The following is a 54,101-nucleotide window of genomic DNA, read 5'->3' as shown; positions in this document are numbered from 1 at the left end:
GGAAACCATGCCGCTGGACGCGGACAAGCCGAAACGCTCGTCCCTGCCCAAGGGCTGGAGCCCCGCGTCTCTGACGCTGGAACAGGCCCTGCGCCTGCTGGCCCTCCCGCGCGAGGTGGGCGTCCACCCCGAGGACGGCAAGATGATCACGGCCGGTCTGGGCCGCTATGGACCGTTCGTGCTTCACGCGGGGACTTACGCCAATGTCTCTGACATCGAAGAGGTTTTCGAAGTCGGTCTGAACCGCGCCGTGGCCCTGCTGGCCGAGAAGCGCGCCGGTCGCCCGGGCCGCGGCTCGGCGGTCGCGCCGCTGAAGGAACTGGGCGAACACCCCGAGGACAAGGCCCCCGTGCAGGTCATGGCCGGCCGCTTCGGCCCCTATGTGAAGTGGGGCAAGGTCAACGCCACCATCCCGAAGGGCACGGCGCCCGAGGACATGACGCTGGAGGCGGCGATCCCGCTGCTGGCCGAACGCGCGGCCAAGGCTCCGGCGGCGAAGACGAAGAAGGCGCCCGCCAAGAAGGCTGCGCCGAAGAAGGCGGCGGCGAAAAAGCCCGCCGCCAAGAAGGCTCCGGCCAAGAAGAAGGCTGCTGCGGCGGCGGAGGAGTAATCCTCCGCCTCGCCTAGCGCTTCAGCAGATGATCCCGCGCCGCGTTCAGGCGCGTGGCCAGGCCCTGCGTCCCGCCCTGATCGGGGTGGGCGCGGGCCATCAGCCGCTTCCAGGCGGCGTTGATCTCGGCCTTGGTGGCGTCGGCGGAGACGCCGAGAAGCGAGCGGGCTTCGCTATCCGTCATGCCCTCGGCGCGCGGCGCCACGGTGCGCTGGCGTGAAGCGATGGTCAGCCACAGCCCCGCGCCGATCAGCCCGGCGCCGAACAGCCATGACCCCCGGCTGACCGCCAGCACGCCGCCGCCGATCATCACGGCGCTGAACAGGGTGGCGGTGATGCGCCAGTGTCCCCGCCCCGCCCGCTCGCCCTGGCGGCCGAGGCGAACCAGGGCCCAGACGGCGATCGCCGCCAGGACCAGCCAGAGCGGGCTCAAGCCGCGGCGTCGAGCGGGTTGTCGAGCGAACCGCCCTCGAGACCCAGCGACTGCATCAGGTTGCGCAGTTCCTGCCGCGCGGCGACGTGGGCCAGCGACACGGCGACGGGGCGCACGTCGTTGGACAGGTCGGCGACCGTCAGGCCGAACGGGAAGAGCTCGCGATAGATGACCCGGTCGCGCAGGCCCGGGCCCATGCGGAAGCCGACACGCTTGGCCAGCTTCTGCATCCGCTCTTCCAGACGGCGGCGGTTGCGGGCCTCGGCGACGGCGAGGCGGTTGGTGACCACGATCCAGTCGATCTGGGCGTGGCGGCCCTGGGCGATCGCGCGCTGCTTGCGGGCTTCCCAGACGCTCTCGGAATAGATCGAGGGCTTGAGCAGATCGAGCGTCACCGGATCGACCGTGCCCAGCAGGTCGAAGTCGACGAAGCTGTCGTTCATGGGGGTGACGATCTGATCGGCCAGGCCGTGAGCGGTGCGCGACAGCAGGGTGTCGCCGCCGGGCGTGTCGATCAGAATGACCTCGGCCTGGGTGCAGGCCTCGGCGAAGGCGGCCTCGAACCGGGCCAGCTGTTCGGCCTCGTCGGCTTTCGCCAGGGCCTTGCCGTCGCCCATGTCGGGTTCGATCGGCATGGGCAGCGTCTGGCCGTTGCCGACCATCCAGGCGGCGCGGTTGGCGAAGAAGCGGGCCATGGAGCGCTGGCGCAGGTCCAGGTCGACGATGGCCACGCGCTTGCCGGCGTGAAGCAGGCCGGTGACGATATGGATGGCCAGCGTGGACTTGCCCGCCCCGCCCTTTTCGTTGCCGACGACGATGACCGTAGGGTCAGCCATGGGGATTCAATCCTCAGCGCCGCCGACTCACATGCGGCCTGTTCGAGCGTCAGAATCCCCGGCGCGGGCGGGCGCGTCAACGAACGCGTATCAGCTGTCTGTGGACTGGCCGGTCGGGTCGAGCGGCGCGCGGACGGTGCTGTCCAGATCGCCGCGAACCGCAAGGCGGCGCGACAGGGTCGCTTCGCCCCGGATCGCCATCGGACGAACCCACATCACATAGACGGCCGCCGCGGTGCTGAAGACGAAGATGAGGAGGTGGATGCCGAACACCGCGCCGAAGCCGGCGGGGTCGGCCACCTGATCATAGACATGCCGGTGCTTGCCCTCGATCTGGCCGGTCCCCAGCGCCATGATCAGCACCCAGCCGGCATAGATCGCCATCAGGCCGGCGCAGGCGGCCCAGAAGAGGAAGGTCAGGCCGGTGCGGCGCTCGGGTCTCATACGGCCCGGCGGCACCAGGGATCGTCCACCCCGGCGGCGGCGCACAGGGCGGCGGCCCCGGCGGCGGGGGCGCGAACCTTCAGGCGCACGAGGTCGCGGCCGTTGACCGAGACCGCTTCGAAGGTCGGCGAAAGCCCTTCCAGCGCCCAGCCGGCGGCGCCGGTCTTGAGCCGGGACCAGGCGGCGCGAGCGGACTGTTCGCTGGAGAAGGCGCCCAGCTGCACCAGGCCGCCCGGCGCGCGGGGCGCGGCGGCGGGACGGTCCGCGGGCAGCGCGGGACGCAGGGGCGTACGCTCGACGGTGTGCTGGATGCGGGCGCGGGTCTCAGCGACGGCGGCCTCGACCACCACGGGCGCGGCGGCCCTGGCGACGTTGCCGGCGGCGTCTTCCATGACCCCGTAACGGGCGTCCCAGAGGGCGGTCGGCTCCATGACCTCGACCTTCAGCGCCGGGCGCAGGCCCAGCTCGGCGACCCGGAGGGGCGCGGCGGCGGGCGCGGTCGGAACGGCGGCCCGCTCACGCGGCGCGGGTTCGGAACCGTCCAGCGGCACCGAGGCGATGCGCTCGGCGAGGGACTCGAAGCGGTGCGGGTCGCTTTCGACCATGCCGCAGGCGCTGACGCCCGCGGTCAGGAGGAGGGCCAGCACTGGACGGATCAGGAGGCTCGGCGTCATAAGCCACCCCTACCCCGGCAGGTTTTGCCGCACGGTGCACAAGCACGACTAACGCAAAAGGTTAATCCATTCACCATGGCCGCAGACCTTGCCACTCCCGCCCTGCCCGTGGTCCGCACCATCGCGGACCTGCGCGAGATCGTAAGCGGTTGGCGGCGTCAGGGGTTCACCGTCGGATTCGTTCCGACCATGGGCGCGTTGCATGACGGCCACTTGTCGCTGGTGCGCGAAGCCAGGCGACAGGCGGACAAGGTGGTGGCCAGCGTCTTCGTCAATCCGACCCAGTTCGCGCCGACCGAAGACCTGGACGCCTATCCCCGGCAGGAGGGGCGCGACGCCGAACTGCTGGCCGGCGCGGGCTGCGACCTGCTGTACGCCCCCGCCGTGGCCGAGATGTATCCGGACGGCGTGACCACCACGATCAACGTCGGCGCGCCCGCCGAGGGGCTGGAGGGCGCCTTCCGTCCGCAGATGTTCGGCGGGGTGGCTCTGGTGGTGTCCAAGCTGCTGCACCAGGTCCAGCCGGACGTGGCCGTGTTCGGCGAGAAGGACTGGCAACAGTTGATGGTGGTGCGCCGGATGGTGCGCGACCTGGACATGCCGGTCCGGATCGTCGGCCTGGCCACGGCCCGCGACGGCCATGGCTTGGCCCTGTCGTCGCGCAACGCCTACCTGTCCGAGACGGAACTGGAGACGGCGCGCAGGCTGAACGGCGTGCTGGCCGAGGCCGGGGCGAAGGCGTCGCGGGGTGAGCCGGTCGCGCGGACCGAACAGTGGGCCGAAGAGGCGCTGAAGGCCGCCGGCTTCGACAGCGTCGACTATGTCGCCATCCGCCGGGCGGAAGATCTGTCGGTGTTCGACGGCGCATTGGACGGCCCCGCCCGCATCCTCGCGGCCGCGAAAATCGGACGGACCCGGCTCATCGACAATATGGCGGTCTGACCATGCTCGACCGCGCGGCCTTCGAACCATGGATGAGCGATTGGGCGCTGGAGGCGGACGGGGCGCCGATCCTGACGCCGATGGGCCGGCTGCTGCCGGTGCGGCAAGGCGGCGAAGCGGCCATGCTGAAGATCGCGACGGAGCCTGAAGAACGATTGGGCTGGACCCTGCTGCACTGGTGGGAGGGCCAGGGCGCGGCGCGGGTGCTGGCGATCCAGGGCGACGGCCTGCTGATGGAACGGGCGACGGGGACGAAAACGCCCCTGGCGGACATGGCGCGGCATGGCGACGACGCGGCCGCGACGGCCATCCTGTGCGACGCCATCGCCGAACTGCATCGCCCGCGCGGGAAGGCTGCGCCGCAAGGTCTGGCGACCCTTGAGGAATGGTTCCGGGACCTGTGGCCCGCAGCGGCCGAGGGCCTGTTCCCGCCCATCATGGCCGAGACCGCGCGGCGTCTGCTGGACGACCAGCGCGAAGTGCGGCCGCTGCATGGGGACCTGCACCATGAGAACGTGCTGGACTTCGGTCCGCGCGGCTGGCTGGCGATCGACCCCAAGCGGCTGATCGGGGACCGGGCGTTCGACTACACCACCCTGTTCTGCGATCCGGACCTGTCGGATCGCGATCCGCCGACAGCCGTCCGACAAGACATCTTCGACCGGCGGGTGGAGGTCGTGCTGGCCCGCTCCGGACTGGAGCGCACGCGGCTGCTGGACTGGATCGTGGCCTGGTGCGGGCTTTCGACGGTCTGGTTCCTCGAGGACGAGGATCACGAAAACGCCGAGGTGAACCTGCAGGTGGCCGAGATGGCGCTGGCCGCCCGCGGATCCTGACCCGATCTAGCCGACCGCCCCGACGCAGCCCTCGGCGCCGCCGACGTTGAGCGGGGCGTCGGTCAGCGACAGGGTCCAGCCGTGGTGGGTGGCCAGGCCCTGGCGGCGGATGCCGCCGCCGTCGCCCGCATCGCCGCCCACGTCGACGATGACGCGGCGACCGTTCGGCAGGGCGGCGGGATCGATCTTGCCGACAGCCAGGGCGGTCGGGATGGCGCCGCCGCCGAAGCCGTCGAAGACGCTCAGGCCCGTCCACTCGCGGCGCAGGCCCGTCCACCAGGCGTCTTCGGTGTTGATGGCCAGAACGGCGACGCCGTGGCCCTCGGCCGCCCACTTCAGCGCCGCCTGCGGGTCACGGACCGCGCGCATGTCGGCGGCGGCGCCGAAGCGCAGGCGGGCGCCGTCGAAGGCGCGGGTCGGTTCGATGGGCGACCAGACTTGCACCTGCATCCGGCCCTGGCGAGCCAGCCCCCAGCCGACGATCTGGCGCCAGAGGGACTCGACCGCCTCGCGGTTGTCGGGCGCGGCATGGGAGGTCAGACGGTCCAGCACCGCCTTCTCGCGGTCGGGGCGCAGCTTCACGTGCGGGCCGGCGGGGGCGTCCTTGGCCTGGCCGACGCGGGCGGCGATGGCGAGGCGGCGCTCGAACAGGGCCAGGAGCTCGTCGTCGAGCAGGTCGATCTCATGGCGCAGCGCGGCCAGAGCCATGTGTTCGGGCGAGAGATCAGCGGGGTTGGTCATGGAATGCGGCCAGACCTGCTGCAGGGTGTTGGATTGGGGCACGGGGGCAAGACTTTCGATTTCGATACGGCATGGAGCTTTTGCGAGCCGCCGCCCCTAGCGGGGCGGTCGCCGGCGAGGCCGTCAGGACGCGATGCCCGACGCCTCAGCCGGCGTATCGAAAGCCGTAGAAATACAGGTCCGCGGCCGCGGCGAAGCGGGCGGAGAAAGTCGCAGCGATGGCTTGCGAGCGGACCATGGGCCTCAAAAGCCGCAAGGATCGTGCGCGGTCAAGCGATTCCGGCGCTCAACAGGACAAACCGCGTACGGTTGTCGCTGGAATCCTGGATGTCGTTGCGCAGAATCGACAGGTCATAGACCTCGGCCGCCCGCGCGGGGGCGACGGCGGCGCGGCTGGGGTCGCCGGCCTCGGCGACATCGCGCGCGGCCCCGGCGGTGTCGAAGGCCTCGACCGCCGTGATGCCCAGCCCCCCCAGAGACTCCGGACACTGGCGCAGGGCGATGGGGTGGCTCTCGGCCGTCTTCACCGTGCGCAGCGAGGCGCCATGCGGGGCCATCAGGGCCAAGCGGATCGGCCGCCAGACCTCGGAGACGATGGTCAGGCCCGACTGCTCGACCAGGGTCGCGGCGGGCTCCACCCGGCCGATGGTGGAGTTCTCGACCGGGATCAGGGCGGCGCCGATCCGGCCCGCCTTCAATGAGTCAATGACCTCGGCGAAGGTTTCGAAGGCGACAGGCTCGTCCCACGGACGCAGGTCGACGCAGGCCTCGTGGCTGAAGGCGCCGGGCGCCCCCTGATAGCCGCAGCGACCGCCGGTCGTATCGCCGTCCGGTCGGCCGACGCCCTGCATCTAGGCCGCTTTCGAGCGGGCCTGCCGGCCGGCCTTGAGCCGTTCGGCGACAAGGAAGGCCAGCTCCAGCGCCTGATCGGCGTTGAGGCGCGGGTCGCAGTGCGTGTGGTAGCGGCTGGACAGGTCGTCCTCGGTCAGGGCCTGCGCCCCGCCCAGACATTCAGTGACATTCTGCCCGGTCATCTCCAGGTGCACGCCGCCGGGGTGGACGCCCTCGGCCTCGGCCACGTCGATGAAGCCCCGAACCTCGCCCAGGATGCGCTCGAACGGACGCGTCTTGTAGCCGTTGCCGGCCTTCAGCGTGTTGCCGTGCATCGGGTCGATCGACCAGATGACCCGTTTGCCGTGCTCCTTGGCCGCCCGCATCAGGCGCGGCAGGCGGTCGCCGACCTTGTCCACGCCGAAGCGGCCGATCAGCGTCAGCCGCCCGGGGGTGTTGTCCGGATTGAGCGCGTCGATCAGCGGGAGCAGATCGTCCGGCTCCATGGTCGGGCCGCACTTCACGCCGATGGGGTTCTTCACGCCGCGCATGAACTCGACGTGGGCGCCGTCCAGCTGGCGGGTGCGCTCGCCGATCCACAGCATGTGGGCCGAGGTGTCGAACCATTCGCCGGACGCGCCGTCCAGACGGGTCAGGGCGCTTTCAACATTCAGCAGCAGGGCTTCGTGCGAGGTGAAGACCTCGACACGGCTGAGGTCCGGATGGGTCTCGGGCGTGACGCCGACGGCCTCCATGAAGGCCAGGGCCTCGGTGATCTTGTCAGCCAGCTCGCGGTACTGGGCGCCGGCGGCGCTGTCGGCCGCGAAGCCCATCGTCCAGCGATGGATGTTGTAGAGGTCGGCGTAACCGCCGCCGGCGAAGGCGCGCAGCAGGTTGAGCGTCGAGGCGGACTGGTTGTAGGCCTTGAGCAGGCGCTGGGGATCCGGGACCCGTTCCTCAGGCGTGAACGCCATGCCGTTGATGATGTCGCCGCGGTAGCTGGGCAGCTCGACGCCGTCGATCATCTCCACGCCCGACGAGCGCGGCTTGGCGAACTGGCCGGCGATGCGGCCGACCTTCACCACGGGCTTGCGGCCCGCAAAGGTCAGGACCACGGCCATCTGCAGGATCAGGCGGAAGGTGTCGCGGATGTTGTCGGTCGAGAATTCCTTGAAGCTCTCGGCGCAGTCGCCGCCCTGCAGAAGGAAGGCGTTGCCCGCCTCGACCTCGGCCAGCTTGGACGTCAGCCGACGCGCCTCGCCCGCGAAGACGAGGGGCGGCATGGCCCGCAATTCATCCTCGACACGGTGCAGCGCAGCCATGTCGGGATAGTCCGTCGGCATCTGCACGACGGGTTTCTGTCTCCAGCTCTCTGGCGTCCAACGCGTATTCATGGCGCCAAGATAGGCCGGTGAGGCGTCGGGGACAATGAACGCGGTGTCGCGTTCTTCCTCAGCCCGCCGACATGTTGCCCGCATGCTGCTTCTCACGCAGCGTGACCAGTTCCTCGGCCATGGTCGGATGGACGGCGCAGGTGGCGTCCCACTGGGCCTTGGTCAGGCCCGCCTTCACGGCGATGGCGGCCAGCTGGATCATCTCCGGCGCCTCGGGGCCGACGATGTGGACGCCGACGACCTTCTGGCTCTGGGCGTCGACGACCAGCTTCATCAGGACGCGCTCGTCCGAACCGGTGAAGGCGTATTTCATGGGGCGGAAGCGGGTGACGTAGACATCGACCTCGCCCGGGCAGGAGTGGCGCGCCTCGCTTTCGCTCAGGCCGACCACGCCGACCGGCGGCTGGCTGAACACGGCGGTGGCGACGGCCTCATAATCGAAGGCCATCGGATTGTCCCTGAAGACAGTCTGGTGGAAGGCGACCGCCTCCCGGATGGCGACCGGGGTCAGGTTCATGCGGTCCGTGACGTCGCCGATGGCCCAGATGTTGTCCGCCGTGGTCCTGGAGAAGCCGTCGACCTTGATGGCCCCCTGCTCCGTCAGTTCGACGCCCGCCTTCTCAAGACCCAGACCCTTCACATAAGGCATGCGCCCGGTAGCGAACATGACCACGTCGCTCTCGATGGTCATGCCGTTGGCGAGACGGTTCACCAGGCCGGTCTCGGTCTTCTCGATGGACTCGTGCTGGCAGCCGAGGATGACCTTGATGCCGCGTTTCTCGATCTCGCCGGCCAGGTGGGCGCGCACGTCGTCGTCGAAGCCGCGCAGGATGTTGGGACCGCGATAGATCAGGGTGGTCTCGACGCCCAGGCCCGCGAAGATGCCCGCGAACTCCACCGCGATATAGCCGCCGCCCGCGATCAGGATGCGCTTGGGCAGTTCGGGCAGGTGGAAGGCCTCCTCCGAGGTGATGGTGTGCTCGATCCCCGGCATGTCTTCAGGCGACCACGGGCGTCCGCCGGTGGCGATCAGGATCTTGTCGGCGGTGATCTCACGGTCGAGGGAGCCGTCCTTCTTGAGGATCTGGACGGTGTGGTTGTCCTTCAGGATCGCGCGGCCATGCACCAGGTCGACGCCGGCCTTGCCCAGGTTGGCGGCGTAGATGCCGGACAGGCGGGCGATCTCGACATCCTTGGCCTGGATGAATTTGGGCCAGTCGAAGCTGGCCTCGACGGTCCAGCCGTAGCCCTCCGCAGTCTCGAACTGGTGGGCGAAGTCCGAGGCCATGACCATGAATTTCTTGGGCACGCAGCCGCGTATGACGCAGGTGCCGCCGACCCGGAACTCCTCCGCGATGGCGACGCGCTTGCCGCCCAGCGCCGTCAGTCGCGCCGCGCGGACCCCGCCGGAACCGGCGCCGATGACGAAGAGGTCGTAGTCGTAGTCGGTCATGGTCCACCTTGCTTGGGCTTAGCCATTTAGGGTCTCGCGCCGCAAATCCCAACCGGTGACCGACAAGGCCTCGATCGCGCGCCTGCGGACGCCGCCGCGACCGGATGTGTCGTTGACCGGGCGCGATACACGGGACTAGCGTGAGAGAACGACGTTCCAACCGGGAATAGCATCATGATCGCCGCCCTCCTCGCCTCCCTGGCGCTCGTCGCTCAGGATCCGACCTCGGCCCAAACGGCGCCGCAATCGCAGGACGAGCCCGTCGCGCTGGAGGACGTGGAGGTGACCGGACGCTCGCTGGAGCGACTGATCGCCGACTTCGTCGGCGAGGTGGCCGCCCCCAACCGCAACCGGGGCCTGGCGCGGTGGACCGGCACGGTCTGCGTCGGCGTGGTCAATCTTCGCGCCGAAGCGGCCCAATACCTGGCCGACCGGGTATCGACGGTGGCGGAGGACCTGGGGCTGCGCGCCGGCGCGCCGGGCTGCACGCCCAACATCCTGGTGGTCGCCACGGACGACGGCGGCGGCCTGGCCACCAAGCTGGTCGAGGAACACGGCCGCGCCTTCCGCATGGGCGGAGCGGGCATGGATCGGGGCGGCGCCGCCCTGCGCGACTTCCAGCAGACCGAACGACCGGTGCGCTGGTGGCAGCTCAGCTTGCCGATCGACTCCGAGACCGGCGATCGCGCCGTCCGCCTGCCCGGCGAATGCGTGAACCCCTGCTCGTCGTCGGTGCATTACGCGCCGGTGATCTCGGTCAGCTCAGCCACGCGCCTGCGGACCCAGATCGTCGATAATCTGTTCCGGACCATCGTGGCCGTCGATGTGGACTCGGTCTCACAGGTGTCGATCACGCAGCTGGCCGACTATATCGCCATGATCTCGCTGGCCCAGATCGATCCGAACGCGGACACTCGGGCCTACGCCTCGATCCTGAATGTGTTCGACGATCCGACCGACAACCAGAGCCTGACGGACTGGGACAAGGCCTATCTGGGCGGACTGTACGACGCCCAGCGCATCGCCGCCAACCGGCGGGCCGCGCGCAGCGAGGTGATCGCCTCGATCCGCCAGGCGCATCGGGACCTGCGCCGAACCTCGACCGACGAGACAGCGGCCGACTGACGCCTCAGGGGTGGAGGACGTCCACCCCATCGTCCCGGCCGATGATCGCCTCGTCGGCTAGGTCCAGGAACAGGCCGTGCTCGACCACGCCGGTGATCAGCTTCAGGTCGTCGGCCAGGCGGGCCGGGTCGTGGATGGCGCCGCAGGCGGCGTCGTAGATCAGATTGCCCCCGTCGGTGCGGACCAGACCGCGCTCGGCCATGCGGACGCGGGCGGGCATGGCGATGTCGTGGTCGGTCAGCACGTCGGCGATGCGGTTGCCGGTCGTCTTGTGTCCGAAGGCGACGACCTCGATCGGCAGGGCGAACTGGCCCAACACCGGCACGACCTTGGCCGCGTCAGCGATGCAGATGCAGCGGGTCGAGGCCTCCCACACCAGCTTCTCGCGCAACAGGGCCGCGCCGCCGCCCTTGATCAGGGCCAGTCCCGGCCCGACCTCGTCGGCGCCGTCGACGGTCAGGTCGATGCGCGGGCTATCCTCGAGCGTCGACAGCGTCAGGCCTAGCTCGCGGGCCAGTTCGGCGGTGGCCTCCGACGTGGGGACGCAACGCAGGCCGGTCAGGTTGCGGGCCGCCAGCGCCTTGACGAACCAGGCGGCGGTAGAGCCGGTGCCGAGCCCGACGACCATGCCGGCCTCAACGCGTTCCGCAGCGGCCTCGCCCGCGCGCCGCTTCTGATCATCCGCCGCCACTGGCTTGCTCCTAGTTTCAGGGTGGGTCTTAACTGGGCCCGGGGTTTATCGGGGAAATCAGGATGTTCAAACGTTTACTGTCCGTGGCCGCCGTGCTGGCGTGTGGCGCGTGCGTGTCCACCTATGTTCAGCCGGCGGACTCGCCCACGGTCGCCAACCTGACCTATCTGCGCGATCCGGACCTTCCCGGTTTCGGCGAGGTGCAGAACCTGGTCATCTCTGACGGACCGACCTGCAGCCATATCGAACTGCTTGGCGGTTTCAGCCCCATCACGTCCAATTTCGGCAAGATCGGCGAACGGCAGATTCGACTTCCCGGCGACGCGCAAGTCCATCTGGTGACGCTGACGATCAGCACCCGCGGCCCCTACGCCACCCTGAACTGCAAAAACATGGCTTCATTCACGCCGCGCGCGGGCGGGCGCTATACGATCATGCAACGGGTGAAGCCCACCACGTGCGCCATCGAGGTGAAGGACGTCTCGACCGGCCAGGCGCCCGCCGACCTGTCGTTCCATCCGGTTCTTCCGGCGTGCACGACGAACCTTGAATAAGATCGGTCAGCGTTTCGCCGCCTTCTTCGCCCGCATCATCTCCATGAACCGCGCCGCCCAGCCGGCCTTGGCGGTTTGCGGCGCGCGAGCGAGACCGAGGTCGCCGGGCGCGACATCGGCGGTGATGACCGAGCCCGAGCCGACCATGGCGCCGGCGCCGATGGTGACCGGAGCCACCAGCGAGGTGTTGGAGCCGACGAAGGCGCCCTCGCCTATCGTGGTGCGGTGTTTGAAGAAGCCGTCGTAGTTACAGAAGATCGTCCCGGCGCCGATGTTGGCCTTGGCCCCCACCTCTCCGTCGCCGAGATAGGCCAGGTGATTGGCCTTGGCCCCGGCGGCCATGGAGACATTCTTCACTTCGACGAAATTGCCGACCTTCACACCCTCGGCCAGTTTCGCGCCGGGGCGCAGACGGGCGTAGGGACCGACCTCGGCGCCGCCGGCGACCGTCGCGCCCTCGATGTGGCTGAAGCTGCGGATGCGGGCGCCCGGGGCGATCTTCGCACCGGGGCCGAAGACGACATAGGGCTCGATCATCGTACCGCCGCCGACCTCGGTGTCCCACGCGAAGTGGACGGTGTCGGGCGCGGCCATGGTGACCCCGGCGGCGAGGAAGGTTTCGCGCTGCACCTTCTGGAACAGGGCCTCGGCGACGGCCAGTTCGCCCTGGGCGTTGACGCCCATGACGGCGTCCTCGTCGGCCATGACGACGCGGGTCGGGGCGCCGCGCCCGCGCGCCAGCTCGACCACGTCAGTCAGATAGTATTCGCCCTTGGCGTTGTCGTTCTTCACCTGGACCAGGAGTTCGAACAGCAGGCCGACCGGCGCGGCCATGACGCCCGAGTTGCAGGTCGTGATGGCCAGGACCTCGGCCGACGCCTCCTTGGCCTCCGTGATGGCGGTCAGGGTCTCGCCGTCCATGACCAGACGACCGTAGGCGCCGGGATCGCGGGCCTCGAAACCGATGACGCGAACCCCCTCGGTCTGGGCGAAGACCGGCTCGATGTCGGCGGCGCGCAGCAGGGGCACGTCGCCGTAGGTGATGACCACCTGGCCGACGAAGTCGCCCAGCACCGCCTCGGCGGCGCGGACGGCGTGGCCGGTGCCCAGCGGCGGGTCCTGCACGGCGATGGCGTCCTCGCCCAGCCGCGCGACCACATGGGCGCGCACTTCAGGAGAATGAGAGCCGACGACGACCACGATGCGCTCGCAGCCCAGGGCCTCGGCGGCGTCGATGGCGTGATCCAGCATGGCGCGGCCGCCGACCGGGTGCAGCACCTTGGGCAGCGGCGATTTCATCCGCGTCCCCTGCCCGGCGGCAAGGATGATGGCGGCCCTAGCTTCAGAAGATCTGGGTTCAGCGTGGGTGGTCATGAATCGGTCCGGCGGATAGTCACCGGTCCGGTCTAGCCCATCGGGGCCGATGACGGGAGAGTCGGGTGACGCAGCAGGATCTGGACGGCTGGACCATCGCCTTCGACCTGGACGGGACGCTGGTGGAGACCCACGTCGATCTGGTCGGGACGCTGAACCGGATGCTGGTCGCGCGCGGCCTGCCGCCGGCGCCGATGGACAGCGCCGCATCCCTGATCGGCGGCGGGGCGCGGGCCATGCTGCAACACGGCTTCGAACAGGCGGGCGCGACCTGGGAAGAAGCCCATGCGCCGGCCCTGTTCGAGGCTTTCCTGGCCGACTACGTCCAGCATCTGGCCGACCATTCGCGGCCCTATCCGGGCGTGGTTGGAACGCTGGAGCGGCTGGCGGCCCGCGGGGCGATCCTGTGCGTGGCGACCAACAAGCGGACGGACCTGTCCGTGCTGTTGCTCGAAAAACTGGACCTGACCCGGCATTTCGCGGTCATCGTCGGCCCGGACAGGGTCAGCGCGCGCAAGCCTGCCGCCGCCCATCTGGTCGAGGCGGTGCGGATGGCGGGAGGCGATCCGGCGAAGGCGATCATGGTCGGGGACGCCCCGCCGGACGTCGGGGCGGCCAAGAATGCGGGCATGCCCTGCATCGTCGTCACCTACGGCTACACCCCCGTTCCGCCCGCGGAACTGGGCGGCGACGTCTTGATCGACGCCTTTGCGCAGCTGGAAACAGCGATTGACGCGCTGATCGGCTAAAAACCGCGCCTCAGGCGGTTGCGGTTTGCTGCACCTGCTAACATCTGGATGGGTCGAGCATCGAGAGACCCGCCCATGATCCGTCGCTTCTTCGCGATCCCGCTGTGGATTCGAACGTTCGCCGGCTTCGCCCTCGGCATCCTCGCCGGCCTGATCCTGCGGGAGAAGGCGGAGATCTGGCTGCAACCGATCGGCGACGTCTATCTGAACCTGATCCGCATGGTGGTGGCGCCGCTGGTGCTGTTCACCATCGCCAGCTCGATCGCCAAGCTGGGCGAAGGCGCCGGAGCGGTGCGGCTGGGGGTGCGGACCCTGGTCTGGTTCGCCATCACCTCCCTGCTGGCCGTGCTGGTCGGCTTCGCCTTCGGCCACCTGATCAATCCGGGCATGGGGCTGAGCAACCTGCCGCTGGGCGAGGTCCGCGAGCGGGTGATCCCGACGCCGCTGGAGGTACTGATCGGCATCGTCCCGACCAACCCCTTCGCCGCCCTGAGCGACGGCAAGGTGCTGCAGATCATCTTCTTCTCGGCTCTGGTCGGCGGCGCCCTGGTCGCACTGGGCGATCGCGCCCAGACCGCGCGCCGGCTGGTCGACGAGGGCGCGGCCATCGTCTTCCGCATCACCCGCTGGGTGATCCAACTGACCCCCTTCGGCGTGTTCGGCCTGATCGGCTCGGTCGTCGGCGGCTACGGTTGGGAGGCGCTGCTGCCGCTCGGCAAGTTCATCTTCGCCATCTACGCGGCCTGCCTGTTCCACATCCTGATCGTCTATTCGGGCCTGCTGAAGCTGCACGGGCTGAAGGTCCGCAGCTTCTTCCGCGGGGCGTTCGCGGCCCAGCAGACCGCCTTCGCCACCTCCTCGTCGCTCGGCACCTTGCCGATCACCCTGCGCCAGACGGTCGAGCGGCTGGGCGTGCCCCAGGCCTACGCCGCCTTCGCCGTGCCTCTGGGCGCCAGCGTGAAGATGGACGGCTGCGGCGCCATCTATCCGGCCATCGCCTCGATCTTCATCGCCCAGTATTTCAACATTGATCTGTCGCTGACCCAGTACATCCTGATCGGCCTGACCGCCGTGCTGGGCTCGCTGGGCACCGCCGGCGTGCCCGGCACCTCGATCGTCATGCTGACCCTGACCCTGTCGACGGCGGGCCTGCCGCTGGAGGGCATCGGCTACATCGTGGCCATCGACCGGATCATCGACATGATGCGCACCGCCACCAATGTGACCGGCCAGATGCTGGTCCCGGTGCTGGTCGCCAAGGAGGAAAAGATCCTCAACGAGGACATCTACAACGGCCACGTGGCCTGGCTTCCGGGCGACCCGGAGGCCGAAACGCCGGACGCCGTGAAAGCTTCGGGCATCTAGGCTTGCGCCATTGGGGAGGTCGGGCTATGTCCGCGCCCTCCCCGGTCGGCACGTTGATCCGGGGCCCGAGATGGATGTGTAGCTCAGCGGGAGAGCACCTCGTTCACACCGAGGGGGTCACAGGTTCAATCCCTGTCACATCCACCATTTCCTCCCAGCTCCGTCAGACTCCGTAGCCTTCGTCGATGCAGACGACCGGCTCGCGGATTGCGGTCAATCCGCCGTCAGCGGACACCTCCCACGCCGTTTCGGCGCGCAGCAGGCCAAAGTCGCCGTTGTCGACCGCATACTCGGCGCCGACCAGGCCGATGACGCCCGGCTCCGGCGTCGCATCCTTCAGGCCGCGGCTCGCACGCTTGCATTCATAGGCGACGTAGCTTTCGGCGGTGCGTCCTGACGCCCGGACCGTGTCCACGCCTCGCCACCGGGCCTGATCTCCATCGCGGCCGATTTCGATCTTGGAGACGAAGATCCAGTCGCGCGGATTCGAACGCGAGCGGTGAACCCCGATCGCAACGGGCGCACGCACGAATGAGCCGCCGTAGTTTTCATAGCCGGCGATTCCCCGCTCTTCGCCGCCCGACCAGGTCGCTCCCACCAGGGCGCGTTCCTGACCGGGAGCCTGGGTCTGCGCGGCGACCCCGCATGCCGCCGCAAGGCTTGTCAGGATCACAACACCCCCCAGGATCGAACCCGATACTTTCATCACTTCATCCTCTCACTATTCGGCGGGCGGCAGGCGAACGATGACGTCGTCCACCTGCACCCCGCCCCGGTCGATGACCAGGTTCTGATAGTTGCGCTGGCCGTCCTGGGTCTCTGATTCGACGTCCTCGACCTCGGTGCGGAACTGGCGGCGCAGATAGGTGGACAGTTCGCCGGCGGTGACCAGACGATCGCCGTCGCGGTCCGCTTCACCCGACAGGCCCTCGCGCAGGAAGTGGGACAGGTAACCGCCAGCGCGGAACTTGTCGGCCACGGCGCTAGTCAGATCCTCTTCGGAGCTGAACAGGCCCATGACGCCGGGGCGGTCGACGACGTTGCGCGCGAAGCCCCCGGAGTAGCAGGCGTCGATCACCAACAGCGAAAGGCGGGTGCGCAGGGTCCCGAACAGGCGGCCCATCTCGGCGTCGCTGATCTCGCCGTCGCGCAGGACGATGGACTCGCTCTTGCCGTCCGGCTCGACGCCGCTGACCGCGACCTCGTTCTGATCGCCGTGGCCGGAGAAGAAGAACAGGAACATGTCATCCGGGCCAGCCTGGACCGCGACGCGTTCAAAGGCCGAGCGCACGCCCGCGACCGTGGCCTCGGCGTTGGTCAGGACGACGCTGGCGTCGTTCAGCGAGCCTTCGCGCTGCAGCGCCTCGGCCAGTTTGCGGGCGTCCTCGTCGGTGAAAGGCAGATCGTTCTGGGCGCCGCCGTAGTCCGAGACCCCGACCATGACCGCGAAGACCCGCGCGCCGCCCGGCGCCGCCGCCTGACGTGGCGACTCCCGTCCGGCCTCGACCGTGAAGCGATATGAGCCCGTCTCGCCCGGGGAGTAGGAGGTGACCTGGACCTCATACCGACCGTCTTCCGGTAGGGTGATCTGCTGGCGGCTGTCGGTGCCGCCCTCGCCGTCATCATTGTCGAACTGTTCGCCCGAAGGCGTGCGCACGATGGTGTAGGCGTCGAAGGCCGAAGAGGTCAGCTCGACCGCCACCCGGTCGCCGCGCCGGCCGTTGAAGGTGTAGCGGTCGAAATACTCGCCGCTGTCGAGGGTTTCGTCGCCGCTGGACAAGGCTCCGCCGATGGCCTGGCCGATCTGGATTTCCCCGCCGGGCGAGGCCTGTTCGGACGGTCGCACCGCCACCGCGGGCGGCTTCTCGGCGCCGGCTCCCTCGAGCACCGACAGCTGGTAGGCCCCGCGCTCTCCGGAGGCGTAGCTGGTGGCGGTGATGGTGTAGGCGCCGTCAGCAGGCAGGGTGACCAGCAGGCGGCTGTCGCGGGACTCCTCGGCGGAGGCGTCATCGTCGTTGAACTCGGAGAAGCCCCCGGGACCAGAGATGGCGACATAGGGGTCGAAAGCCGGGGAGGTCAGGCGGATATCCAACTGCTGGCCCCGACGGCCGGCCAAGGCCCAGGTGTCGATGTATTCGCCGCTGTCCAAAGTGGCGTCGCCGGCTCGTAGTTCGCCCGAGACCGGCTGGCCCAGGCGGATCGCGCCGCCGGGCGCGGCCCGGGCCGGTGCGTCCGCGCCGCCGCTCACGGCGGTCAGCCGCAGGGTGTAGGTCCCCGTCTCGCCCCCCTGGTAGCTGGTCGCGCCGATGGTTACGTCGCCGTCGGCCGGAACGGTGAACCGGATCCGGCTGTCGCGCGAACCGCGCGCGGCGGGATCATCGTCATTGTCCTCGTTGAGGCCGCCCGGGCCGCGCACCAGCAGGTACGGGTCGAAACCGCTGCCCGACAGGGTCGCCTCATAGGTCCGACCGCGCCGCAGGGGCACGGTATAGCGGTCGATGTATTCGCCGCTGTCCAGCGTCGCGTCGCCGCGTTCCAGCCGATCGCGAACGGTTCCGCCGACCGTGAGGCTGGGCCCGCCCCGGGCGGGCGGCGGGGCCTGAACGGGCGAAGTGTCCGGCGTGACCCGCGTGCCCGAGGCTCCGACGGCGGGCGTGTCCTGCCCCGGACGGACCTGGGCGAAGACGGGCGCGGCCAGAACGGTCAGGACGGTCGTGGCGGCGAGAACGGTTCGAAGCATGAAATCCCCCAGTCGGCGCAGCTTGCCCTGCCGCGTCCCTCTTGTCAGTGGGAACCGCCTGCTGCGTCAGGATTCGGCAGAACGGCGCTCCCGGGGCCGTGGTTCCGCCTTGATTGCGGCGCACATGCCCCGCCCTTCGCTTGCCGGAATGGCTGGCGCGCGCCGCGTCGGCGCCCTACGGACCCTGCCCATGCCCTTCCCCGCCAGCCATCCCGCGCTTGACCGCGCGCTTTCCGAACGCGGCTATGCCGAGCCCACCCCCGTCCAGGCCGCCGTGCTGGAGGCCGAGCAGGGCCGCGACCTGCTGGTCTCGGCCCAGACCGGCTCGGGCAAGACCGTGGCCTTCGGCCTGGCCCTGGCCCCCACCCTGCTGGGCGAGGCCGAGAAATTCGCCGAGTTCGGCGCCCCCGTCGCCCTGGTGATCGCGCCGACGCGCGAACTGGCGCTGCAGGTGTCGAACGAACTGCAGTGGCTGTACGCCCAGACGGGCGCGCGAATCGTCTCGTGCGTCGGCGGCATGGATCCCAAGACCGAGCGCCGTCAGCTGGATCGCGGCTGCCATATCGTCGTCGGCACGCCCGGCCGCCTGCGCGACCACGTCGAGCGCGGCGCGCTGGACCTGTCGACGCTGCAGGCCGTCGTGCTGGATGAAGCCGACGAAATGCTGGACATGGGCTTCCAGGAAGACCTGACCTTCATCCTCGACGCCGCCCCGGCCGAGCGCCGGACCCTGCTGTTCTCGGCGACGCTGGCGCGCGACATCGTGCAACTGGCCAAGACCTATCAGAAGGACGCGCTGCGGATCGACACGGTCGCCGGCGCCGGCTCGCACGCCGACATCGAATACAAGGCCATCCGCGTCGCCCCGAACGAGGTCGAACTCGCGGTCGTCAACGTGCTCCGCTACTTCGAAGCGCCCGGCGCTCTGGTGTTCGCCAACACGCGCGAACGGGTGAAGCACCTGACCTCGTCCCTGCGCGAGCGCGGCTTCTCGGTCGTCGGCCTGTCCGGCGAACTGACCCAGAGCCAGCGGTCGGAAGCCCTGCAGGCCCTGCGCGACGGACACGCTCGCGTCTGCGTCGCCACCGACGTGGCCGCCCGCGGCCTCGATCTGCCCGATCTGGGGCTGGTCATCCACGCCGAGATCCCGGTCAACAAGGCCGGCCTGCTGCACCGTTCGGGCCGTACCGGCCGCGCCGGCAAGAAGGGCGTCTCGGTCCTGCTGGTCAGCTATACGCGCCGCCGCAAAGTCGAGCTGATGCTGGGTTCGGCCGGGATCAAGGCCGAGTGGTCGGGTCCGCCCTCTGCCGAGATGATCCAGGAGAACGATCGCAAGCGCATGCTGGCCGATCCGGTTCTGACCGCGCCGATCGACGACGAAGACACCCTGGCTCTCGGCCGTCAGCTGCTCGAGAAGAGCTCTCCCGAGCAGGTCGCCGCCGCCCTGATCCGCCTCTATCAGCAGAAGCTGCCCGCGCCGGAAGACGTCTATGACGACGATCGGATGAAGCGTCAGCAGGAGAGCGGCAAGAACGACAAGGGCCAGCCGGACGTCCCGTATACGGACTTCGCCCGCGGCGGGGACATGGCCTGGTTCCGCATCAATATCGGTCGCGACAAGAACGCCGACCCGAAATGGCTGATGCCGACCATCTGCCGTCTGGGTCACGTGACCAAGCGCGACATCGGCGCGATCAAGATCTTCGACCGCGAGACCAAGTTCGAGATCACCGAGGAGATGAAGGCCAAGTTCGAGGCCGCCATCGCCCAGGGTCTGGAAGACGGCGTGAAGATCGAGCCGGCAGTCAAGCCGGGACCGTCCGAGAAGCCGGTCAGCCGTTGGGACAAGAAGCCCGCCGGCGGCGGCGATCGTCCCGACAAGAAGCCCTGGAAGGCGCGCGAAGAGGGCGGCGACAAGCCGGCCTGGAAGCCGCGCGAGGACCGTCCCGAGGGCGCCAAGAAGCCTTGGGTCAAGCGCGAGGACGGCGACAAGCCGGCCTGGAAGGCCCGCGAAGATCGTCCGCAGGGCGACGCGCCCAAGAAGCCCTGGGTCAAGCGTCATGACGCCGCCCCGGCCGCCGAGGGCAAGAAGCCCTGGGTCAAGCGCACGCCGGACAGCCCGACTCCTCCCGGCAAGAAGCCGTGGGTGAAGAAGCCGGCCGCCGAGGGCAAGACGCCCTGGACGCCGCGATCGGACGCCGAAGCCGCTCCAGCCGCCGCCGGCGACAAGCCTTGGAAGGGCAAGCCCAAGGGCGGCGACCGTCCCTGGGCGGCCAAGGACGCGCGCGGCAAGCCGGCCGCGAGCAAGCCGTTCAAGCCCAAGGGTCCCCGGTAACTCCGGGGCCCACGCCGCCCTGCGTCGCCTTGCGCCGCGACTGTAACCGTTTACGGTGACGTCGAAATCGGCTCGAACGGCGGCCAACGCCGCGAGTCGGGCGACAAGAAACGGGCAGGAAACATGGCGGACGTCCGGCTGACCGGCGTGACGAAGCGGTTCGGGACGACCGAGGTGCTGAAGGGAATCGATCTCGAGATCGAGGACGGCGAGTTCGTGGTCTTCGTCGGCCCCTCGGGCTGCGGCAAGTCCACCCTGCTGCGCACCATCGCGGGCCTGGAAGAGGCCTCGGGCGGCGAAATCGCCATCGGCGGACGCAAGGTCAACGACCTGTCCCCGTCGGACCGGGGCATCGCCATGGTGTTCCAGTCCTACGCGCTCTATCCGCACATGAGCGTCTATGAAAACATGGCCTTCGGGCTGAAACTTGCGAAGGCGGACAAGGCGGAGATCGACCGCCGGGTGCGCGCCGCCGCCGAGACGCTGAACATCACCGACTATCTGGAGCGCAAGCCCAAGGCCCTGTCGGGGGGCCAGCGCCAGCGCGTCGCCATCGGTCGGGCCATCGTGCGCGAGCCGCAGGTCTTCCTGTTCGACGAGCCCCTGTCCAACCTCGACGCCGCCCTGCGGGTGCGCATGCGCTACGAGTTCGCCGGGCTGCACGAGCGGCTGAAGACGACCATGATTTACGTCACCCACGACCAGGTCGAGGCCATGACGCTGGCCGACCGGATCGTGGTGCTGAACGCGGGCGTGATCGAACAGGTCGGCGCGCCGATGGAGTTGTACGAGCGGCCCCGCAACCTGTTCGTCGCCGAGTTCATCGGCAGCCCGAAGATGAACCTGATCCCCGCCGAGATCGTCACCGCGACGGCGAAGGGCGCGACCGTGACGACGGCCGCGGGCGACACGCTGAAGGTGTCGGTGGACGCCTCCAACGCCGAGGTCGGCGACACGGTGACCCTCGGGATTCGGCCCGAACATCTGGCCCTGGGCGGCCCGACCGGTGGGATCCTGGCGCAGGTGACCTTCGCCGAGACCCTGGGTCACGCCACCTACGCCTATGCGACCTATGGCGAGACCGCCCTGACGGTGCAACTGCCCGGCGACGTCCGGCCCCAGACGGGCAAGGCCCTGGCGCTGGCGGTTCCCGCGGAGCAGGCGCATCTGTTCGACACCGGCGGGATCGCCTTCCCGCGCGCCTGACGATCCGCTCAGCCCCCCTGCGACAACAGCTGCAGGTTGAGACAACACTCAATCTGTGATGGTTATGGTGTGGGCGCTTTCGCCCTCAGGGAGGTTACCGATGAAGACCATCGCCAAACTCGCCTTCGCCGCGGCCATCGCCTTGGCGGCCGCCTCCGGAACCGCGACCGCGTCACCGCCGCCTGCCGCGACCTCGGGCCCCTGGGCCAGCGTTGCCTACCTCTCGGGCGGTCAGCTCGTGGGCGGCGCTCAGATCTACTGCGACACCGACCCTGTGACCTGGGGCAACACCACGACCTATGATTCCGAGGTCTGGACCTATTATTACATGTGCCCCTGATTTGACCGGCGGCGCCCCGGAAGGGGCGCCGTCCTTGCTCCGGACGCCGCCTTTTCCACGCTTGCCGCAACCACTCGTGTTGCATCGCACAAGCGGAGGCTTCTAGATGGCGGGATGCCCTCTCCGGCCACGCTGACCATCGACCTCAACGCGCTCGCCGCGAACTTCCACACCCTTCAGGCCGTGGGCGGCGCCCCCGTGCATCCCGTGGTCAAGGCCGACAGCTACGGCCTGGGCGCGGCGGCCTGCGCGACCAGGCTGGCGGCCGAGGGCGCGCGCACCTTCTTCGTCTCCCGCACCGCCGAGGGCGAGGCCCTGCGCAAGGCGCTGGGCGGCGGTCCCGAGATCTATGTGCTGGACGGCTGCCTGACCGGCCACGCCGGGCGGCTGGCGGCGGCGGACCTGCGGCCGGTGCTGAACACTCCAGCGCAACTGGCCGAATGGCGCGCCGCGAACGGCGGTCCGTCCGGCCTGCAGATCGACACCGGCATGAACCGGCTGGGTTTCCGCGTCGAGGATGCGCCCGAGCCGTTCGACGGTCTGGCACTGGTGCTGAGCCACCTGGCCTGCGCCGACGCGCCGGACGAGCCGATGAACGCCCGCCAGCGCGACGCCTTCGCGGCGGCGGCGCGGCGCTATCCGGGGACGGTGCGGTCGTTCGCCAATTCGGGCGGCGCCTTCCTGGGACCCGACTACGCCTTTGACGCCCTGCGCCCGGGTATCTGCCTGTACGGCGGCGGGCCGGAAGGCCGCCCCGATCCCCGCATCCGCGCGGTGGCGACGGTGGAGGCCGAGGTGCTGCAGGTGCGCGACGTGCCCGCGGGCGAAAGCGTCGGCTACTCGCAAGGCTTTCGCGCCGGTCGCCCCACGCGCATCGCCACTTGCGCGGCGGGCTACGCCGACGGCCTGCTGCGCAGCTACAGCCCCAAGGGCGAGGTCTTTGTCGGGGGTGAATTGCGCTCGATCCTCGGCCGCGTCTCGATGGACGTCTGCGCCGTCGATGTCAGCGGGCTGGAGGTCGCCGTCGGGGACCGCGTCGAGCTGTACGGCCCCAACCGGATGATCGACGACGCGGCGACGGCGGCGGGGACGATCAGCTACGAACTGCTGACCTCGATCACCGCCCGCGTGCCGCGCCTCTACGTCGGCTAGACCGCCTCGGCGCGCCAGATCTGGTTGGCGCCGCCATGCCACGGATAGAGGATGATGGGCGTCCGGTCCTCGGTCCGCTCCTCGTAGATGTCCACGACCTGGCTGCGATCCGGGAGGTTGAGGGCGAACCAGCAGCCGTCGACGAAATCGACGGTGAACTGGCAGGTCTGGCCGCCGTCCGACATGACCATGAACGGGGCGTAGTTGTCGCGGATGCCCAATACGCCGCCGCCCCATTCCAGGACGCAATCCAGATCGCCCGCCCAGCCCAGGCTGAAGAGCTCAGGCGTGTCCGGCATCATCGCCGCGACGAATATGGTCGATTCCGGATCACCCAACGACAGGCGCTGGACGCCGAATTGGGTGAGAAATTTCGGCCGAACGAGCGGAATGGGACTCTCGACGACCGGAGGCGGGTTGATCGTCGCATGGACGCCCATGGCGATGTCCGGATCCATGTAGGAGATCAGCCGGATGCGCCGGTTGTTCGAGAACTCCGAAATCTCGGTGAGATTGCCGGCCGCGTCCATATCGATCTCCTCAGGCGACGGCTTCCGCGCGCCAGATCTGGTTGGAGCCGCCGTTCCACGACCACGGGATGATCGCCGTGCGCTCGTCCGTGTGTTCGCCCGCGATATCCGCGACCTGGTCGTGATCCGGATTGTTGAGCGCGAACCAGCAGCCGTCGACGAAATCGATCGTGAAACGGGTCGAGGGATCGCCCGACATGTCATCCATCGGAACGCGGTCGTTCGACAACCTGAAGCCCCCGTCTCCCCAGACCAGAAGACATCCGGGATCGGCGGCCCAGCCGAGCGTGAACGTGCCGCCCGGCGCAGCCTCGGCGACGAGGACGGTCGCGCCGTCATCCCCCAGCGACATTCGCCGCACCCCGATGAAGTATTCCAGGGCCAAGGTTTCGACCTCGCCCATGAAGCCGCTTCCGCCGGACGGCCGCGCGGCGTGGAGTCCGAACGCGATGTCCGGGTCCATGTAGGAGATCAGCCGGACACGCCGGCCATTCGCGAACTCCGACAGGTCGGTCAGATTGCCGTAGGCGTCCATGACGGTCTCCTTAGCCGGGCTTGCCGGATTTGACGGGATTCGGCGCCGCCGACGCCGCCGGGGTGTCCGCGTTCGCCAGCGCGCCGCCGGCCGGTGGGACGAAGTCCACGTCCTGGGCCCGCCAGGTCTGGTTGCCGCCGCCGTTGGCCTGGAAGGCGATGATCGGGTTGTTCTCGCCCGTGCCGGACCCGCTGATATCGACGACCTGGCTGGAGCCGAAAGCGCTGAGCACGAACCAGGGCCCGTTCTGCCACTGGGCCTGGAACTCGGGATAGTAGGTGGGGTCTCCGTCGTCCGACGGGGAGATCGGCTCCAGCGTCAGACGGCCGGTGGAATCCCCCTCCATGGACAGAGCCTGGTTCGGGTCGCTGCCCCAGGCGAGGTAGAACATCCGGGATTTGCTGCCCTGCGCGACCCCGGCGATGAAGATCGTCTCGTTCGGACTGCCGTTCGACAACCGGTGCACGCCGACGCCCGACCAGCCGACATCGGTGCCGCCCGTCACTCCCATGGCAACGTCGGGATCGAGGTAGGAGATCAGGCGGATGCGCCGGCCGGTGAGGAATTCGTCGTCCGTCGTCAGGTTACCGAAAGCGTCCATGACCGATCCTCCCTGCGAGAGAACAACGATACACCGATGCAAAGGCAAAGCTAGCGGCTCGCGTGTAGCGCCGATCGGTGGGTACGTCAGAATTGGTCGTAGGCGGGCGAACGCCCCCTGCCCCGCCTCCACCGACTCCTGTAAGCCAACCGCATGGCGAGAGACGGCGCGATCTATGTTTGTCAGTCCTGCGGGGCGGTCCACGGCAAGTGGTCCGGCCAGTGCAGCGCATGCGGGCAGTGGAACTCCATCGTGGAGGAAAGCCGCGCGGCGCCGCCGGGCGCGCTGAAGCCCGCGTCCAACAGCCGGGCGCGGGGGCTGACGTTCGAGACCCTGCAGTCCGATAACCCGGAACCGCCGCGCATCGTCACCGGCGTGGCCGAGTTCGACCGGGTCTGCGGCGGCGGCGTGGTGCCGGGCTCCGCCATCCTGCTGAGCGGCGACCCCGGCGTCGGCAAGTCCACCCTGCTGCTGGACGTGGCCGGACGCGCGGCGCTGGCGGGCAAGCGGGTGGCCTATATCTCGGGTGAGGAGGCGGTGGAGCAAATCCGCTCACGCGCCCGCCGCATGGGACTGGAGAAGGCCCCGGTCGAGCTGGCCTCGGCCACGGCGCTGCGCGAGATTCTCGGGACGCTGAAGCGCGAGAAATTCGACATCGTCATCGTCGATTCCATCCAGACCCTGTGGTCCGATGCCCATGAGGCGGGACCGGGGTCGGTGACTCAGGTCCGCGCCTGCGCCAGCGAGATGGTGCGGCTGGCCAAGTCGGGCGGGCCCGCCGTGATCCTGGTCGGCCACGTGACCAAGGACGGCCAGGTCGCCGGGCCGCGCGTGGTCGAGCATATGGTCGACGCCGTCCTCAGCTTCGAGGGCGAGCGCGGCTATCCCTTCCGCATCCTGCGCGCGGGCAAGAACCGCTTCGGCGCCACCGACGAGATCGGGGTGTTCGAGATGGGCGACGGCGGCTTGCGCGAGGTCAGCAATCCGTCGGCCCTGTTTCTCGGCGAGGGCACGGACCGCGCCCCCGGCGTGGCGGTCTTCGCCGGCATCGAGGGCTCGCGCCCCGTGCTGGTCGAGATGCAGGCGCTGGTGTCGAAGTCCGCCTACGGCACGCCGCGCCGGGCCGTGGTCGGTTGGGACACCGGGCGTCTGGCCATGGTGCTGGCCGTCCTGGAGGCGCGCTGCGGCATCGGCTTCGGCGATCAGGACGTCTATCTGAACGTAGCGGGCGGGCTGCGCATCAACGAGCCGGCGGCCGATCTGGCGGCCGCCGCGGCCCTGATCAGCTCGGCCATGGACGTGCCCCTGCCGCAGGGTTGTGTCGTCTTCGGCGAGATCAGCCTGTCGGGCGAGCTGCGCGCCGTGGGCCGGGCCGAGGCCCGCCTGCGCGAGGCCCGGAAACTGGGCTTCGACATGGCCCTGTCGCCCCCGCTGACGGTCAAGGACCGGGGCGTGAAGGCCGCCTCAGTCAGCCGCCTGTCGGAAGCGGTCGATAGAATCTCGCAAAACCGCTACGGTGAGACCCGATAGGCGCCCTCCCCGCGTCCGGCGCCCGTCGAACAGTTCCAACCCTTCCTGATGGAGCGACTGGCGTAATGGTATCCAAGCATTTCGCAATCCCCGCCCTGGCGGTGATCCTGCTGGCCGGTTGCGGCCAGAACGCGGACAAGGCCGAGAGCGGCGCCCCCGCCGACGCCGCGGCTCCCGCGGCCGCCGCACCGACCGCCGCCGCCCCGGCCGCGGCGTTCGACATCACCAAGATTCCGGTTTCGACCGCGGCGCTGGGGGCCTTCCCCTACATCACCCTGCCCGCCGGATACGTGGACGGCGGCGGGAAGACCCAGGATCTGGCCCGCTTCCCATTCTGGACCGGAACCGCGTTCGAATTCGTGGAGGGCAAGGTCTATCAGGCCGGCATCCAGCCCGCCGAGGGTAAGACCTTCTCCAAGCTTGAACTCCAGCGCGGCATCGAGCGTCAGGTCCTGGCCGCAGGCGGCGTGAAGGTCACCGAAAGCCAGATCCCGACCTCAGCGTCCGATACGCTGAGCAACGATGTGAAGGTCGGCATGATCGACGGGCTGGGCGACATCTACAACGATGCGACCACGACTTATGTGATCCGCCGGGCGGACCGGAACATCTGGGTGCATGTCGTGCCCAGCATGTACGGCGGCGCCTGGACCATCGCCGAGACCGAACCCGCGCCGGCCCCGCCCGCCGCGGCGCCCGCAGCCTGATCCCAAGAGCGCGCCGTCGGACCGACCGGCGGCGCGCCTCGCGGAGGGCATCGAACGAATCTCGCGGAACGGCTATGATGAGCCTCTCCAGTCCCGAGCGCCCATGACCGGTTTCGACGTTTTCGCCATACTGGTCATCCTCGCCTCTGCCGGCGCCGGCTGGGTGCGCGGTGCGACGCGCGAGATCATCACCCTGCTCAGCTTCGTGCTGGCGGCCTTCATCGCCCTGGTCGCCCTGCCGCTGACGGCGCCGATCGGGCGCAGCCTGGTCGATCCGGACTGGGCCGGGACGATCCTGTCCGCCGTCGGCTCCTTCCTACTGATCTATTTCGGCATCCGCATCTTCGGATCCTTCCTGTCGAAGCGAGCGCAGGCCCATCCGCAGCTGGGCGGCGTGGACCGGTTCCTGGGCGTCTTCGTCGGCTCGGCCCGCGCCCTGGTGCTGCTGGGGGCGATCCATCTGGTGATCGTGGCGGCCATGCCGGGCGAGAAGACGCCGCGCTGGTTGAGCGAGGCCGCCCTGCGGCCGGCGACGGCGGGCGCCGCGCGGTTGATCCAGATCATTCTTCCCGGCATCGGACGCGGCGCTGACGCGTTGACGCCGGTAGTCAGTTCGTCCGTGAGCAAAGGGTTTTCGGACGATGAAGCCTTGCCCTCGCCCCAAACAAGCAATACTTCGCCGCCGTCCGCCGCCCGCTAGCGTTCCCCTGCTTCATCGGAGCCCCACGATGAGCCGCCTCGACCATTCCATCGCCGCCCCGGTTGTCCACCGGGAGCACCATCGCGACGCCGACGACGACCGTCCGCGTCTGGAATGCGGGGTCTGCGGGGTCTGGGGCGCGGAGCAGGACGAAGCCTCCGCCGTCGTCGCCCTGGGCCTGCACGCCCTGCAGCATCGCGGCCAGGAAGCCTGCGGCATCGCCAGCGTCCACGACGCGCGCTTCTACACCGAACGTCACATGGGTCTGGTGGGCGAGGCCTTCGGCGGGACCAACCTGGCCGAGCGGATGCCGGGTTCGGCGGCCGTGGGCCACACGCGCTACTCCACCGCCGGCGGCAGCTTCCTGCGCAACATCCAGCCGATGTTCGCCGACCTGGACCAGGGCGGAATCGCCGTGGCCCACAACGGCAACCTGACCAATTTCAAATACCTGCATAGCCAACTTGTCTCGGAAGGCGCGATCTTCCAGTCGACGTCGGACTCCGAGGTGATCCTTCACCTGATCGCCCGCAGCCGTAAGGCCAAGATCATCGACCGCTTCATCGACGCCATCGGCCGGATCGAGGGCGGCTACGCCCTAGTCTGCCAGACCCGGTCCAAGATGATCGGCGCGCGCGATCCGCTGGGCATCCGCCCGCTGGTGCTGGGCCGTCTGGGCGACGCCTGGGTGCTGGCCTCCGAGACCTGCGCCCTGGACACCATCGGCGCGACCTTCGAGCGCGACGTGGAGCACGGCGAGGTCATCGTGATCGATCACGAGGGCCTGCGCTCGCTGAAGCCCTTCCCGACCAAGGCGGCGCGTCCCTGCCTGTTCGAGTACGTCTACTTCGCCCGCCCCGACAGCGTCGTGAACGGCAAGTCGGTCTATGAGGTGCGCAAGCGCATGGGTCGCGGCCTGGCGCGTGAGCATGCGGTCGAGGCCGACGTGGTGGTCCCCGTGCCCGATTCCGGCGTCCCGGCGGCGCTCGGCTACGCGCAGGAAAGCGGCATTCCCTATGAGATGGGGATCATCCGCAGCCACTATCTGGGCCGCACCTTCATCCAGCCCAGCCAAGGCGCCCGGCAGAAGGGCGTGCGCATGAAGCATAGCCCCAACAAATCGGTCCTCGCCGGCAAGCGGGTCGTGCTGATCGACGACTCCATCGTGCGCGGCACCACCTCGGTGAAGCTGGTGCGCGCCGTGCGCGCCGCGGGCGCCACCGAGGTTCACCTGCGCTCGGCCTCGCCGCCGATCCTGTACCCGGACTTCTACGGCATCGACATGCCGGAGCGGGACCAGCTGATCGCCGCCAACAAGACGCTGGAAGAGATGCGGGCCTATCTCGAGGTCGACTCGCTGGGCTTCCTGTCGGTCGACGGCCTGTACGGCGCCATGGAGGCCGGGAAACGGGACGATCGCAACCCGCAGTTCACGGACCACTACTTCACCGGCGACTATCCGACCCGCCTGCTGGACCGGGAGATCGAGGAAGGCGGCCGCGAGGACAACACGCGGCAACTTTCGCTGCTGGTGAGCGCTTAAGGACCTATGGTCCAGCTCGGCTATTTCACCCTCGACACTCTCGATATCGAAAAGGCCCGGGCCTTCTACGGTGCCCTGTTCGGCTGGCGGTTCGACGAGGCCGCCTCCGGCCCGACCTATGCCCATGTGGCCGACAGCGACCCAGCCTTCGGCTTCACCAAGGTCGAGCGCGCCCGGGACTTCGCCCACCTGTATTTTCGCGTCGATGACGTGGACGCCCTGTGCAAGCGGGTGACGGAATTAGGCGGCAAGGCCGCGGTCCCGTCGGACAGCGCCTCGGGCCGCAGCGTGGTGGTGTCCGACGATCAGGGCGTCAGCTTCAGCCTGTGGCGTCCCGCCGCCGGGTTCTGACGCCGGTTTCGCTTCCGGTCTGCCTGAGGCCGCGCTATCAGGCGCGCCATGACCGACCTTCCCCTGAAAGACCGCATCGCCCTCGTCGTCGGGGCCTCGCGCGGCATCGGCTATGAGAGCGCGCTGGCGCTGGCCAAGGCCGGGGCGCATGTGATCGCCACCGCGCGCACCGTGGGCGGGCTGGAGGATCTCGACGACGCCATCTATGCGGCCACCGGCCAGCACGCGACCCTGATCCCGTTCGACCTGGTGGACGGCGGCGGCATCGACCGCATGGGCGGCGCCCTGTACGAGCGTTTCGGCAAGCTGGACATCTGGGTGCAGGCCGCCGCCACCATGGGCGCCGAAGGCCTGACGCCGGTGTCGAACGCCGACCCGCGCGGCTTCGCCAAGATCGAGAAGACCAACTTCACCGCCGTCTATCGCCTGATCCGTTCGCTGGAGCCGCTGCTGCGGGCGTCCGACGCCGGGCGCGTGATCCACCTGACCACCAGCGTGGCGACCGCGCCCCGCGCCTTCTGGGGCGCCTACGCCGCGACCAAGGCGGGGGCCGAGGCGCTGATGAAATGCTGGGCCGACGAGATCGAGTCCATGCCGATCCGCGTCTCCATCGTCGATCCGGGCCGGATGCGCACCCAGCTGCGCGCCCAGGCCTATCCGGGCGAGGATCCGGAGCAGAACATCCATCCCTCGGCCATCGGTCCGCTGGTGGTCGAACTGGCGCGCGGCGACCTGAGCCCGCCGCTGACCGTCAGCTTCAAGGAATGGAACGCGGCGCCGGGGGCGTCGGCGCTGGTCTGAGGCCAGGCATGGGCCCACTCCCGCACGGGCAATTCCTCGGAGACCTGAACCGCTCGGTCCAGGCGGGCGGGTTCAGCGTCGATCTGCGGGTGGCCAGCCTGCCTCCGGAGGCGGTGACCGAACACTCGCACGACAATGCGCATTTCATCCTGCCGCTGGCGGACGGGTACCGCAGCCTCGCGCGCGATCCGCTGGCCCCGGTCCGGACGCTCTTCGACGCCGGCAGCGCGATCTACAATCCGCCCGGCGTCGTGCATCGCGATTGCTTCGACGTCGCCGGCGGCCTCTTCCTGTCGGTCAGCGCCCCGGCCGACTTGCCGGCAGGCCTGTCCCACCCCGCCCTGCTCCGTGGCGAAGCCGAGACGGCCATGCGACGGCTCGTCGGCCTGAGCCTGCGCGCCGCGCCGGGCGATGAACTCGCCGTCGAGCAGGCTTCGCTCACCCTGGCCGATGCCGTGGTCCTGTCGCTCGAAGCCTCCCGCCACGCGCCCGACTGGCTCATCAGGGCCGTGGAAATGGTTGATGACCTCGCCTGCGCGCCAGGCCTGGAGATCCGCACGATCGCCGACGCGGTCGGGGTTCACCCGGTCTATCTGGCCCGAAGCTGGCGACGGCATCTCGGCCGCTCCCCCACCAGCGCGATCCGCCACCGGCGGGCCGATCACGCGACCCAGAGCCTGATCCGAAACATGGACCTGGCCGAGGCGGCGGCCGGGGCCGGCTATGCGGACCAGAGCCACATGACCCGGGAGTATTCGCGGATCTTCGGCACTACGCCGGGAGCGTTTCGCGCCGTGATCTCCGGACAGGTTTGATCTGTTCAAGACAGATCGGCCGGACCGTGGGATGCGACGTCTCCAACCCAAGGAGTTCTTCGTGCGCGCCATCGTCCTCGCCGTCTCGGCCCTTCTGCTGATCGCTTCGCCCGTCGAGGCGCAGACTGACGGCTGGAGGCCGGCGCCGCCCGCAGCTGAAAGCGCATCCGCCGCTGGCCTAACCGCCATGGACGCGGCCGTGCGGAACGGCGACTTCCAGCAGATCACCAGTGTCCTGATCAGCCGCAACGGCCGCCTGATCCATGAGACCTATTTCGACGACGGCGGCGCGGAAGCCCGGCGCAACACGCGATCCGCGACCAAGACCGTGACCGCCATGCTGGCGGGTGCGGCCGTCGCCCGGGGCGACCTGTCGGTCTCGACGCCGGTCGAGCCGCTGATCGCCTCCTGGGGCCCGTTCGATAATCCTGACCCGCGCAAGGCCCGGATCACGGTCGAGGACCTGCTGACCATGAGCTCATTGCTGGAATGCGACGACGACAACCAGTTCTCACGCGGAAACGAAGAACGGATGTATCTGATTGAGAATTGGGTAAAATTCGCATTCGACCTGCCGGTTCGAGGCTTCCCTGCCTGGGCGCCGCGGCCCGAGGCGTCGCCATACGGGCGCGCCTTCAGCTATTGCACCGCCGGGGTGACGGCGCTGGGCGCCGCGATCCAGTCGGCGACGGGACAACCGCTCCAGACCTTCGCCCACGATGTCCTGTTCGCCCCCCTGCAGATCGAGGGGGAGGAATGGCAGTTCTCGCCCATGGGCCTGGCGCAGGGCGGCGGCGGCCTAAGCCTGCGCAGCCGCGATCTTCTCAAGCTAGGCCAGCTGTTGCTGGACGGAGGGCGCTGGAACGGGACGCAGGTCCTGCCTGAGGCGTGGGTCGGGGCGATGACCTCCCCTCACGCCAGCGTCGACCCCCAACGCGGCGACTATGGCTATCTGACCTGGCTGCCGACCTACACGGTCGCGGGACGTCCCATGAAGGCCTTCGCCATGGCCGGGACCGGCGGCAACAAGGTCGTGGTCGTGCCGGAACTGAACGCCGTCGTCGTCGTCACCACCACCAACTACAACGTCCGCAATCCGCACGGCCTCGCGGACGCCCTCATCGCGAACCACGCCCTGGCGGCGCTGAACTGACAGTTTGGCTGCGCTTGATCCCGGCGAGCCGCGGTTCGTCCCCGCGGGATTGAAGGGCGGACGGCCGGGCGGCGTGATGGCGGCATGTCCATCTATCCCACGCTCCTCGCCGTCCACATCGCCGCCGGGCTCGGCACGGTCCTGATCGGGGCCGCGCCGATCCTGACGCGCAAGGGCTCGCGCCTCCACCGTCGGACGGGGCGGATCTTCGCTGTCCTGATGGCGGTCCTGCTGGCCTGCGCCTGGGCGATGACCGCCCTGAAGATGAACACCTATCTGCTGGCGCTGTCGGCCTCGGCGAGCCTGACCCTGTTCTCGGGCCTGCGGGTGCTGGGCCGCAAGCGCCCCGATCTGCGGCGCACGGACCGGGCGACAGCGCTGGACTGGATCGTAACCCTGGCGCTGGCGAGCGTGGGGCTGATCATTCTGGCCCTGGTCCTGACAGGCCGAAGCAGCGGCCCGCCGGCGATCTCGATCGCCCTGGTCTATGCGGCGCTCAGCATGGGCGGCTGGGACGTATGGCGCTTCCTGCGTCCGGCCGACTGGCCCTTCAGTCCCGAGTTGTGGCGGTATGAGCATCTGTGGAAGATGCTCGGCGCATACTCGGCGGTGCTGAGCGCCTTCTCGGGCAATTTCCTGAGGTTCGTCCCTCCGCCGTGGAGCGCCCTTTGGCCGACGCTGTTGTTCCAGACACTGACCGCGATCTGGATCGCCGGGCTGGTCCTGCAGCGCCGACGTCGGCTCACAGCCGCCTGATGCGCGACTTGCGCCGCATCCCATTCGGCGTCGGGCTGGGCCTGTTCGCGGCCTACAGCTATGCGGCGACCACGGTGTCGGCGGCGTGGTTCGTGCGCCGGGACCACGGCGCGGACCTGCCCACATCGCTGCTTTGGGCGGGGTTGCTGTATGCGCCGAACGTCGCGACGGGGCTGCTGGTCTGGGCCGTGCTACGGCGGTTCGGGGCCGAGTGGCGGGCGATGGGCGTGCTGATCGCCCTGATGCCGCCCGCGGTCGTCGCGGCGGCCCTGACGATGACCGTCGCGGATGGAGCCATGCGCGGCGCGGGCTGGTCCGCCGCCGAGGTCATGGGCCGGAGCATCGACCGGCTGCCGGTCGCCATCCTGCTCTACACCGCTATCGGCGCGGCGGGCCTGGCGGCGGCGCATTGGCGCCGGGCGATCCGGCAGCGGGCCGAGATGGAGGTGCTGTCGGCGGCCCTGGCCGAGGCCCGTCGGGCCCAGTCCGATCCCCTCGCCCCGCCATCCGAGCGGCTGATGGTCGGGGTGGGCCGCGGCCGGGTTCCGGTCGCGGTCCAGGAGATCGAATGGATCGCTTCGGCGGGTAACTACGCCGTCGTCCGCTGGCGCGATCGCGAAGGCCTGCTGCGCGAGACCCTGCAGGTGCTGGAGACGCGTCTGGCCGCGCACGGCTTCGCCCGTAGCCACCGGTCGACGCTGGTCAACCTCGCGAGGGTCCGCGACCTGCGGCCGCTGGCCGACGGCGCCTGGCGGGTCAGGTTGGACAGCGGCGCCGAACTGATTGTCAGCCGGTCTTACAGAGACGGGTTCTTGGCGCGACTGGGACAAACCGGCTCCGCGAGTGAGGAGACGGCTCCCGGACGGCAAGGGCTGGTGTAGGCTGACCCGAACGCCGGAAAAGGAGACGAGGGATGACGAAGCTGACCGGGTTCGTCCGCCGCTACACCTCCATCTCGGCGGTCGTCCACATGCTGCGAAAGCAGGAGTTGCAACTGCTCGACCCCCAGAGCTGGGACGACCGGAACGACCGTTACTTCATGGCTCTGTACAAGGAGACCCGCCGGCTGGGCGGGCTCTACGGCCTGTGCGCCGCGCAATGCTCGGAGACCTATCACCACTGGCGGGTGTTCACCGGCACCTCGGACGGCGCCTGCGTGGAGCTGAACAGGCCGCTGTTGGAGGAAGCCCTGTCGGCGCTCGACGGCGTTCGCTTCGGCGAAGTCGACTACCTCAAGCTTCAGGACGTGGAACGGCTGACCGCCGCCGACGTGGACCGCCTGCCGTTCGTGAAGCGCGAGGGCTTCAGGGCCGAGGAAGAGTATCGGATCATCGCCGAGACCCGGGAACGCCAATGGCCCTCGCTCGGCATCCACATGCCGATCCGATGGGTCAATGCGGTCTATCTCAATCCGTGGCTGCCGCGTCCGATCGCGGACAGCGTGAAAGCGACCCTTCGGGAGCTGCCGGGTTGTTCCAAGCTGCGCGTGGTGCGCTCGGAGCTGATCGACAGCGGACGCTGGAAGCAGGCGGGCGACACCGTCGTGGGCCGTCCGAAAGCCAGGCCGCACCTCAAGCCCAAGGCCTGAGCCCTACTTCTTCGGCGCGTGCTTCTGCCCGGTGCGGATCCGCCCCGACCGCGACACCTGACGGGCGCCGCCCCGCGCGCCCTTCTGGACAGCGATGGACGAGCCGGCCTTCTTCGACGAACTGGCCTTCACGCCGGAGACGACCTTGGGCTGGTGCTTGCGGGTCTTCTTCTGCTCCAGCGCCTTGCCGGGCAGGTTGGACAGCATCTCGGCCTTCTCGGCCTTCTTGATGACCCGGCGCGGCGCGGTCTTGGCGTCGCCCTTGTAGCGTTCGGGTCCCGACTTGGAGCCGCCCTCCGCATAGGGGTTGTCGCCGCTGGACTTGACGATCAGTCGGATCGGCGTGCCCGGCAGGTCGAAGCTCTCGCGGATCGAGTTGACCAGGTAGCGCTTGTACTGCTCCGGCATCGACTCGGCGCGGCTGGCCATCAGCACGAAGGTTGGCGGACGGGCCTTGGTCTGGGCGATGTATTTGGGCTTGATGCGCTTGCCGTCGACGGCGGGCGGCGGGTGCCGTTGGGTCGCCATGGACAGCCAGGTGTTCAGGTCCTTGGTCTTCACCTTCACCGACCAGGTGTCATAGGCCTGGATCACGGCGGGCATCAGGCGCTCGACGCCGCGGCCCGAATGGGACGACAGGACCACGAAGGGCGTGCCCTTCAACTGGGGCAGCTTGTCCTCGGCCATGCTCTTCAGCTTGGCCATGCGCGCCTGAGGCTCTTCCTCAAGGTCCCATTTGGACGCGACATAGATCAGCGCCCGGCCCTCGCGCTCGACCAGATCGGCCAGCTGCAGGTCCTGGATGTCGAAGGCGTTGTCCTTGTCCATCATCAGGATGACCACCTCGGCGAAGGTGATGGCCCGGATGGTGTCGGCGACCGACAGCTTCTCCAGCTTCTCCTGCACCCGCGCCTTGCGGCGCATGCCGGCGGTGTCAACGAAGCGGATCGGGCGGCCTTCCCACTCCCAGTCGACCGAGATGGAGTCGCGGGTGATGCCGGCTTCCGGGCCGACCAGCAGGCGATCCTCGCCCAGCAGGCGGTTCACGAGGGTGGATTTACCCGCGTTCGGGCGGCCGATCACGGCGATGCGGATCGGCTTGTCAGCCTCTTCGACCTCTTCGATGAAGATGTCGGCCGAAGCGGCCAGAATAGCCTGGAACAGATCCGCCATGCCCTCGCCGTGCTCGGCGGAAATGGCCACGGGCTCGCCGAAACCCAGGGCGTGGGCCTCGCCGACCCCGCCGCCGCTCTCGCGGCTTTCGGCCTTGTTGGCCAGCAGGATGATCGGCTTGTGCACCTTGCGCAGCCGGTCGGCGAAGATGCGGTCCAGAGAGGTCACGCCCTCGCGGGCGTCCATCATGAACAGGATCAGCTCGGCGTCCTCGATGGCCGCTTCCGTCTGCTCGCGCATCCGGGCTTCGAGGCTGTCGTCGGTGACGTCCTCATAGCCGGCGGTGTCGATCAGCGTCAGGTCCATGTCGCCGATGTTGCCGTCCGCATAGCGGCGGTCTCGGGTCACGCCCGGGCGATCGTCGACCAGCGCCAGGCGCTTGCCGACGAGGCGGTTGAATAATGTCGACTTGCCCACGTTGGGGCGGCCGACGATGGCGACTTTGAGAGCCATGTCGGCCTTCTAACGCAGTTTGGGGGTTTCCGTCAGCGAATGCTGACGACGTCGCCCCGGTCGGTGAGCACATAGACCGAGCCGTTGTAGGCGGCCGGAGCGATGAAGGCGGGGCCACCGAGCTTGAGCGTCGCGGTCTGGAGGCCCGTCTTCGGGTCCAGGGCGACCAGCTCGCCGTCGGAGTTGACCAGCAGCAGGCGGTTGGACGCCAGCAGCGGGCCCGACCATGCCGGGGTGACGGTGCGATCCCAGAAGCCGAGGAAGCCGCCTTCCTGGCGGATGCGGCCCTCGTTGAGGTTGCGGGTCCAGTAAACCTGGCCGCTGTCGCGGTTGACGACGGTCAGTTCGCCGGTCTTGGACACGATATAGACCACGTCGCCGACCGGCAGGGGCGCATTGACCCCCGCGATCGGCAGCTGCCACTTCGGCTGACCCGAGCGGATGTCCATGGCCGACAGCACGCCGGAGTGGGCGACGGCGTAGACGATGCCGCGGCTGATCACGGGACGACCGGCGATGTCGCGGATTTCCGACAGGGCGCTGGTGCGGCTGGTGCGAGACAGGGTCTGGGTCCACAGCGACTGGCCGGTGGACGCGCGCAGGGCGCTCACTTCGCCCGAGGAGAACGGCGCGATCACCGTATCGCCGGTCACCGCCGGGCTGGAGGCGCGCATGATGCGGGCCGGCTCGGGGATGCCGCGATAGGCCCAATTCTGCTGGCCCGTGGCCGCGTCGAACGCCAGCATCTGGTTTTCTACATCGACGACGAAGACGCGGTTGCCCGCCACCGTCGGCGCGCCGTGGATCGGCACGTCAACCGGCGTGGTCCACAGCACCGCGCCCGACGCCTGATCCAGCGCGGTGATGGTGCGATAGCCCGAGGCGACGAAGACCTTGCCGCCGCCCACGGCGACGCCGCCGCCGAAGCCGCCGCCGGTCGAGGACCCGCCGATGCCGAAGAAGCCGCGACGGCCCTCGCGCTCGTCAGGCTTGATGTTGGCCTTCCAGGCGACCGCGCCGGTGGCGGCGTCGAGCGCCGACACGGTGGATTCGCCGTCCAGGACGAAGATGCGGCCGCTGTCGGCCACGATCGGCGCCATGACCTGGTGGGTGCGTCCGGAACCCGCGCCGATGCCCCGGCGCCAGGCGACGGTGAAATCGACGGCGCCGATCACGTGTTCGACCGAGTTGTCGGCCGATCCGCCCGGCTGGGTCCAGGCGGTCGCCGCCTGCGGCCCCGGAATGAAGAAGTCGCGACCCGACAGCGCGGCCGACGGCGCCAGCTGTTGCTCGTACTCCAGCACCGAGATGCGCTGGCCTTCCGTGGCGGTGGCGCCGGGAGCCTCCTTGCCGCCGAGGCCGAATGGCAGCGCACGGCGCACGGTGCCGCACGAGGCGACGGTCAGGGCGAGCCCGCACAGCAGGGCGACTTTAAGCACACGGTTCATGGCGAACGTCCTGGAAGCCGGGATCACGGGCGAGCCGGAGCGGCGGGCTGTGGGGTTGCAGGCTGCGGCGCGGCCGGAGCCTGTGCGGCGGTCGGAGCCTGCGCAGCGGCCGGAGCCTGCGCAGCAGCCGGACCGGCGGCGGCCGCGGCGGCCTGGGCGGTGGCCATCTGGCGGACGATCGCCTGGATGTTGGCGGCCCCACCCGATTCGATCGCGTCGAGGGCGAGCTGGGCGCGGCGGCTGACCACCTGAGGGGTGTCGAGGTCGTTCTTCAGGATCGCCAGCGCGTCCTTGGCCTCATTGACCTTGCCGTGCTGCAGCAGAGCCAGGGCCTCGGCTTCCTGGGCGAAGGCGCGGAACGGGCGCTTCTCGCCGGTCAGCGCCTTGGCGCGGGCCTGGATCTGTTCCAGCGTTTCGCTGTCCATGGCCAGCAGCAGCGCCTTGAAGGCGGCGGCGTCGGCGATGAGCGGATCACGCGAAGCCTTGGCGGCCTCGTCCATGAGAGTCAGGGCCTCGGCGTCGCGGCCGGCGTCCAGGGCGATGCCGGCGCGATGCTGCAGGGCCAGGCTCTTGTAGGCTCCGTTGCCCTCCTTCGCCGCCTGGGCGAAGGCGGCGTCGGCGCCGACCGGGTTGTTGGCCTGCATGGCTTCCAGGCCGCGCTCATAGGCGACCGAGGCCTTGTCGGCCTTGGACGTTTCCATCGACTGCCAGCCCCACCAGGACAGGGCGGCGATCAGGGCGACCAGAAGAATGCCGCCCACGACGGGCAGCCAGGTGCGGGCGAGACGCTTGTAGCGTTCGGAGCGAAGCTCCTCCTCGACCTGCTCGAAGACATCAGACACGGAACAGTCGCCCCCAGAAAACGGCGATCAGAGCCGTTGAATTTCAATCCGGCCGGACCCTAGACCATTTTTGCTTCAGGTCGGAACGACCTGAATCCAAAAAAAGGTCCAGACTAATCTGGAGCCCGTTCGGGCGGCGGAACCGAAGTCCACTTCCGCCTAACGGGCTCTAGAGGGTCAGATCGCCCCCGGCAACGCAGCCTTCACTGCGAAACCGGCTTTTTGGAGAAGTAGGTCTCGACTTCGGCAGGAAAACGGCGGGTCCGGACGTCCTGCGCATAGGCTCCCACGGCCCGGTCGATCTCGCCGCGCAGATCGGCGTAGCGGCGGACGAATTTCGGGGTCCAGTCGAACAGGCCCAGCATGTCGGGGACGACCAGGATCTGGCCGTCGCAGGCCGCCGAAGCGCCGATCCCGATGGTGGGCTTGTCGATGGCTTCGGTGATGTCGCGCGCCAGCCCCTCGGCGACGCCCTCGATCACCACGGCGAAGGCGCCGGCGTCGGCGGTGGCTTCAGCCTCGGCGATCACGCGCAGGCGCTCTTCCTCGGTCTTGCCCTTGGCCTTGAAGGCGCCGTCGGTCAGCACAGCCTGGGGCCGCAGGCCGACGTGGCCCATCACCGGGATGCCGCGCTGGACCAGATAGGCGATGGTCTCCGCCACCGTCGGCCCGCTTTCCAGCTTCACGCCCTGGGCGCCCGTTTCCTTCATGACGCGGGCGCAGTTGTCGTAAGCCTGCTCCTTGGCGCCCTCGTAGCTGCCGAACGGCATGTCGATGACGACCATGGCCCGCTTCGAGCCGCGCATGACCGCCTGGCCGTGCAGGATCATCATTTCGAGCGTGACGCCGACGGTGTTGGGCATGCCGTGCACCACCATGCCGACGCTGTCGCCGACCAGCAGGACGTCGCAGTGGGCGTCGAGGATTTCAGCGGTCGGCGCGTCGTAGGCGGTCAGGCAGACCAGCGGCTCGCCGCCCTTGCGGGCCCGGATGTCCGGCGCGGCGAGACGGCGGACGGTTTCCTGCTTCTGGCTGGACATCGGGAGAGGCTCCGGTTCGGGGAGCCCCCTAGATAGGCTCCCCAAGCCACACCGTCACGTCACACTTCCTGCGACAGACGAACCACGCCCGCCGCGGCGGCGGCGATCAAAGCTCCGGCGGCGATCCAGAACATCTGCATGCCGCTCATGGAGCCGAACGCCATATTGCCGAGACCGACCTGGTCGAGGCCGGATTGGATCGCCGTCTGGGCGTTGAAGGAGACCGCCTCGAGTCCCTGCATGCCTGTCGCCGCCGAGCCGCCGCCTTCGCCCAGGTTGACGTTGACCGAGACCACCTCACGAACGGCGACGACGGCGCCGGCCAGGCCGGCCAGGCCCAGGACCAGGACCCGCACGCGCGAGCCCTTCTGCATCCGTTGTTCCACCTGGGCCGTGAACAGCGCGGCGTCAGGCATCGTCGGCGTCCGGGCGAACAGACGCTCGATCGCGGGATCGAACTCATCAGCCGACATGCTGTGTTCTCCCCAGGGTTTGAGCGGGTTGGAGCCGCGCGCGGAGTTTATCCAGACCACGTTTGACATGAGACTTCACCGTACCGAGTGGCAAATTCAGGGCCGTCGCGATCTCCGGATGAGCCATTCCCGCGCCGTGGCACAGGGAGACGCACAGCCGTTCCGGCTCGCTCAGGGTCTTGAGGGCTTCGTCGAGATCCATCAGCCCGCCTGGATCTGGCGCGGCGACAGTCTCTTCCGTTTCGATTTCAGCGACATATCGGGCCTCCTTGGCGACGCGCTTGAGATAGAGCCGCGCCGCGATCCGCTTTACCCAGGCGGCGAAGGTGCCTTCGCCGCGAAACTCGGAGCAGCGCTCAAAGGCCTGAATGAAGGCGTCCTGCGCCACGTCGTCCGCCAGCGAGGGCTGGGCCCCCATCCGGCGCAGCAGGGCGCGGACGGCGGAGCCGTGCCGGCGAACGAGTTCGCCGAACTCCTGACGTCCGCCCGCCGCCGCGAGGGCGGCGAGCTCGACGTCATGTCGGTCGACTAGGGCCTGGGCCATGTGTTTTCCCCCGTCCCGAGCCGACTCAGTCCTTGTTCTTGTTGAAGAAGCTCAGGGCGATGAAGGCTAGGCCGATGGTGATCGGGATGGCGGAGATGCCCAGCATGCCCGTATCGAAGTGATTGCCGTCCCAGTCGTCGCCGAAGCTGGCTCCGGTGATCGCGCCAAAGGCGGCGAGGCCGATGCCGACGGCCAGCCAGATGATGCCGCGGCGAATGTCCTTGGTGCGCGACGGCAGGTTCTTGGAGACATCCTTGGTCATCGCTTCGATGACTTCGGGCGGCATGTCCTGGCCCTTGTCGATGGCACGGCGCAGGGTCTCCTGCATCTCGCGGCGCTCACGGCTTCTGAGCCAGTTCGGGCCCACGACGATGGCGGTCAGCGAGCCGAAGACGGCGAAGATCGCGAAGATCGGAATGAAGTCTTCCATCGAATATCCCCTTTATCCTTGTGGACCGAAGCGTGACGTTTCGGCCTTCTGAGAACAAGAGGCGCCGGGAGGTCCTTACAGATGCGAAGTTTCGGGTGAAACTTTCGTAAGGCTGATGAAACCGGTTACAACGCCGCAAAAGGGAGAGGATTCGCCATGATCGACCGTCGCACCCTGCTGGCCGGAATGGCCGCCGTTCCGGCCGCGGCCGCCGTCACGGGTTGCGCCGCCCTGCCCGCCCCTGGCGCGTCGCGCCCGCTGAAGCTGGTCACGTTCAACATCTGGCACAATCAGGGCGACTGGGCCGCGCGCCAGCCCTTGCTGATCGAGGCCATCCGCGCCGCCGACGCCGACGTCATCGCCCTGCAGGAGGTGTTGGAGGACGCCAACGTCGGCCTGCCCAACCAGGCGCGGACGCTGGCCGACGCCCTGGGCGGCTACGAGATGCATTTCGTCTCTACCGACGCGGAAGGCGCCCCGCGCCGCTACGGCAACGCCGTCCTCAGCCGCCTGCCGGTGCTCACGCATGATTCGCGGAAGCTGGAACCGCTGGACGACTACCGCACCGCCCTGCGGGTGCGGGTCGATCTGAACGGCAAGGCCATCGACATCGTCGATACCCACCTGGCTTGGCAGGCGGACGCCCAGGCGATCCGGGCGCGCCAGATCGGCGATCTGCTGGGCTGGCTGCCGCACGACGGGACGCCGCTGATCGTCATGGGCGACTTCAACGCCGTGCAGGAGGACGCGGGGCTGAATGTATTGACCGGCGAGCGCTTCTTCAGCGCCCTGCCCCGCGGTTCCGTCCCGACCACGCTCAATCCGGCCAAGGGCCATCCGAACCGGGTGATCGACCACATCTTCGTCGAGGCCACGCATTTCGCGCCGGGTTCATGGTCGCTGCTGGGCGATACGCCGATGAACGGGGAATACCCGTCCGATCACTTCGGCGTGGCGGCGACCGTCACCGTGCGCTGAAGCACGCCGGTCAGCCACAGGCCCATGCCTCCGGCGACCACGGCGCCGGCGAGGATCAGGGCCACGGGCTGGATCAGCGGCACCAGCTCTCCCGACACGGTCTCCAGCATTGGATGCAGGGCCCACAGGACGATGCCGGACACCACCAGCCACGGCAGCAGGGCGGCGACCGTCAGCCAAGCCCGGCGCCGCGCGATCCGCTCGGCGATTTCGACCTCGAACCCATAGTCACGCCGGGGCTGAGCTTCGGCGGCGAACAGGGCGGCGAGTTTCTGTTCAGGCGTCATCGGGACCTCCGAGCGCTTTCAGCAGGCGCGCCCGTCCGCGCGCAACATGGGACTTCACCGTGCCTAGAGGCAAGCCCAACGCCTCCGAGGCCTCTCCGTGCGACCAGCCGTCGCCCAGGCACAAGGCCACGCAGGCGCGCACGTCGGCCGGCAGTTCGGCCATGGCCGCCTGAAGCGCGATCTTCTCCTCCGCCGATACGCCCGCCGGGGTCTCGACCGTTTCCAGCCAGCCCGAATCGCGCGCCGCGCCGCGCCGGGCGCTGCGGATCCGGTCCTGCGCCTTGCGCCAGGCGATCCCACAGAGCCAGGACCGCACGCCCGTCGGATCCTTGAGGCTGCGCAACGACGCCCAGCCGGCGACGAAGGCCTCCTGGGCCACGTCGTCCGCTTCGGCCCAGCCACTGCCCAGGAAGCGGCGCAGGAAGGCGCGCACCGCCGCCTGGTGCCGCTCGACCAGCCGGGAAAAGGCCACGTCCGAACCGGCGAGCGCGCGGCTCACCAGTTCGGCGTCGGTCAGGGCGCCCTGCACGGTTCAACGTCCCCCCGGCTCGGTCCCTCACCGATTCTGGCGACAGGTCAGGGCGCTGATCAGGGCCCAGATCGCCACCGCGCCCATGGTGAAGGCGACCACGGTGAAAGCGCCCGTGTCGCCGTCCATATCGGTGAGCAGGCTCGCGCCGAAGAAGCCCAGCGCCAAGGTCGTGAACAGGCCGAACAGCGACCAGTAGTTGGTCGGCTGGCGGTTGCCCGGAGACCTGCCGTCCCAGCCTTCTTCGTCCAGCGGACGCTGCAGGACCTTCAGCAACGCCTCAGGCGGCTCCTGCCCCTTTTCCGCATAGGTGCGCAGCAGGTTCAGCGCGTCCCGCTGCCGGCGATAGCCGAGGTAGCTGTTGTAGGCGCCCGTCAGGCCGAAGCCGACCACCAGCAGCAGCCACCAGTATTGCCGGAAAAGATCTTCCATCGTGGTCATCCCCGTTTGGCTGAGGTCTCGCCCCCGCGTTTCATTCCGTAGTCGGCGCTGATCCCTCCCGCGGATGCAACAGCCTAAAATTACTTCAGCCGACAGTCGTGAGGCTCGACACCGGCGCATCCACGGTCAAGGTGTAGGCGAACCGCGTGCGTCAGCGTACGTTCCCGCAACCGTGTCGCCGCCGCTGCGTTGGCTGTCGCGACGCCAGACATCCCTCCCCCGGCCCGGAGTCCTGCCATGGTCCAGATCACCTACCGCATCGTCGAACACGACGGAGGCTGGGCCTACAAGCTCGGGGACACCTATTCCGAAACCTACCCCGATCACGACTCTGCCCGGGCCGCCGCCGTGGCCGTGTCACGCGAGCAAAAGGTGTCGGATGAGGACGCCTTCATCGAGTATGAAGACACCAACGGACGCTGGATCACCGAACGGGCGGACGGCCACGACCGTCCGGACGCCGACGTCGAGGGCTGATCCGCCGCAACCGGTTGTGATCGCTTCGGGGTAGGCGCGGCCCAGCATGGCCGCTAGTCCTGCGCCAAATTTGATGGAACCGGTTACATGCATCACCGACTCGGCTCAGCACCGTCCCGTCGATGGCTTCTCGCCGGAGGCGCTCTTATGGCTGGAATGATGATGGCTCCCCGTATCGCTGCCGCGCAGGCGCAGGCAAATCTCTCCCGTGTCGACGCCCTGATCGCTCGCATGACGATCGAGGAGAAGGCCGGGCAACTGAACCTGATGAACGACCCGTTCCGCTGGCGGCCGGAGGGGGTGAACCCCGGCGACGCCCTGGACACGGACCAGTCCCAGACGGCCGCGGACATCCGCGCGGGGCGGATCGGCGCCCTGTTCAACGGCGTCGGCGCCGCGAGCACGCGCTATGTGCAGGACATGGCCGTGCGCGAGAGCCGGCTGGGCATTCCCCTGCTGTTCGCCGCCGACATCATCCACGGCCTGAAGACAACCTTCCCCGTGCCGCTGGGCGAGGCCGCGAGCTGGGATATGGACCTGGCCGAGCGTACCGCCCGCGCGGCGGCGGTCGAGGGCGGCGCCGCGGGCGTGCACCAGACGTATGCTCCCATGGTCGACGTGGCCCGCGACCAGCGCTGGGGCCGGGTCGTCGAGGGCGCGGGCGAGGACGTGCTGCTGAACAACATGTTCGCCGTGGCGCGGACCAAGGGCTTCCAGGGCGACGACCTGACCGCCTGGTCCTCGTTGCTGGCCACGCCCAAGCATTTCGCCGCCTACGGCGCCGCCGAAGCGGGCATGGACTACAACTCCACCGACATGAGCGAACTGGCGCTGCGCTCCATCTATCTGCCGCCGTTCAAGGCTTCGCTCGACGCGGGCGCCCTGTCGGTGATGAGCGCCTTCAACGACCTGAACGGCGTGCCCACCAGCGGCAACAAATGGCTGCTGACCGACATCCTGCATGGCGAGTGGGGCTTCGCGGGTTTCGTGGTCTCCGACTACACCTCCGAGCAGGAGCTGGTCGCCCACGGCTACGCCGCTGACGGTCGTGACGCGGCGCGCCTGGCCCTGATGGCCGGCGTCGACATGTCGATGAAGAGCGGCCTGTTCGTCAAACACATCCCCGGCCTGGTCCAGGCGGGCGACGTGCCGATCGAACGCGTCGATCAGGCCGTTCGCCGGGTGCTGATGACCAAGGCCGCCCTGGGCCTGTTCGACGATCCCTATCGCGGCACGGACGTGCGCACCGAGCGCCGCGTCACCGGCAGCCGGGAGCATCTGGCGCTCGCCCGCGAAGCCGGACGCAAGTCGATCGTCATGCTGAAGAACGACGGCGGCGTCCTGCCCCTGCCCAAGGCCGGCAAGCGCATCGCCCTGATCGGCCCGTTCGGCGCGGACAAGGCCGATATCTTCGGTCCGTGGTCAGTGTTCAAGGATACCCGGTTGGCCGTATCGCTGGAGGACGGCGTGCGGGCCGCGCTCGGCGAGGACGCGACCCTGACGGTGGTGAAGGGCTCGGATGTCGAGGCCCCCATCGCCGGCGGCATCGAGGCGGCGGTCACCGTCGCGTCCGAGGCCGATGTGATCCTGCTGGCCGTCGGCGAGTCGAGCGAGATGTCGGCGGAATCGAAGTCGCGCGTCGACATCGGCATTCCCGCCGCCCAACTCGCCCTGGCCGAAGCCGTCGCCGCCACGGGCAAGCCGGTCGTCGTCCTGCTGCGCAATGGGCGCGGCATGGAGCTGTCGGGCGCGATCCGCGACGCGCAGGCGATCCTGGTCACCTGGTTCCTGGGCTCGGAGACCGGGCACGCCGTCGCCGACGTGCTGTTCGGCGACCACGCCCCGGTCGGCCGCCTACCGGTCAGCTTCCCCTTCGCCTCGGGCCAGTCGCCCTTCTATTACGCCCACAAGTCGACCGGCCGCCCATCGCGTCCGACCGACCGCGAATTCACCTCGAAATTCCGCGAGGTCCCGCACGCGGCCCTCTATCCGTTCGGCCATGGCCTCAGCTATTCGCCGGTCGGCTATTCGCCCGTGCGCCTGTCGTCGCCGACCGTGACCCGGGACGGGTCGGTCATCGCCTCGGTCACCCTGACCAACGGCGGCGAGCATGACGCCTCGGAAGTGGTGCAGCTCTACATCCGCGACCGCGTGGCCTCGATCACCCAGCCGGTGCGCCTGCTCAAGGCCTTCGAGCGGGTCACGGTCCCGGCGGGCGGCAGCGTGGAGGTCTCGATCTCCCTGCCGACTTCGGACCTGTCGTTCCTCGGCGCGGACCTGCGCCCGACCCTGGAGCCGGGGCTGTTCGACGTCTGGCTGGCGCCCGACGCCCAATCGGGCGAGCCGGCGCAGCTCACGCTCGTTTAGGCGAATACGGCCGCGTAAATCTCGGGCTTGAAGCCCACGGTCGTGTGGCCGTCCACGTCCAGCACCGGACGCTTGATCATCGACGGATTGGCCAGCATCAGGCCGACGGCCTTGTCCGCGCTCAGGTCCGCCTTGTCCTCGAGCGGCAGGGCGCGGAAGGTCGTGCCGGCCCGGTTCAGCACGATCTCCCAGCCGTGCGCCGCGACCCAGCCGCCCAGCGTCTCGCGGTCGATCCCGGCCTTCTTGTAGTCGTGGAAGGCGTAGGCGACGCCGTGCTGATCCAGCCAGACGCGGGCCTTCTTGACCGTGTCGCAGTTGGGAATGCCGTAGAGCGTCGGGATCATGGTTTGGCCTCAAACGTTTCAGCCGGGTCTGCCGCACCCCGCCGCGGCTCGCAAGGTCCCGTCCGCACATCCGGAGAAGCGCCCATGACCGCCCCCCGTCAGAAGATCATCCCCTGCCTCTGGTTCGAAAAGCAGGCCGAGGAGGCGGCGCGGTTCTACGTCTCCCTGCTGCCCGACTCCCGCATCGACGAGGTCCAGACCGCGCCCGGCGACTATCCCAGCGGCCAGGCGGGCGACGTGCTGCTGGTCGAGTTCACCCTGGCGGGATCGCGCTACACGGCGCTGAACGGCGGGCCGGAGTTCCGGTTCAACGAGGCCATCTCGCTGCAGATCGAATGTGAGGACCAGGCCGAGGTCGACCGCCTGTGGGACGCCCTGTCCGCCGTGCCGGAAGCCGAACAATGCGGATGGGTCAAGGACCGCTACGGCCTGTCGTGGCAGATCGTGCCCCGCCGGCTGAACGAACTTTTCAGCGATGGCGACCCCGAGCAGAGGCAGCGCGTCTTCGCCGCCATGATGCAGATGCAGAAGCTGAACATCGCCGCGCTGGAGGCCGCGGCGAACGGCTAGCCGCCCGGCGGGACGGTGACCGTCGGCGCCGGCGCCGGTTCGGCCGTCAGCTCGGCCGCGGGCGTGACCCAAGCTTCTCCGGCCGCGGCGCGAGCCCGACCCAGCTCGAAGGTGCGGGTCATGGCGTCGTGATCGAATTTCAGACTGGAGGCCTCCGCATCGGCCGGGATCGACGCCACCCGGAAGGTCACCCCGTTGCGGGCCGCGAAGGCCGCGTTGGCGGCCAGGTGGGTGCGGGTGCTCGCCTTGCTCATGCTCTCATAGGCGCGCGCCAGGATGGCCGACAGACGGCCGCGCACCACCTGGGTCGTGCGTCCGGTCTGGCCGTTGATCAGCACATAGATCGAGGCCCGTTCCGAACCCGGCACCCGCTGGGCGCCGGCCAGCAGGGTTTCGGGCACGCCCAGGAAGGGCATGTTGATGCCGCCGTCGGCGTGCATCTCCTCGACGATCTGGTCCCCCTGCAGGCCCGCGATCATCACCGGCGGAAAGACGCCCGGAATGCTGGCCGACGCGATCAGCACCTCGCGGAACAGCAGCAGGGCCTGCTCGTCCCCCTGCGTCGCCAGTTGCCCCATGTCCCAGACAATCGATTCCTGGGTATCCAGATTGGTCGTCACGACCAGCAGCCGGCGTCCCTTGGCGTGCTCGGCGGCGATCTGGCGCAACAACTCCGGCGTGACGTTCTGGTCGACCAGCCGCCGCAGGGGCGCGGCGCTGAACAGGCTGGGCCCGGTCAATCCTGCCAAGGCGCGCGGGCTCAGCAGGCCGTCGGCCCCGCCGCCGGTATAGGCGTCGCGCAGTTCGTCGTCCCATCCCGAGCCGAGGAAGGCGAAGGGCGCGGCCAGGGCGCCGGTGCTGATGCCGGTGACGATATCGAACTGCGGACGGGTTCCCGTCTCGCTCCAGCCGACCAGGACGCCCGCGCCGAAGGCTCCGTTGGCGCCGCCGCCGGAGAGGGCGAGCACGGCTCCGGTCGCATGCGGCGTGGCCAGCCGCTGGGTGAACAGGGCGATGAGTTCATTGACCCGGACCTGATCCCCGGGCCGGATGCGCGGATCAACGGTGCGCGACACCGACGCATCCAGCGCCCGCACCGGCAGGGGATCAAACCGCGTGACGGCGCCGCAGCCCGACAGCAGGACCGCCGCCATCAGCGCGCCCGTCAGAGCCGGCCGCCGAGCGGACGTCCGGCGCGGATCAACACGATCTTGGGTCATCTCTCTCTCCGCCACGCCCGATATTCGCCAACACAATCCGCAACCGCCACCGTTGTTGCGTGAGGCCGAACGGAACCGCCGTCCGGACAGGAGTCTTCAGACTACAAGTGCGACGTAGACCACTTCGGAGAACACGTCAGTTTTCAGGACCAACCTGGGGGGAAGCCGCGCCTGTCTGGACCGGCGGCTACATCAATCTGATCGCCAATGACTGAGCGGAACGAGGCGTCCATGACCCTGATCCTTCCCCCGTCCAGCCGCCGCAGCCTGCTCGCCGGAGCGGGCGCCCTGGCGGGGTCCGCATTGTTGGGGCCCAGCGCCGCCGTGGCTCGGACCACGCGGTCCTCGTCGGACATGATCTTCACCGGCGGGCCGATCCTGACGATGGAGGACGCCGCGCCGACCGCCGAGGCGGTGGCCGTGCGCAACGGCGTCATTGTCGCCGTAGGCTCGTTGGACGCGGCGCATGCGGCGGTGGGCCGAGGCGCCCGGACGGTGGATCTGGACGGCCGCACCCTGCTGCCCGGCTTCTTCGATCCGCACGGCCATGTCTCCATGGTCGGTCTGCAGGCGCGCTACGCCAATCTGCTGCCCGCACCCGACGGTCAGGGCGACGACATCCCCGCCCTCCAGCGCATCACCCGCGACTGGATGAACGCCCACGAACAGCTCGTCCGCGACACCCAGCTGGTCATCGGCTTCGGCTACGACGATTCCCAGTTGAAGGAGCGTCGCCATCCGACCGGCAGAGAGCTGGACGCCATTTCCGACAGCGTGCCGATCCTGTTCATGCACCAGTCCGGTCACCTGGGCGTGGCCAACAGTGCTGCGCTGTCGGCGGCGGGCGTGACCGCCTCGACGTCCGATCCCGACGGCGGCGCCTTCCGCCGGGAAGAGGGTTCGCAGCAGCCCAACGGGGTCATGGAGGAAACCGCCCTGTTCGCCGTCATGGGCGCCCTGTTCACCCGTCTGGACCTTCAGGCCAACCTCGAGATGATCCGCGAGGGCGCGCGCTTCTATTCCAGCTTCGGCTACACCACAGCCCAGGACGGACGCTCCTCGACCGACACCTGCCGCATGATCGCCATGCTGGCCGAGCGCGGCGAACTGCCCATCGACATCCTGTCCTTCCCTGACATCCTGACCTCGACCGACGTCATGGCGACGCCGCTGTATCGCAAGACCTATGTCGGCAAGTACCGCATCGGCGGGGTCAAGCTGACGCTCGACGGCTCCCCTCAGGGCAAGACGGCCTGGTTGTCCCAGCCCTACTACATCCCGCCCGAGGGCAAGCCCGCCTCCTATCGCGGCTATCCCGCCGTGACCGAGCAACAGGCGCTGGACGCCATCGACCTGGCCTTCAGGAACGACTGGCAGATCGAGGTCCACGCCAACGGCGACGCCGCCATCGACCTGCTGATCGGCGCGGTGCGTGAGGCGACAAACAGGCACGGCGCCAAGGACCGCCGCCCGGTCCTGATCCACGGCCAGACCACGCGGATGGATCAACTGGATGAGCTGAAGGCGCTGGGCATCGTCCCGTCCCTCTTCCCCATGCACACCTTCTACTGGGGCGACTACCATAGGGACTCGGTGCTGGGACCGCGCCGGGCCGAGACCATCTCGCCCTGCCATTCGGCGGTGCGCCGCGGGATGCGCTTCACCACCCACCACGACGCGCCCGTGGCCAATCCCGACTCGATGCGCGTGCTGTCCGCCACCGTCACCCGCCGCACCCGCTCGGGCGACATCCTCGGCCCTGACGAATGCGTGCCGGTCGACATCGCCCTGAAGGCCATGACCCTGTGGGCGGCCTGGCAGCACTATGAGGACGACAGGAAGGGGTCGCTCGCCGTCGGCAAGCTGGCCGACCTGACCCTGCTGGGCGACAATCCCATGACCGTTGATCCCGACAAGCTGGCCCAGATCAGGGTGCAGACCACCTACAAGGAAGGCCGCGAGGTGTGGCGGCGCTAAATACGGACGTCGTCGTGGACCCGCTGCGCCGCGCATCCCTCGACCAGGAAGTCCAGCAGCAGGCGCACCGACGGCAACAGTCCCCGCCGCGACGGGAAGACCGCATGCGCTATCCAGGGCTTGGGCCGCCAATCGGGGAAGAGATCGATCAACCGCCCTTCCTCCAGGTCCCGGCTCACGGTCACGGTCGGCAGCAGGACCACGCCCACCCCGTGCAGGGCGCCCTCGTGCAGCATATGCAGGTCGTCCGTCACCAGACGCGGCGCATGGCGGACCGAGGCCGTCATCCCATCCTTGTGATTCAGGGCCCACACGTGGTCGCGGTTCGCCGGACCGAAGTCCAGGCTGGGCCAATCCGCCAGATCCGCCGGACCGGACGGCGTCGTGAACCGCGCCATCAACTCAGGCGAGGCGACCAGACGGTGCACGCTCTCATCCAGCTTGCGCATGACCAGGTCGGTCTGCTCCAGCGGCGGCTCGCGCACGCGGATGGCCAGGTCGAAGCCCTCGCCGATGACGTCGACCCGGCGGCTGGTGCTGTGCAGATGCACCTCGACCTCGGGATAGAGGGCCATGAACTCGGCGATCAGCGCGCCCATCTGATAGGTCAGCAGCCCGGGTACGCAGGCCACGCGGACCACCCCGCGCGGCTGGGCGGTGACGCTGTCGATCACCGCCTGGGCCGCCTCGGCCTCGACCAGCATGGCCAGGCAGTGCTGGTAATAGGCCTGACCGATCTCGGTGACCGAGAATTTGCGTGACGAGCGGTGGATCAACCGGGCGCCCAACTGATCCTCCAGCGCGGCGATGCGCCGGCTCAGCTTGGACTTCTGCATCCCCAGCGCCCGCGCGGCCGGAGCGAAGCCGCCGTGGTCCACCACCTGGACGAAATAATAGAGGTCGTTGAGATCCCGCATCGTTCTATTGATAGGACGCTCCGGCGCGATTTCGCAATCTATCCCGATCAGCGTTGCCGGATCATATGGATCTCAGCGCGATCGGCGAGGTCCGATCGCCCGCAAGGAGATCAAGTCATGAAGAAGGTTCTGGGACGTTACGGCAATGATCGCGGCCACTGGGTCGGCGACGGCTTCCCTGTGCGGTCGCTGTTCTCCTATGACGCCGCCGGCAAGCAGGTCACGCCCTTCCTGCTGCTCGACTACGCTGGTCCGCACAATTTCGAGCCTACGACCGCGCGACGCGGCGTGGGCCAGCATCCCCATCGCGGCTTCGAGACCGTGACGATCGTCTATGACGGCGAGGTCGAGCACCGCGACTCCACCGGCCAGGGCGGCGTCATCGGTCCCGGCGACGTGCAGTGGATGACGGCGGGCGGCGGCATCCTACATGAGGAGTTCCATTCGCCCGCCTTTGCGCGGACGGGCGGCCCCTTCCGCATGGTGCAGCTGTGGGTCAACCTGCCGGCCAAGGACAAGATGGCGCGGCCCGGCTATCAGTCGATCCTCAACGCCGACATTCCGACCGTCGCCCTGCCCGACAATGCCGGCACGGCCCGGATCATCGCCGGCGCCATGGACGCGACCAAGGGCCCGGCCAGCACCTTCACCCCCATCAACGTATGGGACGTGCGGCTGAACCGGGACGCCGAGACCACGCTGGATCTGCCGGAAGGCCACACGGCCATCGTGGTGGTCCTGTCGGGCCATGTCACGGTCAACGGCGATCAGCCCGCCGGCGCCGCCGAGGCCCTGCTGCTGGACCGAAAGGGCGACAGCGTCACCTTAAAGGCCGACGCGGACGCCGTTCTGCTGGTGCTGACTGGCGAGCCGATCGACGAACCCATCGTCGGCTACGGCCCGTTCGTGATGAACAGCAAGGATGAAATTCGTCAGGCGATCACCGACTTCAACAGCGGTCGCTTCGGGGCCATTCCCGCCGCTGCCTGATCCCTCCCCCAAGGCCCGGTCTTCGGACCGGGCCGCACCTTGTTTCCCGTCCCACAGAGAAGGGTCTCCGATGATTGAGATGATAATCGACCAGCGCCGCAAAGACCTCGGCGGGTTCGAGGTGGGCCGTGTCCTACCCTATGCGAAACGCCGGGCAGTCGGCCCGTTCGTCTTCTTCGACCATATGGGTCCGGTCGACATGCCCGCCGGCGTTCCCAAGACGGTGGACGTGCGCCCCCACCCCCACATCGGCATCTCGACCCTGACCTATCTGTTCTCCGGCGAGATCACCCACCGCGACAGCCTGGGCGTCCAGCAGGACATCCGCCCGGCCGAGGTCAACTGGATGACGGCCGGCAGCGGCGTCACCCACTCCGAACGCTTCGAGCGCGCCCGTCGCGAAGGCGCTCTGCTGGAAGGCATCCAGGCCTGGGTCGCCCTGCCCAACGGCCAGGAAGAAGTCGATCCCTCGTTCCAGCACGTTCCCACCGCGGACCTGCCGACCTGGCGCGAGGACGGGGTCAAGGGCCGACTGGCGGCGGGCGAGACCATGGGCATGAAGGCTGGTGTCAGCACCTTCTCGCCCCTGCACTACCTGCATCTGGAGCTTGAGCCAGGCGCGCGTTTCCAGACCCCGACCGATCATTCCGAAAGCGCGGTCTATGTCGTCTCCGGCCTGATCGAGGTGGACGACGGCCGCCCGCTCGGCCACGGCCAGATGGCGGTGCTGGAAAGGGGCGTGGCCTCGGTTCTCTGCGCACTGGAGCCCTCGACCGTCATGGTGTTGGGCGGCGAGCCGGTCGGCGAACGCTTCATCGACTGGAATTTCGTCTCTTCATCTAAGGACCGCCTCGAACAGGCCAAGGCCGACTGGCGCGCCGGACGGATGAAGCTGCCTGACATGGACGACCAGGAATTCATCCCCCTGCCGCCCGAACCGGCGGCGCCCGCCAACCCCATGTCCTGATCGGAACCGTCCCATGGCCATCGCCCACGCCCATATCGGAACCGCCCACTACCTGACCTCGATCAGGACGGGCGGCGAGTTGAAGCACGCCCTGACCGCCGACGAGCCGGAACGCCTGGGCGGGGCCGATGCGGGACCCGCACCGTTCGACCTGCTGGTTTCGGCGCTCGGCGCCTGCACCGCCATCACCCTGACCATGTACGCCGAAAAGAAGGGCTGGCCGCTGGAGGGACTGGACGTCCATCTGGAATACCTGGGCGCAGAGACCCCGCCGCGCATCGAGCGAATTCTGATCCCCGCTGGCCCGCTGGACGACGCCCAGCGTGCGCGCCTCGCCGACGTGGCCGAACGCACTCCGGTGACGCTGGCCATCAAGAACGGCGTGCCGGTGCATACCAGCCTGCAGCCCTGAAGCCCGGTCACGGAAGGCGTGCACCCCAAGCCGGCGCTCGCGCATTGAGACATCGGTGAGCGCACCGGGCGGACGACGGTTCAGGGGAAGGATGGAGTCATGACCACCTACAAGGTCGGTTATCTGATCGGCAGCCTCGCCGCCCAGTCCATCAACCGAAAACTGGCCCGGGCGCTGATCCGTCTGGCGCCGGAGAGCCTGGAATTCCACGAGATCGCGTTCCGCGACCTGGCCATCTACAGCTACGACTACGACGCCGACTATCCGCCGGAGGCGCGCGCCTTCAAGGCCGCCATCAAGCGCTCGGACGCGATCCTGTTCGTGACGCCGGAGTACAATCGCTCCATCCCCGGCGGCCTGAAGAACGCCATCGACTGGGCCAGCCGCCCCTATGGCTCGAACGCCTTCGCCCGAAAGCCCGCGGCGGTGATCGGAACCTCGCCCGGCGCCATCGGCACGGCGGTGGCCCAGCAGAGCCTGCGCAGCGTGCTGGGCTTCCTGCAGGCCCCGCAGATGAATGCGCCCGAGGCCTATATCCAGTTCACGCCCGGCCTGATCACCGACGATGGCGAGGTGACGGTGGCTTCGACCGAGGCCTTCCTGAGGAAATACATGGCCGAGTTCCACACCTTCATCGAACGGGTGCTGACGGTTCTGCCGCGCGAGGACTGACGGTGCAGGATCAGGCGGTTGGAATCCACCGTCGATCTTCGAGCAACGCGATGATCTTGTCGGCGGCCGTCTCTGGAATGACCGCGAGCGTATCGACGACCAGGTCCGGATCGGA

General features: G+C 68.8%; 60 protein-coding genes and 1 tRNA gene (2 of these 61 only partly in view). 32 read left to right on the top strand and 29 right to left on the bottom strand.

The genetic code is table 11. The features are described from left to right. Positions 1-610, top strand: the final stretch of a protein-coding gene (gene topA / locus AC1RRF_RS05420; RefSeq protein WP_492833438.1) for a type I DNA topoisomerase. Its footprint begins 2,018 nt before the window's first position; the window shows 610 of its 2,628 coding nt (coding positions 2,019-2,628); its start codon lies beyond the left edge, outside the window; it ends in the stop codon at positions 608-610. Positions 611-623: 13 nt separating this feature from the next. Here the strand turns inward: topA and AC1RRF_RS05415 are convergent, their stop codons facing one another. The 4 genes from AC1RRF_RS05415 to AC1RRF_RS05400 all read right to left on the bottom strand — a co-directional run bounded on the left by AC1RRF_RS05415 (position 624) and on the right by AC1RRF_RS05400 (position 2,997). Next, on the bottom strand, positions 624-1,043 hold the full coding sequence (locus AC1RRF_RS05415) for a J domain-containing protein (protein WP_492833437.1): 420 nt from the start codon (positions 1,041-1,043) through the stop codon (positions 624-626). Continuing rightward, positions 1,040-1,879: a division plane positioning ATPase MipZ gene (locus AC1RRF_RS05410; RefSeq protein WP_492833436.1), complete on the bottom strand. Its 840-nt coding sequence runs from the start codon at positions 1,877-1,879 to the stop codon at positions 1,040-1,042. Before AC1RRF_RS05410 ends, AC1RRF_RS05415 begins: the two co-directional genes overlap by 4 nt. A 90-nt stretch (positions 1,880-1,969) precedes the next feature. After that, positions 1,970-2,338, bottom strand: a complete 369-nt coding sequence (locus tag AC1RRF_RS05405; RefSeq protein ID WP_492833435.1) for a hypothetical protein — start codon at positions 2,336-2,338, stop codon at positions 1,970-1,972. After that, positions 2,320-2,997: an SPOR domain-containing protein gene (locus tag AC1RRF_RS05400; protein ID WP_492833434.1), complete on the bottom strand. Its 678-nt coding sequence runs from the start codon at positions 2,995-2,997 to the stop codon at positions 2,320-2,322. Before AC1RRF_RS05400 ends, AC1RRF_RS05405 begins: the two co-directional genes overlap by 19 nt. 75 nt (positions 2,998-3,072) lie before the next feature. Here AC1RRF_RS05400 and panC point away from each other — a divergent pair, with 75 nt between their 5' ends. Both panC and AC1RRF_RS05390 read left to right on the top strand, forming a co-directional pair. Next, complete coding sequence (panC, locus tag AC1RRF_RS05395; RefSeq protein ID WP_492833433.1) at positions 3,073-3,939, top strand: pantoate--beta-alanine ligase; 867 nt, start codon at positions 3,073-3,075, stop codon at positions 3,937-3,939. 2 nt (positions 3,940-3,941) lie between these two features. Beyond that, complete coding sequence (locus AC1RRF_RS05390; RefSeq protein WP_492833432.1) at positions 3,942-4,775, top strand: aminoglycoside phosphotransferase family protein; 834 nt, start codon at positions 3,942-3,944, stop codon at positions 4,773-4,775. A 6-nt stretch (positions 4,776-4,781) separates the two neighbouring features. Here AC1RRF_RS05390 and AC1RRF_RS05385 read toward each other — a convergent pair whose 3' ends face one another. The 4 genes from AC1RRF_RS05385 to gor all read right to left on the bottom strand — a co-directional run bounded on the left by AC1RRF_RS05385 (position 4,782) and on the right by gor (position 9,194). Further along, the gene (locus AC1RRF_RS05385; protein WP_492833431.1) at positions 4,782-5,558 is read right to left on the bottom strand and encodes a chorismate mutase; all 777 of its coding nucleotides are present in this window, start codon (positions 5,556-5,558) and stop codon (positions 4,782-4,784) included. 227 nt (positions 5,559-5,785) lie between these two features. Next, positions 5,786-6,367 carry a prephenate dehydratase domain-containing protein gene (locus tag AC1RRF_RS05380; protein WP_492833430.1) on the bottom strand — a complete coding sequence of 194 codons (582 nt, stop codon included), beginning with the start codon at positions 6,365-6,367 and terminating at the stop codon, positions 5,786-5,788. Further along, the gene (locus AC1RRF_RS05375; protein WP_492833429.1) at positions 6,368-7,741 is read right to left on the bottom strand and encodes a class II 3-deoxy-7-phosphoheptulonate synthase; all 1,374 of its coding nucleotides are present in this window, start codon (positions 7,739-7,741) and stop codon (positions 6,368-6,370) included. Positions 7,742-7,799: 58 nt separating this feature from the next. Continuing rightward, a complete protein-coding gene (gene gor / locus AC1RRF_RS05370; RefSeq protein WP_492833428.1) occupies positions 7,800-9,194 on the bottom strand; it encodes a glutathione-disulfide reductase in 1,395 nt (464 codons plus the stop codon). 174 nt (positions 9,195-9,368) lie between these two features. Between gor and AC1RRF_RS05365 the strand changes: the two genes are divergently transcribed. Continuing rightward, positions 9,369-10,319 carry a hypothetical protein gene (locus tag AC1RRF_RS05365; protein WP_492833427.1) on the top strand — a complete coding sequence of 317 codons (951 nt, stop codon included), beginning with the start codon at positions 9,369-9,371 and terminating at the stop codon, positions 10,317-10,319. 4 nt (positions 10,320-10,323) lie between these two features. Here AC1RRF_RS05365 and rpiA read toward each other — a convergent pair whose 3' ends face one another. Beyond that, positions 10,324-11,010 carry a ribose-5-phosphate isomerase RpiA gene (rpiA, locus tag AC1RRF_RS05360; RefSeq protein ID WP_492833426.1) on the bottom strand — a complete coding sequence of 229 codons (687 nt, stop codon included), beginning with the start codon at positions 11,008-11,010 and terminating at the stop codon, positions 10,324-10,326. Between the two features lie 83 nt (positions 11,011-11,093). On the opposite strand from rpiA, the gene AC1RRF_RS05355 reads away from it, so the two are divergent. Further along, positions 11,094-11,564, top strand: a complete 471-nt coding sequence (locus AC1RRF_RS05355) for a hypothetical protein (protein ID WP_492833425.1) — start codon at positions 11,094-11,096, stop codon at positions 11,562-11,564. Positions 11,565-11,570: 6 nt separating this feature from the next. On the opposite strand, the gene glmU is transcribed toward AC1RRF_RS05355, so the two are convergent. Beyond that, positions 11,571-12,863 carry a bifunctional UDP-N-acetylglucosamine diphosphorylase/glucosamine-1-phosphate N-acetyltransferase GlmU gene (gene glmU, locus AC1RRF_RS05350; protein ID WP_492833424.1) on the bottom strand — a complete coding sequence of 431 codons (1,293 nt, stop codon included), beginning with the start codon at positions 12,861-12,863 and terminating at the stop codon, positions 11,571-11,573. A 140-nt stretch (positions 12,864-13,003) separates the two neighbouring features. On the opposite strand from glmU, the gene AC1RRF_RS05345 reads away from it, so the two are divergent. The 3 genes from AC1RRF_RS05345 (at position 13,004) to AC1RRF_RS05335 (ending at position 15,199) form a co-directional block, all read left to right on the top strand. After that, positions 13,004-13,687: an HAD-IA family hydrolase gene (locus tag AC1RRF_RS05345; RefSeq protein WP_492833423.1), complete on the top strand. Its 684-nt coding sequence runs from the start codon at positions 13,004-13,006 to the stop codon at positions 13,685-13,687. Between the two features lie 75 nt (positions 13,688-13,762). Next, positions 13,763-15,052, top strand: a complete 1,290-nt coding sequence (locus tag AC1RRF_RS05340; RefSeq protein WP_492833422.1) for a dicarboxylate/amino acid:cation symporter — start codon at positions 13,763-13,765, stop codon at positions 15,050-15,052. A gap of 72 nt (positions 15,053-15,124) precedes the next feature. Then, positions 15,125-15,199, top strand: a tRNA-Val gene (locus tag AC1RRF_RS05335). A 16-nt stretch (positions 15,200-15,215) separates the two neighbouring features. On the opposite strand, the gene AC1RRF_RS05330 is transcribed toward AC1RRF_RS05335, so the two are convergent. Together AC1RRF_RS05330 and AC1RRF_RS05325 are read right to left on the bottom strand one after the other, a co-directional pair. Continuing rightward, complete coding sequence (locus AC1RRF_RS05330; protein ID WP_492833421.1) at positions 15,216-15,758, bottom strand: hypothetical protein; 543 nt, start codon at positions 15,756-15,758, stop codon at positions 15,216-15,218. Between the two features lie 15 nt (positions 15,759-15,773). Further along, positions 15,774-17,792, bottom strand: coding sequence for a pre-peptidase C-terminal domain-containing protein (locus tag AC1RRF_RS05325; RefSeq protein ID WP_492833420.1), 2,019 nt, complete (start codon positions 17,790-17,792; stop codon positions 15,774-15,776). Between the two features lie 190 nt (positions 17,793-17,982). Here AC1RRF_RS05325 and AC1RRF_RS05320 point away from each other — a divergent pair, with 190 nt between their 5' ends. The 4 genes from AC1RRF_RS05320 (at position 17,983) to alr (ending at position 22,825) form a co-directional block, all read left to right on the top strand. Further along, entirely contained in the window at positions 17,983-20,127 is a 2,145-nt protein-coding gene (locus AC1RRF_RS05320; RefSeq protein ID WP_492833419.1) for a DEAD/DEAH box helicase, read from the top strand. 123 nt (positions 20,128-20,250) lie between these two features. After that, positions 20,251-21,333: an ABC transporter ATP-binding protein gene (locus tag AC1RRF_RS05315; RefSeq protein WP_492833418.1), complete on the top strand. Its 1,083-nt coding sequence runs from the start codon at positions 20,251-20,253 to the stop codon at positions 21,331-21,333. A 100-nt stretch (positions 21,334-21,433) separates the two neighbouring features. Next, on the top strand, positions 21,434-21,673 hold the full coding sequence (locus tag AC1RRF_RS05310; protein ID WP_492313237.1) for a hypothetical protein: 240 nt from the start codon (positions 21,434-21,436) through the stop codon (positions 21,671-21,673). Positions 21,674-21,787: 114 nt separating this feature from the next. Continuing rightward, positions 21,788-22,825, top strand: a complete 1,038-nt coding sequence (alr, locus tag AC1RRF_RS05305) for an alanine racemase (protein ID WP_492833417.1) — start codon at positions 21,788-21,790, stop codon at positions 22,823-22,825. On the opposite strand, the gene AC1RRF_RS05300 is transcribed toward alr, so the two are convergent. The 3 genes from AC1RRF_RS05300 to AC1RRF_RS05290 are packed head-to-tail and all read right to left on the bottom strand — an operon-like array spanning position 22,822 to position 24,491. After that, positions 22,822-23,355 carry a hypothetical protein gene (locus AC1RRF_RS05300; protein ID WP_492833416.1) on the bottom strand — a complete coding sequence of 178 codons (534 nt, stop codon included), beginning with the start codon at positions 23,353-23,355 and terminating at the stop codon, positions 22,822-22,824. The genes alr and AC1RRF_RS05300 overlap by 4 nt on opposite strands. Positions 23,356-23,365: 10 nt before the next feature. Beyond that, the gene (locus tag AC1RRF_RS05295; RefSeq protein ID WP_492833415.1) at positions 23,366-23,890 is read right to left on the bottom strand and encodes an RICIN domain-containing protein; all 525 of its coding nucleotides are present in this window, start codon (positions 23,888-23,890) and stop codon (positions 23,366-23,368) included. Positions 23,891-23,900: 10 nt separating this feature from the next. Next, positions 23,901-24,491: an RICIN domain-containing protein gene (locus tag AC1RRF_RS05290; protein ID WP_492833414.1), complete on the bottom strand. Its 591-nt coding sequence runs from the start codon at positions 24,489-24,491 to the stop codon at positions 23,901-23,903. A 153-nt stretch (positions 24,492-24,644) separates the two neighbouring features. Between AC1RRF_RS05290 and radA the strand changes: the two genes are divergently transcribed. From radA to AC1RRF_RS05235, 11 genes are all read left to right on the top strand, one after another. Then, positions 24,645-26,021, top strand: coding sequence for a DNA repair protein RadA (gene radA, locus AC1RRF_RS05285; protein WP_492833413.1), 1,377 nt, complete (start codon positions 24,645-24,647; stop codon positions 26,019-26,021). Positions 26,022-26,086: 65 nt separating this feature from the next. Beyond that, the gene (locus tag AC1RRF_RS05280) at positions 26,087-26,728 is read left to right on the top strand and encodes a hypothetical protein (protein WP_492833412.1); all 642 of its coding nucleotides are present in this window, start codon (positions 26,087-26,089) and stop codon (positions 26,726-26,728) included. Positions 26,729-26,831: 103 nt separating this feature from the next. After that, positions 26,832-27,428, top strand: coding sequence for a CvpA family protein (locus AC1RRF_RS05275; RefSeq protein ID WP_492833411.1), 597 nt, complete (start codon positions 26,832-26,834; stop codon positions 27,426-27,428). Positions 27,429-27,456: 28 nt separating this feature from the next. Beyond that, positions 27,457-28,971 carry an amidophosphoribosyltransferase gene (gene purF, locus AC1RRF_RS05270; protein ID WP_492833410.1) on the top strand — a complete coding sequence of 505 codons (1,515 nt, stop codon included), beginning with the start codon at positions 27,457-27,459 and terminating at the stop codon, positions 28,969-28,971. Between the two features lie 6 nt (positions 28,972-28,977). Then, complete coding sequence (locus tag AC1RRF_RS05265; protein WP_492833409.1) at positions 28,978-29,322, top strand: VOC family protein; 345 nt, start codon at positions 28,978-28,980, stop codon at positions 29,320-29,322. Between the two features lie 48 nt (positions 29,323-29,370). Then, on the top strand, positions 29,371-30,123 hold the full coding sequence (locus tag AC1RRF_RS05260; RefSeq protein WP_492833408.1) for an SDR family NAD(P)-dependent oxidoreductase: 753 nt from the start codon (positions 29,371-29,373) through the stop codon (positions 30,121-30,123). An 8-nt stretch (positions 30,124-30,131) separates the two neighbouring features. Further along, positions 30,132-30,938: an AraC family transcriptional regulator gene (locus AC1RRF_RS05255; protein ID WP_492833407.1), complete on the top strand. Its 807-nt coding sequence runs from the start codon at positions 30,132-30,134 to the stop codon at positions 30,936-30,938. Between the two features lie 31 nt (positions 30,939-30,969). Further along, the gene (locus tag AC1RRF_RS05250) at positions 30,970-32,091 is read left to right on the top strand and encodes a serine hydrolase domain-containing protein (protein WP_492833406.1); all 1,122 of its coding nucleotides are present in this window, start codon (positions 30,970-30,972) and stop codon (positions 32,089-32,091) included. A gap of 84 nt (positions 32,092-32,175) precedes the next feature. Then, a complete protein-coding gene (locus tag AC1RRF_RS05245; RefSeq protein ID WP_492833405.1) occupies positions 32,176-32,847 on the top strand; it encodes a hypothetical protein in 672 nt (223 codons plus the stop codon). Next, positions 32,847-33,728, top strand: coding sequence for a LytR/AlgR family response regulator transcription factor (locus AC1RRF_RS05240; protein WP_492833404.1), 882 nt, complete (start codon positions 32,847-32,849; stop codon positions 33,726-33,728). Before AC1RRF_RS05245 ends, AC1RRF_RS05240 begins: the two co-directional genes overlap by 1 nt. 32 nt (positions 33,729-33,760) lie before the next feature. Further along, the gene (locus tag AC1RRF_RS05235) at positions 33,761-34,435 is read left to right on the top strand and encodes a hypothetical protein (RefSeq protein WP_492833403.1); all 675 of its coding nucleotides are present in this window, start codon (positions 33,761-33,763) and stop codon (positions 34,433-34,435) included. A 3-nt stretch (positions 34,436-34,438) separates the two neighbouring features. On the opposite strand, the gene der is transcribed toward AC1RRF_RS05235, so the two are convergent. The 7 genes from der to AC1RRF_RS05200 all read right to left on the bottom strand — a co-directional run bounded on the left by der (position 34,439) and on the right by AC1RRF_RS05200 (position 40,838). Further along, entirely contained in the window at positions 34,439-36,061 is a 1,623-nt protein-coding gene (gene der, locus AC1RRF_RS05230) for a ribosome biogenesis GTPase Der (RefSeq protein ID WP_492313249.1), read from the bottom strand. Between the two features lie 32 nt (positions 36,062-36,093). Further along, positions 36,094-37,509 carry a PQQ-like beta-propeller repeat protein gene (locus tag AC1RRF_RS05225; protein ID WP_492833402.1) on the bottom strand — a complete coding sequence of 472 codons (1,416 nt, stop codon included), beginning with the start codon at positions 37,507-37,509 and terminating at the stop codon, positions 36,094-36,096. A gap of 23 nt (positions 37,510-37,532) precedes the next feature. After that, positions 37,533-38,351, bottom strand: a complete 819-nt coding sequence (locus AC1RRF_RS05220) for a tetratricopeptide repeat protein (protein ID WP_492833401.1) — start codon at positions 38,349-38,351, stop codon at positions 37,533-37,535. Between the two features lie 203 nt (positions 38,352-38,554). Further along, positions 38,555-39,391, bottom strand: a complete 837-nt coding sequence (panB, locus tag AC1RRF_RS05215; protein WP_492833400.1) for a 3-methyl-2-oxobutanoate hydroxymethyltransferase — start codon at positions 39,389-39,391, stop codon at positions 38,555-38,557. Positions 39,392-39,450: 59 nt separating this feature from the next. After that, entirely contained in the window at positions 39,451-39,864 is a 414-nt protein-coding gene (locus AC1RRF_RS05210; RefSeq protein ID WP_492833399.1) for a hypothetical protein, read from the bottom strand. Then, positions 39,854-40,408, bottom strand: a complete 555-nt coding sequence (locus AC1RRF_RS05205; RefSeq protein ID WP_492833398.1) for an RNA polymerase sigma factor — start codon at positions 40,406-40,408, stop codon at positions 39,854-39,856. The genes AC1RRF_RS05210 and AC1RRF_RS05205 overlap by 11 nt, the downstream gene beginning before the upstream one ends. Before the next feature lie 25 nt (positions 40,409-40,433). Then, positions 40,434-40,838 carry a DUF6249 domain-containing protein gene (locus AC1RRF_RS05200; RefSeq protein ID WP_492833397.1) on the bottom strand — a complete coding sequence of 135 codons (405 nt, stop codon included), beginning with the start codon at positions 40,836-40,838 and terminating at the stop codon, positions 40,434-40,436. A 156-nt stretch (positions 40,839-40,994) separates the two neighbouring features. Between AC1RRF_RS05200 and AC1RRF_RS05195 the strand changes: the two genes are divergently transcribed. Further along, positions 40,995-41,816, top strand: coding sequence for an endonuclease/exonuclease/phosphatase family protein (locus AC1RRF_RS05195; RefSeq protein WP_492833396.1), 822 nt, complete (start codon positions 40,995-40,997; stop codon positions 41,814-41,816). Here AC1RRF_RS05195 and AC1RRF_RS05190 read toward each other — a convergent pair. From AC1RRF_RS05190 to AC1RRF_RS05180, 3 genes are read right to left on the bottom strand one after another with little or no spacing between them, the layout of a single operon-like run. Beyond that, positions 41,780-42,103 carry a hypothetical protein gene (locus AC1RRF_RS05190; protein WP_492833395.1) on the bottom strand — a complete coding sequence of 108 codons (324 nt, stop codon included), beginning with the start codon at positions 42,101-42,103 and terminating at the stop codon, positions 41,780-41,782. The two genes, AC1RRF_RS05195 and AC1RRF_RS05190, sit on opposite strands and share 37 nt — an antisense overlap. Continuing rightward, on the bottom strand, positions 42,093-42,632 hold the full coding sequence (locus AC1RRF_RS05185) for an RNA polymerase sigma factor (RefSeq protein ID WP_492833394.1): 540 nt from the start codon (positions 42,630-42,632) through the stop codon (positions 42,093-42,095). The genes AC1RRF_RS05190 and AC1RRF_RS05185 overlap by 11 nt, the downstream gene beginning before the upstream one ends. A gap of 27 nt (positions 42,633-42,659) precedes the next feature. Next, positions 42,660-43,064 (bottom strand): hypothetical protein, encoded by a 405-nt coding sequence (locus tag AC1RRF_RS05180; protein WP_492833393.1) that lies wholly within the window; start codon positions 43,062-43,064, stop codon positions 42,660-42,662. Positions 43,065-43,310: 246 nt separating this feature from the next. Here AC1RRF_RS05180 and AC1RRF_RS05175 point away from each other — a divergent pair, with 246 nt between their 5' ends. After that, complete coding sequence (locus AC1RRF_RS05175) at positions 43,311-43,550, top strand: DUF2188 domain-containing protein (RefSeq protein WP_291838136.1); 240 nt, start codon at positions 43,311-43,313, stop codon at positions 43,548-43,550. A gap of 147 nt (positions 43,551-43,697) precedes the next feature. Continuing rightward, positions 43,698-45,917, top strand: a complete 2,220-nt coding sequence (locus AC1RRF_RS05170; RefSeq protein WP_492833392.1) for a glycoside hydrolase family 3 N-terminal domain-containing protein — start codon at positions 43,698-43,700, stop codon at positions 45,915-45,917. Here the strand turns inward: AC1RRF_RS05170 and AC1RRF_RS05165 are convergent. Continuing rightward, on the bottom strand, positions 45,914-46,261 hold the full coding sequence (locus tag AC1RRF_RS05165; RefSeq protein ID WP_492833391.1) for an arsenate reductase: 348 nt from the start codon (positions 46,259-46,261) through the stop codon (positions 45,914-45,916). The two genes, AC1RRF_RS05170 and AC1RRF_RS05165, sit on opposite strands and share 4 nt — an antisense overlap. A gap of 84 nt (positions 46,262-46,345) precedes the next feature. On the opposite strand from AC1RRF_RS05165, the gene AC1RRF_RS05160 reads away from it, so the two are divergent. Further along, positions 46,346-46,831, top strand: coding sequence for a VOC family protein (locus AC1RRF_RS05160; RefSeq protein WP_492833390.1), 486 nt, complete (start codon positions 46,346-46,348; stop codon positions 46,829-46,831). Here the strand turns inward: AC1RRF_RS05160 and AC1RRF_RS05155 are convergent. Further along, positions 46,828-48,051 carry a patatin-like phospholipase family protein gene (locus AC1RRF_RS05155; protein ID WP_492833389.1) on the bottom strand — a complete coding sequence of 408 codons (1,224 nt, stop codon included), beginning with the start codon at positions 48,049-48,051 and terminating at the stop codon, positions 46,828-46,830. The two genes, AC1RRF_RS05160 and AC1RRF_RS05155, sit on opposite strands and share 4 nt — an antisense overlap. A 231-nt stretch (positions 48,052-48,282) precedes the next feature. On the opposite strand from AC1RRF_RS05155, the gene AC1RRF_RS05150 reads away from it, so the two are divergent. Continuing rightward, a complete protein-coding gene (locus tag AC1RRF_RS05150; RefSeq protein ID WP_492833388.1) occupies positions 48,283-50,028 on the top strand; it encodes an amidohydrolase in 1,746 nt (581 codons plus the stop codon). On the opposite strand, the gene AC1RRF_RS05145 is transcribed toward AC1RRF_RS05150, so the two are convergent. Beyond that, a complete protein-coding gene (locus AC1RRF_RS05145; RefSeq protein ID WP_492833387.1) occupies positions 50,025-50,945 on the bottom strand; it encodes a LysR substrate-binding domain-containing protein in 921 nt (306 codons plus the stop codon). The genes AC1RRF_RS05150 and AC1RRF_RS05145 overlap by 4 nt on opposite strands. A gap of 117 nt (positions 50,946-51,062) precedes the next feature. Here AC1RRF_RS05145 and AC1RRF_RS05140 point away from each other — a divergent pair, with 117 nt between their 5' ends. From AC1RRF_RS05140 to AC1RRF_RS05125, 4 genes are all read left to right on the top strand, one after another. After that, the gene (locus AC1RRF_RS05140) at positions 51,063-51,935 is read left to right on the top strand and encodes a pirin family protein (protein WP_492833386.1); all 873 of its coding nucleotides are present in this window, start codon (positions 51,063-51,065) and stop codon (positions 51,933-51,935) included. A gap of 70 nt (positions 51,936-52,005) precedes the next feature. Beyond that, a complete protein-coding gene (locus tag AC1RRF_RS05135) occupies positions 52,006-52,902 on the top strand; it encodes a pirin family protein (protein WP_492833385.1) in 897 nt (298 codons plus the stop codon). Positions 52,903-52,915: 13 nt separating this feature from the next. After that, positions 52,916-53,314 carry an OsmC family protein gene (locus AC1RRF_RS05130; RefSeq protein ID WP_492833384.1) on the top strand — a complete coding sequence of 133 codons (399 nt, stop codon included), beginning with the start codon at positions 52,916-52,918 and terminating at the stop codon, positions 53,312-53,314. Positions 53,315-53,413: 99 nt separating this feature from the next. After that, positions 53,414-53,986 carry an NADPH-dependent FMN reductase gene (locus tag AC1RRF_RS05125; RefSeq protein ID WP_492833383.1) on the top strand — a complete coding sequence of 191 codons (573 nt, stop codon included), beginning with the start codon at positions 53,414-53,416 and terminating at the stop codon, positions 53,984-53,986. 10 nt (positions 53,987-53,996) lie between these two features. On the opposite strand, the gene cysC is transcribed toward AC1RRF_RS05125, so the two are convergent. Next, positions 53,997-54,101 carry the final stretch of an adenylyl-sulfate kinase gene (gene cysC / locus AC1RRF_RS05120; protein WP_492833382.1) on the bottom strand. The gene runs 1,770 nt beyond the window's last position, so only the last 105 of its 1,875 coding nucleotides appear in the window; its start codon lies beyond the right edge, outside the window; it ends in the stop codon at positions 53,997-53,999.

This window comes from Brevundimonas sp. GW821-FHT12C05 (assembly GCF_058807475.1).
Note: the sequence above shows the minus strand (reverse complement) of the source record. Positions and strands in the feature narration are given on the sequence as shown.

Coding starts and splice junctions, on each gene's coding strand:
- AC1RRF_RS05320 (WP_492833419.1), top strand. CDS start 17,983: ATGCCCTTCCCCGCCAGCCATCCCGCGCTTGACCGCGCGCTTTCCGAA.
- AC1RRF_RS05240 (WP_492833404.1), top strand. CDS start 32,847: ATGCGCGACTTGCGCCGCATCCCATTCGGCGTCGGGCTGGGCCTGTTC.
- panC (WP_492833433.1), top strand. CDS start 3,073: ATGGCCGCAGACCTTGCCACTCCCGCCCTGCCCGTGGTCCGCACCATC.
- AC1RRF_RS05295 (WP_492833415.1), bottom strand. CDS start 23,890: ATGGACGCCTACGGCAATCTGACCGACCTGTCGGAGTTCGCGAATGGC.
- AC1RRF_RS05165 (WP_492833391.1), bottom strand. CDS start 46,261: ATGATCCCGACGCTCTACGGCATTCCCAACTGCGACACGGTCAAGAAG.
- AC1RRF_RS05245 (WP_492833405.1), top strand. CDS start 32,176: ATGTCCATCTATCCCACGCTCCTCGCCGTCCACATCGCCGCCGGGCTC.
- AC1RRF_RS05340 (WP_492833422.1), top strand. CDS start 13,763: ATGATCCGTCGCTTCTTCGCGATCCCGCTGTGGATTCGAACGTTCGCC.
- AC1RRF_RS05125 (WP_492833383.1), top strand. CDS start 53,414: ATGACCACCTACAAGGTCGGTTATCTGATCGGCAGCCTCGCCGCCCAG.
- AC1RRF_RS05250 (WP_492833406.1), top strand. CDS start 30,970: ATGCGACGTCTCCAACCCAAGGAGTTCTTCGTGCGCGCCATCGTCCTC.
- AC1RRF_RS05255 (WP_492833407.1), top strand. CDS start 30,132: ATGGGCCCACTCCCGCACGGGCAATTCCTCGGAGACCTGAACCGCTCG.
- AC1RRF_RS05205 (WP_492833398.1), bottom strand. CDS start 40,408: ATGGCCCAGGCCCTAGTCGACCGACATGACGTCGAGCTCGCCGCCCTC.
- AC1RRF_RS05145 (WP_492833387.1), bottom strand. CDS start 50,945: ATGCGGGATCTCAACGACCTCTATTATTTCGTCCAGGTGGTGGACCAC.
- AC1RRF_RS05175 (WP_291838136.1), top strand. CDS start 43,311: ATGGTCCAGATCACCTACCGCATCGTCGAACACGACGGAGGCTGGGCC.
- AC1RRF_RS05280 (WP_492833412.1), top strand. CDS start 26,087: ATGGTATCCAAGCATTTCGCAATCCCCGCCCTGGCGGTGATCCTGCTG.
- AC1RRF_RS05380 (WP_492833430.1), bottom strand. CDS start 6,367: ATGCAGGGCGTCGGCCGACCGGACGGCGATACGACCGGCGGTCGCTGC.
- der (WP_492313249.1), bottom strand. CDS start 36,061: ATGGCTCTCAAAGTCGCCATCGTCGGCCGCCCCAACGTGGGCAAGTCG.
- AC1RRF_RS05310 (WP_492313237.1), top strand. CDS start 21,434: ATGAAGACCATCGCCAAACTCGCCTTCGCCGCGGCCATCGCCTTGGCG.
- panB (WP_492833400.1), bottom strand. CDS start 39,391: ATGTCCAGCCAGAAGCAGGAAACCGTCCGCCGTCTCGCCGCGCCGGAC.
- AC1RRF_RS05210 (WP_492833399.1), bottom strand. CDS start 39,864: ATGTCGGCTGATGAGTTCGATCCCGCGATCGAGCGTCTGTTCGCCCGG.
- AC1RRF_RS05265 (WP_492833409.1), top strand. CDS start 28,978: ATGGTCCAGCTCGGCTATTTCACCCTCGACACTCTCGATATCGAAAAG.
- AC1RRF_RS05180 (WP_492833393.1), bottom strand. CDS start 43,064: ATGGAAGATCTTTTCCGGCAATACTGGTGGCTGCTGCTGGTGGTCGGC.
- AC1RRF_RS05410 (WP_492833436.1), bottom strand. CDS start 1,879: ATGGCTGACCCTACGGTCATCGTCGTCGGCAACGAAAAGGGCGGGGCG.
- AC1RRF_RS05365 (WP_492833427.1), top strand. CDS start 9,369: ATGATCGCCGCCCTCCTCGCCTCCCTGGCGCTCGTCGCTCAGGATCCG.
- AC1RRF_RS05225 (WP_492833402.1), bottom strand. CDS start 37,509: ATGAACCGTGTGCTTAAAGTCGCCCTGCTGTGCGGGCTCGCCCTGACC.
- AC1RRF_RS05235 (WP_492833403.1), top strand. CDS start 33,761: ATGACGAAGCTGACCGGGTTCGTCCGCCGCTACACCTCCATCTCGGCG.
- glmU (WP_492833424.1), bottom strand. CDS start 12,863: ATGAAATCGCCGCTGCCCAAGGTGCTGCACCCGGTCGGCGGCCGCGCC.
- alr (WP_492833417.1), top strand. CDS start 21,788: ATGCCCTCTCCGGCCACGCTGACCATCGACCTCAACGCGCTCGCCGCG.
- AC1RRF_RS05330 (WP_492833421.1), bottom strand. CDS start 15,758: ATGAAAGTATCGGGTTCGATCCTGGGGGGTGTTGTGATCCTGACAAGC.
- radA (WP_492833413.1), top strand. CDS start 24,645: ATGGCGAGAGACGGCGCGATCTATGTTTGTCAGTCCTGCGGGGCGGTC.
- AC1RRF_RS05150 (WP_492833388.1), top strand. CDS start 48,283: ATGACCCTGATCCTTCCCCCGTCCAGCCGCCGCAGCCTGCTCGCCGGA.
- AC1RRF_RS05135 (WP_492833385.1), top strand. CDS start 52,006: ATGATTGAGATGATAATCGACCAGCGCCGCAAAGACCTCGGCGGGTTC.
- AC1RRF_RS05155 (WP_492833389.1), bottom strand. CDS start 48,051: ATGACCCAAGATCGTGTTGATCCGCGCCGGACGTCCGCTCGGCGGCCG.
- AC1RRF_RS05140 (WP_492833386.1), top strand. CDS start 51,063: ATGAAGAAGGTTCTGGGACGTTACGGCAATGATCGCGGCCACTGGGTC.
- purF (WP_492833410.1), top strand. CDS start 27,457: ATGAGCCGCCTCGACCATTCCATCGCCGCCCCGGTTGTCCACCGGGAG.
- AC1RRF_RS05260 (WP_492833408.1), top strand. CDS start 29,371: ATGACCGACCTTCCCCTGAAAGACCGCATCGCCCTCGTCGTCGGGGCC.
- AC1RRF_RS05375 (WP_492833429.1), bottom strand. CDS start 7,741: ATGAATACGCGTTGGACGCCAGAGAGCTGGAGACAGAAACCCGTCGTG.
- AC1RRF_RS05290 (WP_492833414.1), bottom strand. CDS start 24,491: ATGGACGCTTTCGGTAACCTGACGACGGACGACGAATTCCTCACCGGC.
- AC1RRF_RS05190 (WP_492833395.1), bottom strand. CDS start 42,103: ATGACGCCTGAACAGAAACTCGCCGCCCTGTTCGCCGCCGAAGCTCAG.
- AC1RRF_RS05300 (WP_492833416.1), bottom strand. CDS start 23,355: ATGGACGCGGCCGGCAATCTCACCGAGATTTCGGAGTTCTCGAACAAC.
- AC1RRF_RS05315 (WP_492833418.1), top strand. CDS start 20,251: ATGGCGGACGTCCGGCTGACCGGCGTGACGAAGCGGTTCGGGACGACC.
- AC1RRF_RS05160 (WP_492833390.1), top strand. CDS start 46,346: ATGACCGCCCCCCGTCAGAAGATCATCCCCTGCCTCTGGTTCGAAAAG.
- gor (WP_492833428.1), bottom strand. CDS start 9,194: ATGACCGACTACGACTACGACCTCTTCGTCATCGGCGCCGGTTCCGGC.
- AC1RRF_RS05170 (WP_492833392.1), top strand. CDS start 43,698: ATGGCTGGAATGATGATGGCTCCCCGTATCGCTGCCGCGCAGGCGCAG.
- AC1RRF_RS05325 (WP_492833420.1), bottom strand. CDS start 17,792: ATGCTTCGAACCGTTCTCGCCGCCACGACCGTCCTGACCGTTCTGGCC.
- AC1RRF_RS05200 (WP_492833397.1), bottom strand. CDS start 40,838: ATGGAAGACTTCATTCCGATCTTCGCGATCTTCGCCGTCTTCGGCTCG.
- AC1RRF_RS05275 (WP_492833411.1), top strand. CDS start 26,832: ATGACCGGTTTCGACGTTTTCGCCATACTGGTCATCCTCGCCTCTGCC.
- AC1RRF_RS05130 (WP_492833384.1), top strand. CDS start 52,916: ATGGCCATCGCCCACGCCCATATCGGAACCGCCCACTACCTGACCTCG.
- AC1RRF_RS05400 (WP_492833434.1), bottom strand. CDS start 2,997: ATGACGCCGAGCCTCCTGATCCGTCCAGTGCTGGCCCTCCTCCTGACC.
- AC1RRF_RS05390 (WP_492833432.1), top strand. CDS start 3,942: ATGCTCGACCGCGCGGCCTTCGAACCATGGATGAGCGATTGGGCGCTG.
- AC1RRF_RS05195 (WP_492833396.1), top strand. CDS start 40,995: ATGATCGACCGTCGCACCCTGCTGGCCGGAATGGCCGCCGTTCCGGCC.